This is a genomic window from Pseudomonas sp. R4-34-07, assembly GCF_003852375.1.
GTDB lineage: Bacteria > Pseudomonadota > Gammaproteobacteria > Pseudomonadales > Pseudomonadaceae > Aquipseudomonas.
In genome coordinates this window covers 1-56743 of record NZ_CP027760.1, presented here as the reverse complement: position 1 = coordinate 56743, position 56743 = coordinate 1, and the positions used below count along the sequence as shown (strand labels likewise).

The 56743-nt window shown below is 60.4% G+C and carries 53 protein-coding genes (1 of these 53 cut by a window edge); 23 read left to right on the top strand and 30 right to left on the bottom strand.

Translation table 11 applies throughout. The features are described from left to right. The 3 genes in view from C4J85_RS00265 to C4J85_RS00255 are tightly spaced (at most 12 nt apart) and all read right to left on the bottom strand, a layout consistent with a single transcriptional unit that may run on beyond the window. Positions 1-451 carry the start of a cytochrome c gene (locus C4J85_RS00265; protein ID WP_124408717.1) on the bottom strand. Its footprint begins 848 nt before the window's first position, so the window shows 451 of its 1299 coding nt (coding positions 1-451); the start codon lies at positions 449-451; its stop codon lies beyond the left edge, outside the window. A 12-nt stretch (positions 452-463) separates the two neighbouring features. Further along, positions 464-2248 carry a GMC family oxidoreductase gene (locus tag C4J85_RS00260; RefSeq protein WP_124408716.1) on the bottom strand — a complete coding sequence of 595 codons (1785 nt, stop codon included), beginning with the start codon at positions 2246-2248 and terminating at the stop codon, positions 464-466. A 3-nt stretch (positions 2249-2251) separates the two neighbouring features. Then, a complete protein-coding gene (locus C4J85_RS00255) occupies positions 2252-3004 on the bottom strand; it encodes a gluconate 2-dehydrogenase subunit 3 family protein (protein WP_124408715.1) in 753 nt (250 codons plus the stop codon). A gap of 270 nt (positions 3005-3274) precedes the next feature. On the opposite strand from C4J85_RS00255, the gene C4J85_RS00250 reads away from it, so the two are divergent. Next, positions 3275-3925 carry a dual specificity protein phosphatase family protein gene (locus tag C4J85_RS00250; protein ID WP_124408714.1) on the top strand — a complete coding sequence of 217 codons (651 nt, stop codon included), beginning with the start codon at positions 3275-3277 and terminating at the stop codon, positions 3923-3925. Between the two features lie 39 nt (positions 3926-3964). Here the strand turns inward: C4J85_RS00250 and C4J85_RS00245 are convergent, their stop codons facing one another. After that, positions 3965-4240, bottom strand: a complete 276-nt coding sequence (locus C4J85_RS00245; RefSeq protein ID WP_017528719.1) for a YheV family putative zinc ribbon protein — start codon at positions 4238-4240, stop codon at positions 3965-3967. Next, positions 4237-6288 carry an oligopeptidase A gene (gene prlC / locus C4J85_RS00240; protein ID WP_124408713.1) on the bottom strand — a complete coding sequence of 684 codons (2052 nt, stop codon included), beginning with the start codon at positions 6286-6288 and terminating at the stop codon, positions 4237-4239. The genes C4J85_RS00245 and prlC overlap by 4 nt, the downstream gene beginning before the upstream one ends. Before the next feature lie 101 nt (positions 6289-6389). On the opposite strand from prlC, the gene C4J85_RS00235 reads away from it, so the two are divergent. Then, a complete protein-coding gene (locus C4J85_RS00235; RefSeq protein ID WP_124360614.1) occupies positions 6390-6932 on the top strand; it encodes a gamma carbonic anhydrase family protein in 543 nt (180 codons plus the stop codon). Beyond that, positions 6929-7588: an HAD family hydrolase gene (locus tag C4J85_RS00230; RefSeq protein WP_124408712.1), complete on the top strand. Its 660-nt coding sequence runs from the start codon at positions 6929-6931 to the stop codon at positions 7586-7588. The genes C4J85_RS00235 and C4J85_RS00230 overlap by 4 nt, the downstream gene beginning before the upstream one ends. Before the next feature lie 16 nt (positions 7589-7604). Here the strand turns inward: C4J85_RS00230 and C4J85_RS00225 are convergent, their stop codons facing one another. Both C4J85_RS00225 and C4J85_RS00220 read right to left on the bottom strand, forming a co-directional pair. Continuing rightward, positions 7605-10493 (bottom strand): RHS repeat domain-containing protein, encoded by a 2889-nt coding sequence (locus C4J85_RS00225; RefSeq protein WP_124408711.1) that lies wholly within the window; start codon positions 10491-10493, stop codon positions 7605-7607. A 72-nt stretch (positions 10494-10565) separates the two neighbouring features. Then, positions 10566-11651 (bottom strand): aminopeptidase, encoded by a 1086-nt coding sequence (locus C4J85_RS00220; protein ID WP_124408710.1) that lies wholly within the window; start codon positions 11649-11651, stop codon positions 10566-10568. Positions 11652-11767: 116 nt separating this feature from the next. Here C4J85_RS00220 and C4J85_RS00215 point away from each other — a divergent pair, with 116 nt between their 5' ends. Further along, positions 11768-12190 (top strand): hypothetical protein, encoded by a 423-nt coding sequence (locus C4J85_RS00215; RefSeq protein ID WP_124365264.1) that lies wholly within the window; start codon positions 11768-11770, stop codon positions 12188-12190. Here C4J85_RS00215 and C4J85_RS00210 read toward each other — a convergent pair whose 3' ends face one another. Then, positions 12191-12430: a DUF1161 domain-containing protein gene (locus C4J85_RS00210; protein WP_124402580.1), complete on the bottom strand. Its 240-nt coding sequence runs from the start codon at positions 12428-12430 to the stop codon at positions 12191-12193. Between the two features lie 308 nt (positions 12431-12738). Continuing rightward, complete coding sequence (locus C4J85_RS00205; protein WP_124408709.1) at positions 12739-13170, bottom strand: OsmC family protein; 432 nt, start codon at positions 13168-13170, stop codon at positions 12739-12741. A gap of 215 nt (positions 13171-13385) precedes the next feature. Between C4J85_RS00205 and C4J85_RS00200 the strand changes: the two genes are divergently transcribed. After that, positions 13386-14387 carry an LLM class flavin-dependent oxidoreductase gene (locus C4J85_RS00200; protein WP_124405903.1) on the top strand — a complete coding sequence of 334 codons (1002 nt, stop codon included), beginning with the start codon at positions 13386-13388 and terminating at the stop codon, positions 14385-14387. Between the two features lie 152 nt (positions 14388-14539). Here the strand turns inward: C4J85_RS00200 and C4J85_RS00195 are convergent, their stop codons facing one another. Beyond that, complete coding sequence (locus C4J85_RS00195; protein WP_124365262.1) at positions 14540-14764, bottom strand: DUF1161 domain-containing protein; 225 nt, start codon at positions 14762-14764, stop codon at positions 14540-14542. Between the two features lie 116 nt (positions 14765-14880). Beyond that, positions 14881-15096: a dodecin gene (locus C4J85_RS00190; protein ID WP_057725727.1), complete on the bottom strand. Its 216-nt coding sequence runs from the start codon at positions 15094-15096 to the stop codon at positions 14881-14883. Positions 15097-15253: 157 nt separating this feature from the next. On the opposite strand from C4J85_RS00190, the gene C4J85_RS00185 reads away from it, so the two are divergent. Further along, positions 15254-15580 carry a YqjD family protein gene (locus C4J85_RS00185; RefSeq protein WP_003170746.1) on the top strand — a complete coding sequence of 109 codons (327 nt, stop codon included), beginning with the start codon at positions 15254-15256 and terminating at the stop codon, positions 15578-15580. On the opposite strand, the gene C4J85_RS00180 is transcribed toward C4J85_RS00185, so the two are convergent. Next, positions 15577-16473, bottom strand: coding sequence for a LysR family transcriptional regulator (locus C4J85_RS00180; protein WP_124408708.1), 897 nt, complete (start codon positions 16471-16473; stop codon positions 15577-15579). The genes C4J85_RS00185 and C4J85_RS00180 overlap by 4 nt on opposite strands. A gap of 111 nt (positions 16474-16584) precedes the next feature. On the opposite strand from C4J85_RS00180, the gene trpB reads away from it, so the two are divergent. The 3 genes from trpB to C4J85_RS00165 all read left to right on the top strand — a co-directional run bounded on the left by trpB (position 16585) and on the right by C4J85_RS00165 (position 20448). Then, positions 16585-17811: a tryptophan synthase subunit beta gene (gene trpB / locus C4J85_RS00175; protein WP_124365260.1), complete on the top strand. Its 1227-nt coding sequence runs from the start codon at positions 16585-16587 to the stop codon at positions 17809-17811. Further along, positions 17811-18620, top strand: coding sequence for a tryptophan synthase subunit alpha (gene trpA / locus C4J85_RS00170; protein ID WP_124365259.1), 810 nt, complete (start codon positions 17811-17813; stop codon positions 18618-18620). The genes trpB and trpA overlap by 1 nt, the downstream gene beginning before the upstream one ends. A 166-nt stretch (positions 18621-18786) precedes the next feature. Then, positions 18787-20448: an FAD-binding protein gene (locus C4J85_RS00165; protein WP_124408707.1), complete on the top strand. Its 1662-nt coding sequence runs from the start codon at positions 18787-18789 to the stop codon at positions 20446-20448. A gap of 36 nt (positions 20449-20484) precedes the next feature. Here the strand turns inward: C4J85_RS00165 and C4J85_RS00160 are convergent, their stop codons facing one another. The 6 genes from C4J85_RS00160 to C4J85_RS00135 all read right to left on the bottom strand — a co-directional run bounded on the left by C4J85_RS00160 (position 20485) and on the right by C4J85_RS00135 (position 26219). Further along, complete coding sequence (locus C4J85_RS00160) at positions 20485-21789, bottom strand: MFS transporter (protein WP_124365257.1); 1305 nt, start codon at positions 21787-21789, stop codon at positions 20485-20487. Positions 21790-21968: 179 nt separating this feature from the next. Beyond that, positions 21969-23117, bottom strand: coding sequence for a galactonate dehydratase (dgoD, locus tag C4J85_RS00155; RefSeq protein WP_003170741.1), 1149 nt, complete (start codon positions 23115-23117; stop codon positions 21969-21971). Positions 23118-23165: 48 nt separating this feature from the next. After that, entirely contained in the window at positions 23166-23786 is a 621-nt protein-coding gene (locus tag C4J85_RS00150) for a 2-dehydro-3-deoxy-6-phosphogalactonate aldolase (protein ID WP_124360601.1), read from the bottom strand. Position 23787: 1 nt separating this feature from the next. Further along, entirely contained in the window at positions 23788-24747 is a 960-nt protein-coding gene (locus C4J85_RS00145) for a 2-dehydro-3-deoxygalactonokinase (protein ID WP_124408706.1), read from the bottom strand. A 164-nt stretch (positions 24748-24911) separates the two neighbouring features. Further along, the gene (locus tag C4J85_RS00140) at positions 24912-25238 is read right to left on the bottom strand and encodes a DOPA 4,5-dioxygenase family protein (RefSeq protein WP_124365255.1); all 327 of its coding nucleotides are present in this window, start codon (positions 25236-25238) and stop codon (positions 24912-24914) included. 30 nt (positions 25239-25268) lie between these two features. Continuing rightward, the gene (locus tag C4J85_RS00135; protein WP_124408705.1) at positions 25269-26219 is read right to left on the bottom strand and encodes a LysR family transcriptional regulator; all 951 of its coding nucleotides are present in this window, start codon (positions 26217-26219) and stop codon (positions 25269-25271) included. Between the two features lie 103 nt (positions 26220-26322). Between C4J85_RS00135 and betC the strand changes: the two genes are divergently transcribed. From betC to C4J85_RS00120, 3 genes are all read left to right on the top strand, one after another. Next, positions 26323-27837 (top strand): choline-sulfatase, encoded by a 1515-nt coding sequence (gene betC / locus C4J85_RS00130; RefSeq protein ID WP_124408704.1) that lies wholly within the window; start codon positions 26323-26325, stop codon positions 27835-27837. A 16-nt stretch (positions 27838-27853) separates the two neighbouring features. Then, on the top strand, positions 27854-28768 hold the full coding sequence (gene choX / locus C4J85_RS00125) for a choline ABC transporter substrate-binding protein (protein WP_124408703.1): 915 nt from the start codon (positions 27854-27856) through the stop codon (positions 28766-28768). A gap of 98 nt (positions 28769-28866) precedes the next feature. Further along, complete coding sequence (locus C4J85_RS00120; RefSeq protein WP_124408702.1) at positions 28867-30435, top strand: SulP family inorganic anion transporter; 1569 nt, start codon at positions 28867-28869, stop codon at positions 30433-30435. Between the two features lie 113 nt (positions 30436-30548). Here the strand turns inward: C4J85_RS00120 and aroE are convergent, their stop codons facing one another. Further along, a complete protein-coding gene (gene aroE / locus C4J85_RS00115; protein WP_124408701.1) occupies positions 30549-31367 on the bottom strand; it encodes a shikimate dehydrogenase in 819 nt (272 codons plus the stop codon). Then, positions 31367-32299: an oxygen-dependent coproporphyrinogen oxidase gene (hemF, locus tag C4J85_RS00110; protein WP_124408700.1), complete on the bottom strand. Its 933-nt coding sequence runs from the start codon at positions 32297-32299 to the stop codon at positions 31367-31369. The genes aroE and hemF overlap by 1 nt, the downstream gene beginning before the upstream one ends. A gap of 160 nt (positions 32300-32459) precedes the next feature. Here hemF and C4J85_RS00105 point away from each other — a divergent pair, with 160 nt between their 5' ends. Beyond that, positions 32460-33437, top strand: coding sequence for a quinone oxidoreductase (locus C4J85_RS00105; RefSeq protein ID WP_124405890.1), 978 nt, complete (start codon positions 32460-32462; stop codon positions 33435-33437). A gap of 104 nt (positions 33438-33541) precedes the next feature. Here the strand turns inward: C4J85_RS00105 and C4J85_RS00100 are convergent, their stop codons facing one another. The 3 genes from C4J85_RS00100 to C4J85_RS00090 all read right to left on the bottom strand — a co-directional run bounded on the left by C4J85_RS00100 (position 33542) and on the right by C4J85_RS00090 (position 36113). Continuing rightward, the gene (locus tag C4J85_RS00100; RefSeq protein ID WP_124365246.1) at positions 33542-34099 is read right to left on the bottom strand and encodes an L-threonylcarbamoyladenylate synthase; all 558 of its coding nucleotides are present in this window, start codon (positions 34097-34099) and stop codon (positions 33542-33544) included. 70 nt (positions 34100-34169) lie between these two features. Then, a complete protein-coding gene (gene dprA / locus C4J85_RS00095) occupies positions 34170-35273 on the bottom strand; it encodes a DNA-processing protein DprA (RefSeq protein WP_124408699.1) in 1104 nt (367 codons plus the stop codon). Between the two features lie 63 nt (positions 35274-35336). Then, a complete protein-coding gene (locus C4J85_RS00090; RefSeq protein WP_124408698.1) occupies positions 35337-36113 on the bottom strand; it encodes a peptidoglycan-binding protein in 777 nt (258 codons plus the stop codon). 135 nt (positions 36114-36248) lie between these two features. Here C4J85_RS00090 and def point away from each other — a divergent pair, with 135 nt between their 5' ends. The 5 genes from def (at position 36249) to C4J85_RS00065 (ending at position 40809) form a co-directional block, all read left to right on the top strand. Continuing rightward, on the top strand, positions 36249-36755 hold the full coding sequence (gene def, locus C4J85_RS00085; RefSeq protein ID WP_005783383.1) for a peptide deformylase: 507 nt from the start codon (positions 36249-36251) through the stop codon (positions 36753-36755). A 69-nt stretch (positions 36756-36824) separates the two neighbouring features. Continuing rightward, positions 36825-37778, top strand: a complete 954-nt coding sequence (gene fmt, locus C4J85_RS00080; RefSeq protein ID WP_124408697.1) for a methionyl-tRNA formyltransferase — start codon at positions 36825-36827, stop codon at positions 37776-37778. Beyond that, complete coding sequence (rsmB, locus tag C4J85_RS00075) at positions 37775-39085, top strand: 16S rRNA (cytosine(967)-C(5))-methyltransferase RsmB (protein ID WP_124408696.1); 1311 nt, start codon at positions 37775-37777, stop codon at positions 39083-39085. Before fmt ends, rsmB begins: the two co-directional genes overlap by 4 nt. Positions 39086-39107: 22 nt before the next feature. Then, a complete protein-coding gene (gene trkA, locus C4J85_RS00070) occupies positions 39108-40481 on the top strand; it encodes a Trk system potassium transporter TrkA (RefSeq protein ID WP_124360585.1) in 1374 nt (457 codons plus the stop codon). Between the two features lie 16 nt (positions 40482-40497). Further along, a complete protein-coding gene (locus C4J85_RS00065) occupies positions 40498-40809 on the top strand; it encodes a tetratricopeptide repeat protein (RefSeq protein WP_124408695.1) in 312 nt (103 codons plus the stop codon). Between the two features lie 135 nt (positions 40810-40944). On the opposite strand, the gene C4J85_RS00060 is transcribed toward C4J85_RS00065, so the two are convergent. Together C4J85_RS00060 and C4J85_RS00055 are read right to left on the bottom strand one after the other, a co-directional pair. Next, positions 40945-41832 (bottom strand): lysophospholipid acyltransferase, encoded by an 888-nt coding sequence (locus C4J85_RS00060; RefSeq protein ID WP_124360583.1) that lies wholly within the window; start codon positions 41830-41832, stop codon positions 40945-40947. 40 nt (positions 41833-41872) lie between these two features. Next, on the bottom strand, positions 41873-42430 hold the full coding sequence (locus tag C4J85_RS00055; RefSeq protein ID WP_124408694.1) for a DNA-3-methyladenine glycosylase I: 558 nt from the start codon (positions 42428-42430) through the stop codon (positions 41873-41875). 81 nt (positions 42431-42511) lie between these two features. On the opposite strand from C4J85_RS00055, the gene glyQ reads away from it, so the two are divergent. The 4 genes from glyQ to C4J85_RS00035 all read left to right on the top strand — a co-directional run bounded on the left by glyQ (position 42512) and on the right by C4J85_RS00035 (position 46908). Beyond that, positions 42512-43465, top strand: coding sequence for a glycine--tRNA ligase subunit alpha (gene glyQ, locus C4J85_RS00050; protein WP_003187265.1), 954 nt, complete (start codon positions 42512-42514; stop codon positions 43463-43465). Further along, complete coding sequence (gene glyS, locus C4J85_RS00045) at positions 43462-45516, top strand: glycine--tRNA ligase subunit beta (RefSeq protein ID WP_124408693.1); 2055 nt, start codon at positions 43462-43464, stop codon at positions 45514-45516. Before glyQ ends, glyS begins: the two co-directional genes overlap by 4 nt. Further along, positions 45516-46055 (top strand): D-glycero-beta-D-manno-heptose 1,7-bisphosphate 7-phosphatase, encoded by a 540-nt coding sequence (gmhB, locus tag C4J85_RS00040; RefSeq protein WP_177412761.1) that lies wholly within the window; start codon positions 45516-45518, stop codon positions 46053-46055. The genes glyS and gmhB overlap by 1 nt, the downstream gene beginning before the upstream one ends. Before the next feature lie 82 nt (positions 46056-46137). Then, the gene (locus C4J85_RS00035; protein WP_124365238.1) at positions 46138-46908 is read left to right on the top strand and encodes a 1-acyl-sn-glycerol-3-phosphate acyltransferase; all 771 of its coding nucleotides are present in this window, start codon (positions 46138-46140) and stop codon (positions 46906-46908) included. 180 nt (positions 46909-47088) lie between these two features. On the opposite strand, the gene C4J85_RS00030 is transcribed toward C4J85_RS00035, so the two are convergent. Further along, entirely contained in the window at positions 47089-49365 is a 2277-nt protein-coding gene (locus C4J85_RS00030) for a CHASE2 domain-containing protein (RefSeq protein ID WP_124408692.1), read from the bottom strand. Positions 49366-49736: 371 nt separating this feature from the next. Here C4J85_RS00030 and C4J85_RS00025 point away from each other — a divergent pair, with 371 nt between their 5' ends. After that, complete coding sequence (locus C4J85_RS00025; protein WP_124408691.1) at positions 49737-50459, top strand: response regulator transcription factor; 723 nt, start codon at positions 49737-49739, stop codon at positions 50457-50459. A gap of 90 nt (positions 50460-50549) precedes the next feature. Here C4J85_RS00025 and gyrB read toward each other — a convergent pair whose 3' ends face one another. From gyrB to dnaA, 4 genes are read right to left on the bottom strand one after another with little or no spacing between them, the layout of a single operon-like run. Further along, positions 50550-52967 carry a DNA topoisomerase (ATP-hydrolyzing) subunit B gene (gene gyrB, locus C4J85_RS00020; protein ID WP_124360577.1) on the bottom strand — a complete coding sequence of 806 codons (2418 nt, stop codon included), beginning with the start codon at positions 52965-52967 and terminating at the stop codon, positions 50550-50552. Positions 52968-52971: 4 nt separating this feature from the next. Beyond that, positions 52972-54075: a DNA replication/repair protein RecF gene (recF, locus tag C4J85_RS00015; protein WP_124360576.1), complete on the bottom strand. Its 1104-nt coding sequence runs from the start codon at positions 54073-54075 to the stop codon at positions 52972-52974. A gap of 20 nt (positions 54076-54095) precedes the next feature. Beyond that, positions 54096-55199, bottom strand: coding sequence for a DNA polymerase III subunit beta (dnaN, locus tag C4J85_RS00010; protein WP_124365235.1), 1104 nt, complete (start codon positions 55197-55199; stop codon positions 54096-54098). 38 nt (positions 55200-55237) lie between these two features. Next, the gene (gene dnaA / locus C4J85_RS00005) at positions 55238-56743 is read right to left on the bottom strand and encodes a chromosomal replication initiator protein DnaA (RefSeq protein ID WP_124408690.1); all 1506 of its coding nucleotides are present in this window, start codon (positions 56741-56743) and stop codon (positions 55238-55240) included.

The window sequence follows — 56743 nt, the reverse complement described above, 5'->3', positions numbered from 1 at the left end:
GCCACGCCGCCAGGGGCCAGCGCATGCTCAACGGCCAGGGAATATCGCTGTCCTTGTTCTGCTGGGCGACCGGCTCAACGCCTTTCATGAAGTAGGCATACAAGGCCTGCATGTCGCTGTCGCTGACACGCGCGTAAGACGGGTAGGGCATCGCCGGGTAAAGCGTACTACCGTTCTTGGCGACGCCATGGCGCACGGCCTTGTCGAAGTCTTCGAAGCTGTAGTCGCCCAGGCCGGTCTTGTCCGGGGTGATGTTGGTGGAATAAATCACACCGATGGGGGTTTCCATCGGCAGGCCGCCGGCGAATGGCTTGCCGCCCTTGGCTGTGTGGCAGGCCACACAGTCACCGGCGCGGGCCAGGTATTCACCTTGCTTGATCAGCTCGGCCTCAGCCGCGCTGACCGAGCAACTGCTGAACAGCGCCAATGAGGCGATAACGAGTGCTTTCATGGTCATCGCTCCTTATGCCTGGACCAGCGGGCCGGGGTTTTTCAAGTACTGTTCGCGGATCGCCCGAGCCGACCAGTAGGTCAGCGCTGCTACCAGGCCGGTAGGGTTATAGCCCAGGCCTTGTGGGAACGCCGACGCCCCCGGGACAAACACGTTGTGTACATCCCAGCTCTGCAAGTAGCGGTTCAACGCGCTGGTTTTCGGGTCGGTGCCCATGATCGCGCCGCCGTTGAGGTGCGTGGTCTGGTACGCCGCCGTATTGAAATGCTCGCCGACTTTCTTGCCCAACACGGCGATCGCCTTGGGATTCATGGCTTGGGCGACCTTGCTCATTTTGTCCATCATGAAGCGGTTCATCTTGATGTCGTTTTCCTGCCAGTCGAAGGTCATACGCAACAGCGGCAGGCCGTAGGCATCGCGGTAAACCGGGTCCAGATCCAGGTAATTGCTCCGGTAGGACTGATGGGCGCCGTGGGAGTCCATCGATACCTGATGGGTGTAGTAATCGGCGGTGGCGCGCTTCCACGCGCTGCCCCAGGCCGGGGTGCCCGGTGGATTGGAGGTGCCGGCAATCGGCCGACTGCCCGCCTGGTTGACCCACATCGGCGAGCCGCCCACGAAGCCGTGCGGGCCGTGATCAAAGTTGTCGGCGTTGAAGTCGTCGATGGCCACGCCATTGCCGCCCGCGCCGATAAAGTTGTTGGTGTGGGTGTCCTTGTCGAAGAACGCCTTGATGGTGCCCATGTTCTGGTAGGCAAAGTTGCGGCCCACCACGCCTTCATTGGTAATCGGGTCGTACGGCTTGCCGATGCCCGACAGCAGCATCAGGCGCACGTTATGGAACTGGAACGCACCGAGGATCACCAGGTCTGCCGGTTGCTCGCACTCCCGGCCCTGGCCATCGACATAGGTCACGCCGGTGGCTTTCTTCCGGGTGCTGTCGAGGTTGACCTTGAGCACGTGGGCATTGGGCCGCAGCTCGAAATTCGACACCTGACGCAACGCCGGCAGGATGTTCACGTTCGGCGACGCCTTGGAGTACATGTAGCACACGTAGCCACTGCAAAAGCCGCAGAAGTTGCACGGCCCCATCTGCGCGCCGTAAGGGTTGGTGTAGGGCCCGGAGGTGTTGGCCGACGGCAGGTTGTAGGGTTTGTAACCCACATCGGCAGCCGCTTTCTGAAACAGCTGCGCGGAGACCGTGTTTTTCTGCGACTCCAGCGGGAACGGGTTCGAGCGGTCCGGTGCATAGGGGTTGCCGCCGCGGCCTTCACCCACCAACTGCCCCTTGACGGTCCAGGCCTGGCCCGAGGTGCCAAAGACTTTTTCCGCATAGTCGAAAAACGGTTCCAGCTCTTCGTAGCTGACGCCGAAGTCCTGGATGGTCATGTCCTTGGGAATGAAGTTTTTCCCATAGCGTTCTTCGTAGTGGCTGCGCATGCGCAGCTCGATGGGATCGACGCGAAAATGCACGCCCGACCAGTGCAGGCCTGCACCGCCGACGCCATTACCCGGCAAAAAAGCGCCAAGCTGACGGTTGGGCAGGGCGACGTCATTCACGCTATGGCGAATGGTCACCGTCTCCTTGGAAATGTCCTGGAAGAGTTTTTTACGCACGCTGTAGGTCAATTCGTCGATGACCTGGGGATAGTTGCCGTCCGGGTAGGTGTCCTGCATCGGGCCGCGCTCCAGCGCTACCACGTTGAGGCCCGCTTCGGTCAGCTCCTTGGCCATGATCGCGCCGGTCCAGCCGAAGCCCACGATCACCGCGTCCACTTTCTTCATGATGGTCGCCACGGGTTAAGCCCTCTCGCCGCGAATGGAAACAGCCGGGAAGGGGTACTGCTCGTTGCGCTCGACCCAGTCCATGAAATCGGCGCGGGCGCCGGGGAAACCGATCAAGGTCCAGCCGACCATGCCTTTATTGCCGCCGTGGATGGGGTCGCAGAAGAAGCCTTCCTTGGTGTTCTGCAGCAGCAGGTTGAAAAACATCTTTGGCGGCACCGCCTCGAAATGAGCGCTCAGCTCAGTGGCACCCGCCTCCAAGCGGTGCAGCATGTCGTCTTGGGTAGCGCTGTCTTGCGCAGCAAAAGCCTTACCGTTGAACGCCTTCGACCAGGCATCCGTCGCCGCGATACCCAAGCGATAGATTTCCTTGGGCACCAGCTTGCTTTGCCAGCCCATCTCCGGCGCGGCATCGGCGTTGAAGGGGCCTTGCATGAACCACAGCGCGCCACTGGCGTACGGCGTATTCATCTGACGGTCGATATATTCCGCAGCGCCGGCTTCCAGGGCACCCGGGCCTTGGGCATCGGCAGGGATCAAGCGCTCGACGGCAGCGTTGATGAACGCCCATTCTTCGGCGGTAAAGTAGGTCGGTTCATACGCCTTGTCACTGGCCGCAGGCTTGGCTGGCGCTGCCTCGGCAGGTGCGGGCGTGGCCATCAGCATCGAACCGCCAAGGCCAGTGCTGGCAACCGTGACCACCGGGATCAAGGTCAAGGATTTGCGCAAAAACTCACGCCGGGGGTTGTCTTGATCTTGATCAGACATGGGTGCACCTCATCATGTGGTCACGGATTGATCAGCCGCTTCTGGGAGCAGCGTGAAGATTTGCCGAGGAATGGATCCAAAGATAGATCACTCTCGCAAACAATGGTTACAAATGATAGCAGGCTAAGCATCGAGGAAAGGGCTTCGGTGACAAAAACACTGGGGCAGGCCGGATGATTCACGATTCTTTGACGAGCCCCTCACACCTCATTCACCCCGTACAAACGACTCTGTGCGCCATCAACATTGCCCTGGTCGGTTACGTACCCCATGTTCAAGATTCGATTGCTGCCGGCCCTCGGCCTGGCACTGATAGCCCTGTTCACCACCGTTGATGCCCACGCACAGGGCGAATCCTCCATTCGTTCGCCTGAGTGGGCCCAGCCGGTGGGCGACCACTACAACCTGCACCAAATGACGCCCACGCTTTACCGCAGCGCGTTGCTTGACGGTGACGCCGTGCCGGTGCTGGAGAAACTGAAGATTGGAACGGTGATCAACTTTTTGCCGGAGCCTGATTCGGCGTGGCTGAAGTCATCGGGTATCAAAGAGGTGCAGATCACCTATCGCACCAACCATGTCGACGATTCCGACGTGCTGGCGGCACTGCGTGCCATTCAGGAAGCTCAAGCCAATGGCCCGGTATTGATGCACTGCAAGCACGGCTCTGACCGCACCGGGCTGATGGCCGCGATGTATCGGGTAGTGATTCAGGGATGGAGCAAGGAAGACGCGCTGAACGAAATGACCTTGGGTGGCTTTGGCAGCAGCGATGGCTTCAAGGATGGCGTTCGCTACATGATGCGCGCCGATGTCGACAAGTTGCGTACCGCTCTGGCGAACGGCGACTGCAGCACCAGTCCGTTTGCGCTGTGCTCGATGAAAAGCTGGATCGGCACAACGGTCAAGGACGACAAGTAATGTAACGGCGGGAGCGAGCCTGCTCGCTCCCGCTGCCACTCAGTCTTTCTTGAGTTTGGGATTGGGGAAGAACTGCACCGCCTGCACCTTCGGGTCCGCTGGCGCTTTCAATGCCGACGTGTTGACCCGCGTACCCAATTCCTTGGGCACTGACAGCCCCTGGTCATTCAGCGTATCGGTATACCCACAGGCCACACACTCGCGGTGTGGCACGCTGTCTTCGGTCCACATCTTGAGCTTGTCCGGCTCGCTGCATGCCGGGCAGACCGCCCCGGCGATAAATTGCTTTTTGGTGATCACAGGCCCTTCACTCATGCTGCCGCGTCCTCACTCAGGCCGCTGTGGCGCAAGAGTGCGTCAATCGACGGCGCACGTCCGCGGAAGTCGACGAACAACACCATCGGCTCCTGCGAACCGCCCCGTGCAAGGATCGCTTCACGGAAGGCGCGACCGGTCTGGGCATTGAGCACGCCGTCTTCTTCGAACTTGGAGAAGGCGTCCGCCGACAGCACTTCGGCCCACTTGTAGCTGTAATAACCTGCGGCATAACCGCCGGCGAAAATGTGCGCGAAGCTGTTGGGGAAGCGGTTGTAGGCCGGTGGGCGCATTACCGAGACCTCATCGCGCACGCCTTCGAGCACCTGCGCCACACTGCGACCATCGCCGTGGGTGGCGTGCAATTCGAAGTCGAACAGCGAGAATTCCAGCTGGCGCACCATCATCAGGCCGGACTGGAAATTTTTCGCCGCGAGCATTTTTTCCAGCAGGTCCTGAGGCAACGGCTCACCGGTTTCGTAGTGGCCCGAAATCAGCGCCAGGCCTTCAGGCTCCCAGCACCAGTTCTCCATGAACTGGCTCGGCAACTCCACGGCATCCCAGGCCACGCCGTTGATACCGGATACGCCGGCATGTTCGACGCGGGTCAGCAGGTGGTGCAGGCCATGGCCGAACTCGTGGAACAGGGTGGTCACTTCATCGTGGGTCAGCAGGGCGGGCTTGCCACTGTCGGCCGGGGTGAAGTTGCACACCAGGTTGGCCACCGGGCTTTGCAGCACACCCTCCAGGGTGCGGCGGCGGTCGCGGGCACCGTCCATCCAGGCACCGCCACGCTTGTTGGCGCGGGCATACAGGTCGAAGAAGAAGCGGCCGACATGCTGACCGTTTTCCTTGATCTCGAACAGGCGCACGTCCGGGTGCCAGGCGTCGAAACCTTTCTGCTCGGCAATCTCGATGCCGTACAGGCGCTGCACAATGGCAAACAGGCCGCCCAGCACTTTGTCGATCGGGAAGTAAGCGCGCAGGGCTTCCTGGGACACGCTGTAGCGCTGCTCGCGCAATTTTTCGCCGTAGAAGCCGCTGTCCCAGCTTTGCAGGTCGGCGCAACCTTGTTCGGCGGCGTAAGCCTTGAGCTGCTGCAGGTCCTGGGTCGCGAACGGTTTGCTGCGCTGGGCCAGGTCGCGCAGGAAGCTCAGCACCTGGTCGCTGGACTCGGCCATCTTGGTAGCGAGGCTCAGTTCCGCGAACGAGGCGTAGCCCAGCAGCTGGGCCAGTTCCTGGCGCAGGTCGAGGATCTGTTCCATCAGCGGGCCGTTATCGTTCTGACCGGCATTCGGGCCTTGGTCCGACGCGCGGGTGCAGTAGGCCGCGTAGACTTCTTCGCGCAGGGCGCGGTCCTGGGCGTAGGTCATTACCGCGTAATAGCTCGGAAATTCCAGGGTGATCAGCCAGCCATCGAGACCTTTGGCCTGGGCGGCGGCGGCCATTTGCGCCTTGGCCGAATCGGTCAGGCCGGCGAGGGTGGCTTGGTCGGTGACGTGCTTGGTCCAGGCCTGGGTGGCATCCAGCAACTGGTTGGAGAATTTGCTGCCCAGCTCCGACAGCTTGCTTTGCACTTCGGCGTAGCGCTTTTGCTGCTCCGGCGGCAAGTCGATACCCGACAGGCGAAAGTCGCGCAGGGCGTGTTCCAGCACGGTTTTTTGCGCCACATCGAAACCGGCGGCCTCGGGGCTGCTGGCCAAGGCTTCGAAGGCCTGGAACAGTTCACGGTTCTGCCCCATCTCGGTGGAGTAGGCGCTCAATGCCGGCAAGCAGGCCTCATAGGCTTCGCGCAGTTCGGCGCTGTTACACACGGCGTTGAGGTGGCTGACAGGGCTCCACGCCGCGCCCAGGCGATCGTTAAGCTCGTCCATGGCCAGGACCAGGCCCGCCCATGTCGGATTTTTTCCCTGGCTTTGCAGGATTTCTGCGATAGCTGCCCGGTTATCGGCGAGGATCTGTTCGATGGCCGGCTGGACATGCTCGGCACGGATCGCCGAGAACGGCGGCAGGTCGTAGGGCTGCAGAAGAGGGTTGTTCGCGCTCACGGTTGGCACCTTGGCTGAAAAAACAGATAAGACAAAGATGGGGGCATCTTAATTACAATCAACACCCACCGCAGCTATCAGTACAACAGAGAGAGGCTATCGTGACCCTTCGCACCTATCAGAACCACACGCCAACCCTGGGCACCGGGGCTTTTGTCGATGTTTCGGCGGTGGTGATCGGCGATGTCGAAATCGGCGCCGACAGCTCAGTCTGGCCCTTGACGGTGATTCGCGGCGACATGCACCGCATCCGTATCGGCGCGCGCACCAGCGTGCAGGATGGCTGCGTGCTGCACATCACCCACGCCGGCCCGTTCAACCCGGACGGTTTCCCGCTGTTGATCGGTGACGACGTGACCATCGCCCACAAAGTCATGCTGCATGGCTGCACCGTGGGGAGCCGCATCCTGATCGGCATGGGCAGCATCGTGATGGACGGCGCCGTGGTGGAGGATGACGTGATCATCGGGGCCGGCAGCCTGGTGCCGCCGGGCAAGAAACTCGACAGTGGCTTTTTGTACGTCGGCAGCCCGGTTAAACAGGTACGCCCTTTGACTGACAAGGAGCGTGCCTTTTTCACCTACAGCGCAGCGAACTACGTGAAACTCAAAGACCTGCACCTGGCTGAAGGATTCGACCGATGACCCTGCACCACCCAACCGTGCTGTTCGACCTCGATGGCACCCTTACCGACCCACGCGAGGGCATCACCCGCTCGATCCAGTATGCCCTGGGCAAGCTGGGCATCGACGAGCCGGACCTGTCCCGCCTCGAACACTTCATCGGCCCGCCGTTGCTGCAAGCGTTCATGCAGTTCTACGGCTTCGACGAGGCCAAGGCGTGGCAAGCGGTGAATCTTTATCGTGAGCGTTTCAGGGTCACCGGGCTTTATGAAAACCATGTGTTCGATGGCGTGATGCCCTTGCTCGAAGAACTCAACAGCCAAGGCCGCCAGTTGTATGTGGCCACATCCAAACCGTGGGAATTTGCCCGTGAGATCGCGCGGCATTTTGACTTTGCCAAGCACTTCAAGGTGATTTACGGCAGCGAGCTGGATGGCACGCGCACCAACAAGGTCGAGTTGATCGCCCACTTGGTGCGTGAAGAAGGGCTGGACCCGACCACCACCTTGATGATCGGTGACCGCAAGCATGACTTGATCGGCGCGCGCAGCAATGGGCTCGACTCGGCGGCGGTGGGGTATGGGTTTGGCAGCTTTGCAGAGCTGAATGCCGAAGCGCCGACCTGGCATTTTGAAACATTGGCCGAGTTGCACCAGGCGTTTATGGGCCACCGCTAACACGCCACGCGGGTTTTCAAGGCCTCCGTCTGCGCACTGGAGCATGTGCGGCTGGTGAGCTTGCAGGGTGAGCGGATATTCCACTGGTTAACAGGTTTTTTCTGCGCTGATAATCGGCTTTATTGAGGTGCAAGGCGGCCAGTAAAGAAAAATAATGAGCGTTGGCTTCTGCACTGGTGGCAAGTGAAATCCTCTGACTGCGCAGTCGAATCAAATAGGACGATAAGGTGTCCTCGGTGGCCGAGCTGCCGCCTTCATCGTGGGTCGCGAGTGCGCTGTGAGTGACTTCATGAATGAAGGTATGAGCAATTTCCTCTGCAGAAGACCGTTCTAGAAAATCCCGCTGAAAATACATCAGACGTTTTACGCCTGGCATCGTCAGCCTGCCGGACGCCAATGTGCCTCTGGCTGAAATAGCCTCTACCGTCGTCCTGCCTTCATGGTGCTCCATGACGCTTATTCTGTGTAAGTTGTCATGGTAATAACTCACCGCAGACATCGTTTCCTGCAGATTGCTCGAGCCCTGCGCCGCCCCAAAGAACAATGCATCCAGCTGATTCAATTCAGTTGCGTTAGCAGGATCATTGATCGCCACATACGCTGCATTCAACAGGACAGAAGCTGCCTGCGCACCCGCCACGAGCTTTTTATAACTGGGTGACCCTACCCACAATGAATGGCGGATTTCATCCGAAACGTTGCGTACTGCGGCAAAACCTACGCCTCCCGCAACGAACGCGCCGAACGCCACTGAGGGCCCCACAATGCCCGTCAGCTTGGCCCCTAGCGCAGCAACCCCGCCCAGTACCACGCCCTGTGCAGCGCCCACGGACACGTGATGCCCAAAGCTTGGCAGCCTGCCTTGACCTGCCGAACTCCAGTCGGTGGGCAAGGACGTAATCATCCCTTGACGGTCAACCCTGTTCATCGGGTTGTTATGCACCATGCTGTATCGATTCAGTCCGTCAAGTGTCCCTGCCGGGTCCGGGCTGATCCAACGCTGCAACCAGGGTGCGTAGTAACGCAACCCGTAGTAATACAGCCCAGTAGCATCGCGCTCCTTGCCACTGTAGCGGCAAGTTTTATAGCGTGCCTCGATGGCGCCTCTCGCCGCCCACCACGCAGTGCTGCCAAAGGGGTAATAACTTTCCTGACTGATCAGCAGGGCCTTTTCATCCAACTCCAGGGTGCTGCTGCCCAAATGATCCGCCAAGTTGCAACGAATGGAATTGTTCGCAAGCTCGGGAGGGCGACCTTTTTCCCATTGAAGTATCCGCACGCTGTAGCGACCGACTTCAATATTCAAGACATTCAGCCATTCGCCACTGGCACTGTCGCGCCGTACTTCCAGCCCCGGCAGATAGCACACCTGCGCACGATGGGTGAGTGCGCCCGCCCGAACCACGCTATTTTTTATCACGCGCTGGCCGAACGCATCATAGCCGTACAGCTCTTCATCGTTGGCCGCGTCCTCACGGGTCACCAAGGCGACACTGATCAGTCGGTTGGACACATCCCAGTTCATGGTCTGCCCACGCTCGAGTTGCTGCTGGTTGCCATTGAGGTCGAAGCCCTTGCCCAATGCGGGCGACTCGATCAATGGGCCTGTAGTCGGCAGACTTTGGTTTCCGAGCGTCGCTACCTTCATTGTTCGCGTATAGCCACTGCCGTTGCTAGGCACATGCTGCAGCTTTTGCAGATTGCCATCGGCGTCATAGGTATAGGTTCGGGTGTAGTTGCGCCATTGGCTATCATTTGCGGCGCCGAAAGTCGCCCGCCTTGGCAGCCCCGATCCAGCGCTATTGTGCGCATTCTCTCGCCCACTGGCCTGGACCAGCTGATACAAAGTGTCATATTGATAATGGCTGACAGCCATGACCTGGGCGTTGCTTGACCATTGGATGGGTTGGGCTGCGTCGACGATTTTGATCACATTGCCGACGTGGTCATAGGTGTATGCCAAATCCTGCAACCGCTCTTTCTTTGCCCTGCTGCGATAGGTCAATAATCGCTCCACACGCTGGCTGCGTGGGTCGTAGGTCCACTCGCTCACTACGCCGTTTCCAGCACGTTGCGTTAGCATCTGACCATGGGCGTTGTAGTCGGCCCCATCCGCGATGACCTGACGAGTACCGCCCGCCAGGGTGATGCCAACTTCCAGTAGCTCACCGGTGCGTCCATAACGACTGTCTTTTACATTGTTTTTTGCATCTACCTGCTCAAGCGCTTCCCCCAATGCACTGAAGCGCCATGATGTCACGAAGTCTTCATCCTGCAATAAAGCTTCTCGCTGTGTGGGTTGTGAGGGCCAGTTGACCGTCGCAATCTCCCGAAGAAAACGCTGTGCCTGCCTCAATACATGCCCCTGCAGGCCATACTCCTCAAAGCGCGTTCTGACGCACTCGCCGTCATGCAACACCAGCCGGCCGCAGCGATTATTCACAGCCTCAGCCGTTGAATTACCTGCATATTCCAACCTTTCTACACATCGCTCAGATGAATCATCGGCCGCTTGTTCAAACACCGCCACGGGCCGCAGCGAAGCGTCATAGTTGCACTTACGGTGAGCGCCGCGACCATCCCACCTGTGCACCCATTGACCCGCGCCCCCCAGTAACGTCAAGCGCCAGCCTGCATCCGTGCTAGCGCTGTAGATCGGCTGACCGCCAAGGCTGTAGACCGTCACGTGACAGGGTTTTTTCACCCTTTTGGCGTCACTTGCCATCCACTGACGTGAGCCGTACTGCTGTACCACGAAACCCGAGGCATTGAACGCTTGACGGGTAATACGCGCCTCGAGTTCGACTTGGGCAGTCGGCCGGTAATAAGCGACCGTGCGCACAGCCAACCCGCGTGGATCGATCGCCGTTAACGTTGGTGTGTTTTGATGCAAGGGTAGAGACATGAGGAAACCCTGACGCTGTAAAGGTCAGGAAACTCTAATGAGCGCGTCTCAGAGCGGTGGGATATGTAGATATTACTTGTATCTGCTCGCGTCAAACGTGCTCTGCGCATCCATCCCCTGGTATTCGTTCATCAATTGCCTCAAACGAATCTTGCGCTCTTGCGAAGCCAAACCGCCCAATGCGCGCACCGCCTGATAAAACCTGACCCAGTCCCCGCCTTCCTGCCGAAACAATGCTGCAAACGCCGGCACCCATTGGTCATACAGGCCGAAAGGCAACAGCCGTGCGTTGTTCATCGGCTGGTTGATCCACGCGTCATAGCGCTTGTCACCGCCCCATTGGCTATCGCGCATCTGTTGGTACTCAAGGCGCAGGCGTTCGAACTCCGCCGCCTTGGCCTGGCGCATGGCTTCGCGCGCCAAGGGCTGTGCGTAGAGGGTTTCCAGGCGTTTGCGGGTATCGAGAATCAGGCGAATGAACTGGTCACGCTGCTGCAACGCTGCATCGCTGACGGGCGCCAGGCCACGGGAAGCACGCCATTGCCGAGTACCTTCCTGCTCGACGAAGCTGGCGAATGACTCATTGAACTCGGTGTCGTCCTTCACATAGAAGCGCTGATGCGCCAGCTCATGGAAGATCAACGTGGCCAGGCGCTCATCGCCCCAGTGCAGCATCGAACTGATGATCGGGTCGTTGAACCAACCCAAGGTGGAATACGCCTCGACGCCGCCAATCGACACGTCCATACCTTGTTGGCGCAGCAATGCCGCTTCGCCGCGTGCCGCGCCCTGGCTGTAATAGCCGCGGTAGGCGACACAACCGGCAATGGGAAAACAGTGGTTTTCAGGCGATAGAGAAAATTCCTGCGTGGCGAAGACATTCCAGACCACATAGGGTCGGCCAATATCGGCGCAGAGCCGGTAACTTTGATTGTCGGGCAAGTGCAGGTGTTCGCTGGCGAAAGTGCGAGCTTTCTGGGATTGAACCAGATGCTCGCGCAACCCTTGAGGACGGGCTGGATCGGCGATGACCTCGGCCACCGATTCCCGCGCCCGCAGCAGTTGCCACTGGCCACTTGCCAACTGGCTGTAGTAACTGACGCTGGAGCAGCCGCTGAGCAGCACCGCGATCAACCCCGCAAGAAAACGCCTGATCATGCCGCGACTGCTCCTGGGTGATGTGTGCGCCAGACTGATACGCTTGAAGTGAATTTGAATGTTCCACACGATGGCGTGTTTATACTCAAACTATCTCCTCGCATTGAGTACTTGCCATGCGCCAGCTTCTGTATCCAATCGCCGCCCTGTTCCTCAGCGCTTGCGCATCGACGCCCATCCCGCCAGTCGACCCGCAGCAGGCCTGGGTAGACTTCACTACGCCGACACCAGGCTCCAAAATGGTCATGGCCCAGCGGCTGGACGGAAAAAACCTCGACGACGGGCGCTTTTTCCAAATGCCGCCCGGCCCCCACGAACTGATGGTGCGCTTCGATTTCGAAGTGCCCGCCGGCGGTGGTTTGGGAGGGCTCAGCCAGATGATGTATCGAACCTGCTTCATGACCTTGCAGTACGACCATTTCCAGGCTGGCCAACGCTACGTACTGGAAGGTCGCTCACTGGCCTTCACCCCCAACATCCGCCTGTATGACTCGGCGCGTCAGTTGCTGGCCGAAGAGCGCAGTGTGAACTGCATCTGATCAGTCGTTGTTTTTCTGGTAGAGGATGCGCTTGGTGCCGTTTTCGCACGTACCGACAATCATGGCGCTGTCGTGGTTCTTGGCTTCTTCGGCAGTGATGATTTCCAGGGTGTAGGACGGGATCGCCTTGGCCTGGATATTCACTTCGATTTCCTTCCTGAGCTCTTCACAATCTTTTGGCGCGGCCACGGCCGAAGTGGCCAATACACCGCAGATGATTGCCAAGGCAAAACGTTTCATGTGTGAAGCTCCCTGAATGCATGCGCACGAGTGTGCGCCTAGGCTGCATAGGCTATAGGACCACATCTATAAAATACGAGTTCTGATTTAACGCAAAACTAAATGTGGCAGGGGGCAAGCTCTGATGCCAGCCAGTTAAGCGTACACCACCGTCTGTAGGAGCGAGCTTGCTCGCGAAAAACGTCAACGATAACGCGTGCTTCCTGAATAAACGCGGTGCCTGTGAGTTCTTCGCGAGCAAGCTCGCTCCTACAAAAAGCCTTAACTGACTGGTATTAGGGCAAGCCCCCTCCCACATGGAAGGTGTGTCAGTTAACCAGTGTGGCATCCAGGGTGATGGTTGCGTTCAGCACTTTGGACACCGGGCACCCTTCCTTGGCCTTTTTGCTCAGTTCGTCGAACTGCGCCTGGCTGGCGCCTGGGATCTTGGCCTTAAGAACCAGATGCACGGCGGTAATCGCAAAACCACCCTCGACCTGATCGAGAGTCACTTCGGCCTGGGTGTCGATGCTGTCAGCCTTCAGGCCTGCGTCGCCGAGAATCATGGAAAAGGCCATGGAGAAACAGCCGGCGTGGGCCGCGCCGATCAGCTCTTCAGGGTTGGTGCCCTTGCCGCCTTCGAAACGGGCCTTGAAGCCGTAAGGCGCTTCGCGCAGCACGCCAGTTTCCGTGGAAATCGAACCCAGGCCAGTCTTCAGATCGCCTTCCCAATGCGCGGATGCCTTTTTAACGATACTCATAGCTTTCTCCTCGAACGGTAGTTTTGCGTCAGTAAGGTTCTGAGGATAGACGCCATGGCAAAGTTCACCCTGTCGGAAAAACCTACCATTCAAGTAGGAAATTTCATAATGGCTATTGAATCTCGGGTATATGCCCTCATTGCATAGAACATGCACATGAAGCGGCAGGTTTTGGTTCGTCTAAGAAGCCTGCGCCCCCATTGGAGAAGCAGGCTATGAAATCGCTGTCCGACGTTAAGTATTCGACCCTCGACCTGGTGCCCGTTCGCGCCAACGGCAGTGCGGCGCAATCGCTGCGCAATTCCCTGGACCTTGCCCAGCACGTGGAAAAACTCGGCTACAACCGTTTCTGGGTGGCTGAACACCACAATATGGACGGTATCGCCAGTTCGGCCACTTCAGTATTGCTTGGCTACCTGGCAGGGGGCACTTCGACCATCCGTGTCGGCTCCGGCGGGGTGATGCTGCCCAACCATGCGCCGCTGGTTATCGCCGAGCAGTTCGGCACCCTGGAAAGCCTGTACCCCGGCCGTATCGACCTGGGCCTGGGCCGTGCGCCCGGTTCCGACCAGATGACCGCCCGCGCCCTGCGCCGTGAACGCTCCGGCAGTGCCGACGACTTCCCTGATGACGTGGCCGAACTGATGGCCTACCTCGGCCCACGCACGCCCGACCAACGGGTGATCGCGGTACCGGGCACCGGCACCAACGTGCCGGTATGGCTGTTGGGGTCAAGCCTGTTCAGTGCGCAACTGGCCGGTGAGCGTGGTTTGCCCTACGCCTTCGCCTCACATTTCGCACCGCGCCTGATGCATGAAGCGATTCGCGTGTACCGCAATCACTTCAAGCCTTCGGCCGTGCTGGAAAAGCCCTACGTCATGCTCGGCATTCCGCTGGTGGCCGCTGACACCGATGAACAGGCTGACTACCTGGCCACCTCGGTGTACCAGCGCATTCTCGCGCTGATGCGCGGGCAGAGCCTGGTGCAGCGGCCACCGGTGAAAACCATGGACGGCCTGTGGCTGCCCCACGAAAAAGACGCGGTCGGCAGTTTCCTCGGCTTGGCGATGGTGGGCAGCCCGGCGAAGATCCGCGCCAAACTGGAGGTGCTGATCGAGCAGACCGGCGCTGATGAACTGATCTTTACCTGCGACCTGTACGAGCATGCCGACCGGATTCATTCCTACGAACTGCTGGCGCAGTTGATGAAGGGCTGAACCCCGGGCAAAAAAAAACCGAAGCGCCTGTGGCGAGGGAGCTTGCTCCCGCTGGGCTGCGAAGCGGCCCCAAAAAAAGGGAGCGCTACGCACTCCAGCGGGAGCAAGCTCCCTCGCCACAAGTGCGTCGGTTTTAGGTCTGCAACACGGGCTTAACCGCGCTTGTAGACGATTTCCTTGGTGCCGCCTTCACAGCTGCCAATCACCTTGGCATCGGCTGCTGCACCTTTGTCGACAACATCCAGTGAATAGTGCTGAACGCCTTTAGCATCGAGCTTCGCAGCCAATTCGCTTTTCAGTTCTTCACAAGGCTTGCCCGCCGCCAGGGCCGTGCCGGCGATGCTCAACAAACCTACCGCTAACAGAAACTTCTTCATCCGATACTTTCCTTGCGCTGGTCGAAAAGAGCGTGCCGACACTTATGGCGTCGGCACCCATTGTATGTAGCGCAGGTTATGGCAATCGGCCAGCGATCAAAGTTCCACGCGCCCGATCAACTACTGGCAATTCGGAATCCCACCTTCAGGGTGACCTGATAGTGCGCAACCTTGCCATTCTCGATATGCCCACGGGTTTCAGTCACTTCAAACCACTCCAGATGCTTGAGGCTTTTGCTGGCTTCGGCCAGGGCATTCTGGATCGCATCTTCGATGGTGGTGGTGGATGAGCCCACCAATTCGACTTTCTTGTAGGTGTGATGTTCGCTCATGGTGTTTCTCCTGTGGGTCGTCAATCAAGACTAGCAGTGAATATTCGTACTGCTTGAGGCGACCGCTCGGCTACGAAAGTTCAGATTTAATGCACTTTCCGAAACCGCCGCAGTCGGTATCTACACACGCCACTCAATCACTTCAGGAGATGTCCACATGGCCAACACTTCTTTACGCAAAGCGTCGCTGGAAAGCATGGAAGCCGAGATTTCGAGCCTGCTCAAATCTCTTGAGAGCCTCAAGGATGATGCATCCGATGAGTCGCGCAAAACGCTGAAGGCCCTGAAAAGCAATGCCGAGAATGCCCTCAAACACTCTCGCCACCTGATCAGCGATGCCTATGAAGAAAGCAAAGTCAAAATTCGCGAAACCGGTGTTGCTACTCGCGACTATGCACAAGAGCACCCATGGACCACAGCTGGCGTCGCTGTAGGTGCCCTGGGCCTGCTGGCGGCTTACCTGCTGTGCAAACGCGGCGACTAAACCGGTTGGCGCGCCAGCTCAGCCTTGAGCCACTGCGCCAATTGCCCGGCGCGCCCGTCTGCGGCGCGCTTGGGTAGCCACAACGCCAGGTGCGCCGGGGTTTCACTGAAGCCCCACGGCGCCACCAGCCGACCCGCTCGCAGGTCCTCTGCCACCAGCGGCTCCGGCGCGATTGCCACACCCAGCCCTGCAACCGCCGCTTCCAGCAAATAATACAAATGCTCAAAACCCTGGCCGAGCTTCAGCGCGCCGGGATTGATTGCGTGTTGCTGCGCCCAACTCGGCCAGGCCTGCGGACGTGACGTGGTATGCAGCAGCGCTTCGTCACACAAGGCTGCAGCGGGCGCGTGAAGCAGGCGCGCGTAACCTGCAAATCGCGGGCTCATCACCGGCCCAATACGCTCGCTTGCCAACTCATACACCTGCATATCCGCTGGCCACGGTGGCTCGGCAAATACCAGCAGGGCGTCCAATCCCGGGCGTCGCGGGTCCAGATCGCCTTCGCCCGCCGACAGGTGTAAACGCAAGTCCGGCAGGTCCGCATTCAAGCGTCCCAAGCGTGGAATAAACCAACGCGCCAGCAAACTGCCTGAACAACCGAGCACGAACGGTGCATCGGCGCTGTTTTGGCTGAGTTCGGCGCAAACATCCCGCAGACGTTCAAACGCCTCGGCACTGACATCGCGCAGCCTGGCCCCGGCATCTGTGAGTTTGAGGCCGCGCCCATCCTTGACGAACAGGCTGACGCCCAAGTGTTCTTCCAGCACTTTCAATTGGCGACTGACTGCGCCATGGGTGACGTGCAATTGCTCTGCCGCCTGGCTGACGCTGCTGAGGCGGGCGGTGGCTTCAAACGCGCGTAGGGCGTTGAGCGGCGGAAGGTCGCGACTCATCTGTGAGTTTTCCTGACAGGTTGCGGCGATCTTATCGGTTTTCAGCCGGGAGCGGCAGGGGTAGAGTGGCCCTCATTGTTCTCTACACGCCATTCTTTCCTGGAGCGCCCCATGACCCAGTCCCAGACCGATCTGCGCAACGGCCCTGACGCCAACGGCCTGTTTGGCGCGTTTGGCGGCCGCTACGTCGCTGAAACCCTGATGCCGTTGATCCTTGAACTGGCCCGCGAATACGAAGCGGCCAAGATCGATCCGGCGTTCAACGAAGAATTGGCCTACTTCCAGCGCGACTACGTCGGGCGCCCAAGCCCGCTGTATTTCGCAGAACGCCTGACGGAGTTCTGCGGCGGCGCCAAGATCTACCTCAAGCGCGAAGAGCTGAACCACACCGGCGCGCACAAGATCAACAACTGCATCGGCCAGATCCTGCTGGCACGGCGCATGGGCAAGAAACGCATCATCGCCGAGACCGGCGCCGGCATGCACGGCGTGGCCACCGCCACCGTCGCCGCGCGCTTTGGCCTGCAATGCGTGATCTACATGGGCACCACCGACATCGAGCGCCAACAGGCCAACGTGTTCCGTATGAAACTGCTGGGCGCGGAGGTGATCCCGGTGGTCGCCGGCACCGGCACCCTGAAAGACGCCATGAACGAAGCCCTGCGCGACTGGGTAACCAACGTCGACAGCACCTTCTACCTGATCGGTACCGTGGCCGGCCCGCACCCGTACCCGGCCATGGTCCGCGACTTCCAGGCCGTCATCGGCAAGGAAACCCGCGACCAGCTGCAAGCCCAGGAAGGCCGCCTGCCGGACAGCCTGGTGGCGTGCATCGGTGGCGGCTCCAACGCCATGGGCCTGTTCCACCCGTTCCTGGATGACACCAGCGTCGAAATCATCGGCGTTGAAGCGGCCGGCCACGGCATCGAAACCGGCAAGCACGCCGCCAGCCTCAACGGCGGAGTACCCGGTGTACTGCACGGCAACCGCACCTTCCTGCTGCAGGACGATGATGGCCAGATCATCGACGCCCACTCGATTTCCGCAGGCCTGGACTACCCCGGCATCGGCCCTGAACACGCCTGGTTGCATGACATCGGCCGCGTCCAGTACACCTCGGTGACTGACGATGAAGCCCTCGACGCCTTCCACAAATGCTGCCGCCTGGAAGGGATCATCCCCGCACTGGAAAGCGCACACGCCCTGGCTGAAGTGTTCAAGCGCGCCCCGGCCTTGCCTGCCGATCACCTGATGGTGGTCAACCTGTCCGGCCGTGGCGACAAAGACATGCAGACGGTGATGCACCATATGCAAACCTCCCAGCAGGAGAAACACTGATGAGCCGCCTGCAAACCCGCTTTGCACAGCTGAAAGAACAAAACCGCGCCGCCCTGGTGACTTTCGTCACCGCCGGCGACCCGGGTTATGACACCTCGCTGGCCATCCTTAAAGGCTTGCCCGCCGCTGGCGCCGACGTGATCGAGCTGGGCATGCCCTTCACCGACCCGATGGCTGATGGCCCGGCGATCCAGTTGGCCAACATCCGTGCGCTGGAAGCCAGGCAGAACCTGGCGAAAACCCTGCAGATGGTCCGCGAGTTCCGCAAGGACAACAACGACACGCCGCTGGTGTTGATGGGTTACTTCAACCCGATCCACAAATACGGCGTGCCGCAGTTCATTGCCGACGCCAAGGAGGCCGGGGTCGATGGCCTGATCGTGGTCGACATGCCGCCCGAGCATAACGGCGAGCTCTGCGACCCGGCCCAGGCCGCTGGCATCGACTTTATCCGCCTGACCACCCCGACCACTGACGATGTGCGCCTGCCGACCGTACTCAATGGCAGCTCCGGCTTTGTGTACTACGTGTCGGTCGCCGGCGTGACAGGTGCCGGCGCCGCGACCCTGGAACACGTCGAGGAAGCCGTGGCCCGCCTGCGTCGCCACACTGACCTGCCGATCAGCATCGGGTTCGGTATCCGTACACCGGAGCAAGCGGCGGCCATCGCGCGCCTGGCGGACGGTGTGGTGGTGGGTTCTGCGCTGATCGATCACATCGCCAACGCCAGCAGCGACCAGCAAGCGATCGATGGCGTATTGAGCCATTGCGCGGCGCTGTCGCAAGGCGTGCGTAACGCCCGTCGGTAAGCGCGCCTGTGTTGATTCTTGCGCTAGGCTTGTGGGGTGACATTCCGTAACCCCACAAAGCACTTCATGCCTATTGCCGTCTAACCGCCTGCAAGCCCCTGCCGTTCTTGCCTCCCGGTCGTTAAGTTAGCTGCATCAGAAGTCATTTGGCTCTCAGGAGTACATCATGGCATTTGATCTCATCACCGCCTCAGACCGCCGTCATTCGACCTTGCAAAAGGGCTTCAACCTGCGCTGGCCGTTGGGCAATGTGCAGGGCGAGTCGTCACCCAATGGCGCGCAATGCATCTACCTCTGCCACAGTCCCCAGGACATCATCGACGCTGCGGCCGAGGCGCTGGCGGTCGTCCACGGGCGTATAACGGTTCGAAGCGGCGGCCACTGCTACGAAGGTTTCGTTAGCAACAAGATGCCCGGCAACAGCGACGAGGTGCTGTCGATACTGGATATCAGCGCACTGAACCAGGTGGTCTACGCTGCCGATGGGCAACTCGCTTCCCAGCTGCTACCCACGCGGCCCGAGCGCTACAGCTTTCGCCTGGAAGCCGGTGGGCAGAATTGGGATGCGTACGTCAGGTTGTACAAGCTGGCCAATAAGACACTGCCAGGCGGCTCGTGCTATTCGGTGGGTTTGGGCGGGCATATTTGCGGGGGCGGCTATGGGTTGCTGTCACGCAAACACGGCCTGGTTTGCGATTGGCTGCACGGTGTCGATATGTTGGTGCCGAACGCACAGGGCACCGGCCTGGAACCGGCGCATGTCTCGCGAGACAGCACAGACCTTGACGAGCTCGCCCTCTTCGCCGCGTGTTGCGGCGCAGGCGGCGGTCAATTCGGCATTATTACCAGCTACTACTTCAAGGCATTGCCCGAAGCACCGAAGGAGGTGCTGTGGCTGGTGCTGGAATGGGATTGGTCGCTGTTGACCGAGAAGTCCAGGCTCGACGACCTGCTCATCGCTTACCAGGACTGGTTCGCGCGCAATCAGAGCAACCCCGACACCTGGGGGCTGGCCACCAAATTGGAAATGCGCCATCAGCACACCGGTAGTGTGACCCTGGGCATTCATTACGTTGATCGAAATGGAGAACTGCAGGACCAGGCACCCTTCGAAGATTTCGTCGCAACCATGCTCGGCGCCATTGGCCTGCCCGCAACCGAATGCCTGGTACCGTTTTACGTCGTGCATATGCCCAGCGGCGGCGCACGCGGGCGTTCCATCCAGGCGCTGCCCGACGCGCTGGCGGCCACGCGACGCCTGGATTGGCTGGTGTGCCAGCAAACCTTGAATGGTTCAGGGGACAATCTGCGCGGGCGCTACAAGTCTGCGTACCAAAAGGGTGAATTCGCGCCTGCGGTGCTCCAGGCGATCTGGGACACGTTGCACCTGAACGACCCCGATGAACACCTGACCCAGAGCCTGATACAAATCCAGTCGTTCGGCGGGCGAATCAACGCGCCCACACCGGCGGTTCGCAAAGAGTCGTCGGTCTCACAACGCTCGTCCTATCTGAAGTGGCAACCGCAGTGTTATTGGTACGAGGCCAGCGAGGCAGCGGATCAGGCACACGCCCGCTGGATTCAAGGACTGTTTTTCCAAGCCTTCGTCAACGACAACGGGGTTCCGCTCAACGATCAGTTCGAGGGCTGCTACATCAACTATCCGGACCTCGACATGACCCACATTGGCGGCGACCCGGCCAATCCGAAAAACCCCAACTGGTACAAGATTTTTGTCCCTGACCTCATGATCGAAAGCCGCCTGCGGCGCACCAAGCAGCGTTGGGACCCGCACAATGTGTTCCGTAACGAGATGTCGGTGCCGTAAGCCGGTAAAAAAGGGCGACCTCAAGGTCGCCCTATTTCAAAGCTCGATGCGCTCAACCTTGCCCACCAGCAACACGTAGGACAGCGCCCCAAGCAACGCCAGCACCGCAATGTAGGTAATCGCTGGCGCAAACGAATCACCGCTGGCAAGAAAACCAATCACGATCGGCGTGGCAATGGCCGACAGGTTGCCGATGAAGTTGAACACGCCACCGGTCAGGCCCAACAGCCGTGCGGGGGCAAGCGTGGACACCAGCGACCAGGTGATCGACGCCAGGCCATTGCCGAAAAACGCCAGCGCCAGGAAGGCAATCACCCAGGCTGTGGAGTCCACGTAGTTGGCGCCGATGATCGCGGTGGAAATCAGCAGCCCGCCAATGATCGGCAACTTGCGCGCAAAGCCCACCGAGGCGCCCCGGCGAATCAGCCAATCGGAGAAAATCCCCGAGCACAGCACGCCGACGAACGCCGCCAGAAACGGCAGCGAGGCCAGCAGGCCGGACTTGATGAAGTCCATCCCGCGATACTTCACCAGGTAGGTCGGGAACCAGGTCAGGAAAAACCACAGGGTCGAGTTCAGGCAAAACTGCCCCAGGTAGATGCCCCACAACTTGCGCTTGCTCAGCACGATGCCGAGGTCGACCCAACTGAACGGCGCCTTGGTCGCTTGCGCCTGCATATCCACCAGGCCGCCGCCGTCGCGGATCAACTGGATTTCCGCCGCGTTGGCGCCTTTGAAATCCTTGGGCTCGCGATACACCGCATACCAGATCACCGCCCATAGGATGCCGACACCACCGGTGGCGACGAACACCATGTGCCAGCCGAACGCATGCTGCAGCCAGGCCAGCACGGGGGTGAGAAACGCCAGCCCGACGAACTGCCCGGAGGTGTAGACGCCAATCGCCGTGGCGCGCTCGCGCTCGGGAAACCAGGTGGTCACGACCCGGCTGTTGATCGGGTAGGCCGGGGCTTCCAGGGCGCCGACGGCCATGCGCAACACGAACAAGGCGATGAAGCTGGCGGCAAAGCCGAGCATGACGGTGGCGATCGACCACAGCAGCAGGGCCGCAGTGTAGAGAATGCGCGGGGGCACACGGTCTACCAGCCAGCCGCCAGGAATCTGCATGGCGGCGTAGGTCCAGCCGAACGCCGAGAAGATCAGCCCGACATGGACCGGGTCGATGCCCAGCTCGCTGGTCAGCGCAGGGGCGGCAATCGACAGGTTGCTGCGGTCGAGGTAGTTGATCACCACGGTGATGAACAGCAGCACCATGATGAAGAAGCGCTTTCGGCTAGGCGTGACTAAGGAAGCCTGTCCGCTTGAGGGTTCAGGATGCATGGGTGCCTCTTCTTGTGTTTATTGAGGGCTGAATAGGACTGACTGAAGAAACCGGATCAAAATGTGGGAGGGGGCTTGCTCCCGATAGCGGTGAACCTGCCGCCAAAGCGTTGCCTGACACTGCGCTATCGGGAGCAAGCCCCCTCCCACATTTCTGACCCTGGTCTTTCAGTTGGAAATCACCACTCGGCGAAACTGCCATCGGCATGGCGCCAGATCGGGTTGCGCCAGCGATGACCAATGGCCGCCCGCTCGATCACATATTCCTCGTTGATCTCAATGCCCAGGCCCGGGCCGTTGGGGATCTTCACGAAGCCCTGGTCATAATCGAACACACCGGGGTCGCGCACGTAGTCGAGCAGGTCGTTGCTCTCGTTGTAGTGAATGCCCAGGCTTTGCTCCTGGATAAAGGCGTTGTAGCAAACCGCATCCAGTTGCAGGCAGGCCGCCAGGGCGATCGGGCCCAGCGGGCAGTGCAGGGCCAGTGCCACGTCGTAGGCTTCGGCCATGTTGGCGATCTTGCGGGTTTCGGTGATGCCGCCGGCGTGGGACGCATCCGGCTGAATGATATCGACGTAGCCTTCACTGAGCACACGCTTGAAGTCCCAGCGCGAGAACAGGCGCTCGCCCAGGGCAATCGGGGTGCTGGTCAGCGGTGCCAGTTCCTTGAGGGCCTCGTAGTTTTCGCTGAGCACCGGCTCTTCGATGAACATCAGCTTGTACGGGTCCAGCTCCTTCATCAGCACCTTGGCCATGGGTTTGTGCACACGGCCATGGAAGTCGACGCCGATGCCCACATTGGGGCCGACCGCATCGCGTACCGCCGCGACGTTGGCCAGGGCCAGGTCGACTTTTTCGAAGCTGTCGACGAACTGCAGCTCTTCGGTGCCGTTCATTTTCACCGCAGTGAAACCACGGGCCACAGCCTCTTTGGCGGCGCGGGCAGTGTCCGCCGGGCGGTCGCCACCGATCCACGAATACACGCGGATCTTGTCACGCACCTGGCCACCCAGTAGGTCGCTGACGGAAACACCCAGGGCCTTGCCCTTGATGTCCCACAACGCCTGGTCGATACCGGCGAGGGCGCTCATGTGCACCGCGCCACCGCGGTAGAAACCGCCACGGTAGAGCACGGTCCAGATGTCTTCGATATTGCGTGGGTCTTTACCGATCAGGTAGTCGGACAATTCTTCGACGGCAGCGGCCACGGTGTGGGCGCGACCTTCAACCACGGGCTCACCCCAGCCGGTGACACCCTGGTCGGTTTCGACCTTGAGGAAGCACCAGCGCGGCGGGACGATGAAGGTCGTCAGTTTGGTGATTTTCATCTGTTATCTCTCTTGTAGATGCGGCGCCAGCAGGCGCGGAACTTGAAATCAGCTCAGGGCTTTCCAGGCTGCGACATACGCCTGGGCGCGGCTCGCGACCTGCTCCACGGACATGCCCGGCTTGAACAAGCCCGAGCCCAGCCCGAAGCCTTTGGCACCGGCGTCGGTGAATACCTGCATGTTGTCCGGGGTGATACCGCCTACCGGCAGCAGCAACGTGCCCGCCGGCAATACTGCGAGCCACGCCTTGATCACCGCCGGGCCCATTTGCTCGGCCGGAAACAGCTTCAGCACGTCGGCGCCTTCGGCCAGTGCGGCAAAGGCCTCGGTCGGCGTGGCCACGCCCGGTGACAGGTACAGGCCCGCCGCTTTCGCCGCACGCAATACCTTGGCATCGCTGTGCGGCATGACGATCACTTGGCCGCCGGCGGCTTTGACCTGCTCGACCTGCTCGGGCGTCAACACCGTACCGGCACCGATCAGACAATCGGCGGGCAGGCTGTCGCGCAGGGTCCGGATGCTGGTGTAGGGGTCCGGCGAGTTCAGCGGTACTTCGATCACGCGAAAACCGGCCTGGTACAGCACCTGGCCGACAGCTTGGGCTTCGTCCGGACGCACACCGCGCAGGATCGCGATCAAACCGTTTTGTGCGAGTGCTTTCTTGAGCATGTCAGGCCTCCGTTACAGGTTGAGTGAGCCCGGCCGCCTCGGCCAGTTGCCACAAGCCGCGCTCGCTGGCTTCCGGCGCCAGGCTGACGTGGGCGAAGCCGCACTGGGCGAGGGCGCGTTGATAGCGGGCGCAGAGAGGGGCGGCGCCGACCAGGATGATCGGCTTGCGTTTGGCGCTGTCGGGTAAACCGGCGAGTTCATGGCCGATCAGCAGGCCGGACAGGTAGTCGGGCTGCTGCTCAGGCGTAAGTTCGGCGGTCAGCCCGAGGGTGCGCGCACTGAACAGGGTCGAGAGCACGCCGCGCTGGCCGTCCGCCGACAGCGCGACAGCCACGCCTCGGTCAAACGCCTCGGTGTGGAAATGTTCCGATGATTGCTGGGTACGTCCCAGGATGCTGTGCTTGCTCAATATGGCGAACAGCTCGCCGGTCATGAACGTGTCGAAGTGCGTGATACAGCCCTCGACCACCTCGACCCATTTGGAATGGCTGCCCGGCAGGCCGATCAGTACGTCGGTGGCGAGCCCGTGCAGCACACCGAGTACCTGGGTTTCTTCGCCGCGCATCACATTGGGCAGGCCGACCTGTTCGATCACGCCCGGCACGATATGCACATCGACGCCACGCAGGCTGCGCACCTTGTGCAGTGCCTGGCCCAGGCTGGCAACATCCACCGGGGTGTTGCGATAAGCCGCTTCGCTCCAACCCTGTGCGCTACCCACCATGCCGCAGGCGATCACCGGCAGTTCGGGCTGGGCGTCGAGCCAATCCCCGCAGGCGCTATCGAATGCCAACTCAAAGCCATTGCTGCAGCGAGCATCCGCGATGTCACGCGGTTCGCTGGGCAAATGCATGATGCCCCAGGGCAGTGAGCGTTGTTCCAGAACCACGCCGGCGGGACCTAGTTTGTAAGCACGAAGGGAGCTGGTTCCCCAATCGAGCGCGATCAATTGCGCCTGCATCGCTTCACCTGAAATGAGTGGGTGCTGAAAAAAGCAGATGGGCGAATATAAACCTATGCCTGGCAATATCTCAATATATAAATAACAGTCCCATATATTGGGAGATAAGCGCGCAAAATCTTACACATCCTTGGGAAGAGGCGAGTTGCGTCAGCAAATAACGGTTAAAAAATAGACAAATCCAGTTCGCGCATCGCACCCATCCAGACCGCGTACTCAGTGTGGTCCTTCAGGTCATCGCCGGTATCAGGGTGCAGGAACACCACCAAGCCATTGCGATGCAGCGCCAGCCAGGGCAGCACCACGCCGATGTATTCCGGGTCGAACGCCAGCTGGCAACTCCAGTCCGGGTGCGGGCCTACCGGACGCTCATGCACGCGCCCCATGCGTAGTGGAAAGAGCGCTGCCGCGTCTTCACACAAGGTGCGCGCCTGGTCGATCGTGCTGGCGTCGAAGTAGATATGGGCGTGATAGCCCTTGATACGTTGCATGCCGGACTCCGGTTCCACTGTGCAGCGATCCTAGACCGCAATCGACGGCAGGGCCAGCCCGGTCAATGACTGCGCGCTGCTGGCCTGCTCCGCCACCAGCCAATCGACAAACCGTTCGACCAACTGACGGCGTCGCTTGCGCTGAGGCTGCACCACGTAATAGCCGAAACGCGAGATCACTGTGTCGCTGATCGGCCGGCACAACCACTGCTGCTCCAGCAGGTCATCCACCAGATGGCGCCAGCCGATCGCAACGCCCTGGCCGGCAATGGCCGCCTGAATCAGCAGCGTGTAATTGTCGAAGCGCAATTGGCCAGGGGTGGGCGCGGCGCTGATTCCCAGCTCGCGAAACACACCGGCCCAGTCGAACCAGTGGCGGTTGTTTTCCTGGCGCAAGTGCAGCAACGGGTAGTCCGGCAGGGTCTGCACCGTCAGCGCTGTGGCCTGGTGCTTGAGCCATTGCGGGCTGCACACCGGGAACACTTCCTCGTTGAACAGCCACAGGCTGTCGCCTTGCTTGAAGCGTCCGTCACCAAACAGCACCGCCACGTCGGTGTCACTGCGCAGGCTGGCGTGGTTGCGCTCGCTGGTCACCAGGCTCACATCCACCTGCGGGTTGGCCTGGTGGAAACGATGCAGGCGCGGCATCAGCCAGTAGGCGGCGAAGGCGAAGTCGGTGGCCACTTGCAGCACTTCGTGCTGGTCTTGCTCGGTGACGGTGCTCAAGCCCAGGTTAATGGTGTGCAGGCCGGCCTGGACGTGTTCGAACAGCAGGGCGCCCGCTTCGGTCAACTCGATGCCACGGTAGATGCGGTCGAACAAGCGGATCGCCAGCTGCTCTTCGAGGCGTTTGATCTGCTGGCTGATGGCCGGCTGCGTGGTGCCCAGCTCCATCGCCGCGGCAGTAAAACTGCGCTGACGCGCCGCCGCTTCGAACGCGCGCAGCAGGTCGAGGGAGAGGTCACCGAGTGCTTCATACATAAGCTGTGCTTATCCTAGGCATTGTTCTTCATGGGCTTTACCAGGCTTTGCGCGGGCTGCATGCTCATTCGCATAAACACTGCCTATGGAATGCCGAGAACCCATGAAGCGCAAGAACATTCTTTTCATCATGGCCGATCAAATGGCCGCACCGATGCTGCCCTTCTACGGATCTTCCCCGATCAAGCTGCCGAACCTGAGCCGCCTCGCCGAACACGGCGTGGTCTTCGACGCCGCCTATTGCAACAGCCCGCTGTGTGCGCCTTCGCGCTTTACCTTGGTCAGCGGCCAGTTGCCAAGCAAGATCGGCGCCTATGACAACGCGGCAGACTTCCCGGCCGATGTACCCACTTACGCCCACTACCTGCGGCGCCTCGGTTACCGCACCGCGCTGTCGGGCAAGATGCATTTCTGCGGTCCCGACCAGTTGCACGGTTATGAAGAGCGCCTGACCAGCGACATCTACCCGGCGGACTATGGGTGGGCGGTGAACTGGGACGAACCGGATGTACGCCCCACCTGGTACCACAACATGGCCTCCGTGCTGCAAGCCGGGCCGTGCGTGCGTACCAACCAGCTGGATTTCGACGAAGAGGTGGTGTTCAAGGCCCAGCAATACCTGTTCGATCATATCCGCGAGGACGGCGAGCAACCGTTCTGCCTGACCGTGTCGATGACCCACCCCCACGACCCGTACACCATTCCCAAGCCGTTCTGGGACCTGTACGACGACGCCGACATCCCCTTGCCCGCCACGCCGGCACAGGGCGATCTCGACCCGCACTCCCAGCGTTTGCTCAAGGTCTACGACCTGTGGGACAAGCCGCTGCCTGTGGATAAAATCCGCGATGCGCGCCGTGCCTATTTCGGCGCGTGCAGCTACATCGACAGCAACGTCGGCAAGCTGCTACAAACCTTGGAAGACACCGGCCTGGCGGATAACACCATCATCATCTTCTCCGGCGACCACGGCGACATGCTGGGCGAACGTGGCCTCTGGTACAAAATGCACTGGTTCGAGATGGCCGCCCGCGTGCCGCTGCTGGTCAGTGCGCCGGGGCAATTCGCGGCGCGCCGTGTGACCCAGGCCGTGTCGACCGCCGACCTGTTGCCGACCCTGGTGGAATTGGCCGGCGGCGAGCTCGACCCACACCTGCCACTGGATGGCCGCTCGCTGCTGCCGCACCTCAAAGGCGAGGGCGGACACGACGAAGTGTTCGGCGAATACATGGCCGAAGGCACCATCAGCCCACTGATGATGATTCGCCGAGGCGCCTACAAATTCATCTACAGCGAAGACGACCCTTGTCTGCTGTTCGATGTGCACAACGACCCGCACGAGCGGGAGAACCTCAGCCAGTCACCGGAACACCGGCCACTGTTCGAGGCGTTTTTGAACGAAGCGCGGGCCAAATGGGACATCCCGGCGATCCACCAACAGGTGCTCGCCAGCCAACGCCGCCGTCGCCTGGTATTCGAGGCACTGACCCAAGGCAAGCTGAAGAGCTGGGATCACCAGCCCCTGGTAGACGCCAGTCAGCAGTACATGCGCAACCATATCGACCTCGACGACCTGGAGCGCAAGGCACGTTATCCACAACCCTGCCAAAACCAATAAATACAGAGGGAAGGCCATGCAAAAATTAACGGTTGTGCTGGGCATCCTGGCGTTGAGCAGCGCCAACGCCTACGCAGACGCCAGTTGTGAAACGGTGAAAATGGCCGACCCCGGCTGGAGCGATATCGCGGCGACCAACGCCATCACCGGTTTTCTGCTGAGCGGCATGGGCTACAAGGCCAAGGTCGACACCCTGGCAGTGCCGATTACCTTCGGCGGGCTCAGGGACGGCCAGGTCGACGTGTTCATGGGCAACTGGATGCCGGCGCAGCAAGGCTTCTATGACAAGTTCGTGGCGAACGGCGAGGTGGTGCAGCTGGCGAAGAACCTCGACGGCACCGAGTTCACCCTCGCCGTACCGGACTACGTGTGGGAAGCCGGCGTGCATGATTTTGCCGATCTGAATAAATTTGCCGACAAGTTCGACAAGAAGATCTACGGCATCGGCTCCGGCGCACCGGCGAATATCTCGCTGCAGGAGATCATCAAGAAAAATGACTTCGAGCTTGGCCAGTGGAAGCTGATCGAATCGAGTGAGCAGGCGATGCTGGCGGAAGTGTCACGGGCGGTGAAGAAGCAGAAATTCGTCACCTTCCTCGGCTGGACACCGCACCCGATGAACGTGCAGTTGAAAATGCGTTACCTCAAGGGCGGCGAGAAGTATTTTGGTGACACCGGCAGCGTCTACACGTTGACCCGCAAGGGTTATGCGCAAGCCTGCCCGAATGTGGGGAAACTGCTGACCAACCTGAGTTTCACTCAGGCCATGGAGAACAGCATCATGGCTGACGTGGTGAACAACAAGGTCAGCAATGCGGACGCCGCGAAGGCGTGGATCAAGGCCAATCCGGCGGTGTTGGACAAGTGGCTGGAAGGTGTGAAGACGCTGGATGGCCAGGATGCATTGGCCGCTGTGAAAGCCAAACTCTAAGACACACCACGATCCAAATGTGGGAGGGGGCTTGCTCCCTCCCACAAGGACCTGTGTGTACTGATAACCTGAGCCCAACCCTTGAATCCGAGCCCGCGATGCCCCGGCCCAACCGCCACACACTATTCCCCTTCCTCAGTTGGCTGCCGCGCCAAACCCGCGCCAGTGTGGGCCGGGATGCCGTCGTCGGCCTCAGCGGCGCGGTACTTGCGCTGCCGCAGTCGATTGCCTACGCACTGATCGCCGGGCTCCCACCAGAATACGGGCTCTATGCGGCCATCGTTCCGGTGTTAATCGCTTGCCTGTGGGGCTCGTCCTGGCACCTGATCTGCGGTCCTACCGCGGCGATCTCCATCGTGCTCTACGCCAGTATCAGCCCGCTGGCGGTGCCGGGTTCCCAGGATTACATCACCTTGATCCTGCTGCTGACCGTCCTCGCCGGCGCTTTCCAATGGCTATTGGGCATGCTGCGCTTCGGCGCGCTGGTGAATTTCGTCTCCCATTCCGTGGTACTCGGTTTCACCCTCGGCGCCGCCGTCGTGATTGCCCTCGGGCAGTTGCCCAACCTACTGGGGCTGGAGCTTGCGAGCCAGGCCACCGCCATCAACAGCCTGCTGGCGCTGCTCGAGCATGGCGGCGAGGGGGACCGCGCCTCGCTCGCCCTGGGCTTGGGCACCTTGCTGGTGGGCGCGCTGCTCAAATACCTGATGCCACGCTGGCCTACCCTGTTGATCGCCCTGGCCCTGGGCAGCCTGGCCGCGTGGCTGTGGCCGGCGCTGTTCGGGCATGTGGCGTTGGTCAGTGCGTTTATCGGCCAGCTACCGCCCTTGCGTTCATTGCCAATGGATCTGGATACGATCCTGCGCCTGCTACCGAGTGCCGTGGCAGTGGGCATGTTGGGCCTGGTCACCAGTCTGTCGATTGCGCGTTCCCTATCGGCCCGTTCCCAGCAATTGCTCGACGCGAATCAGGAAGTCCGAGCCCAGGGTTTATCCAATATCATCGGCGGATTTTTCTCCGGGTATGTGTCGGCGGGTTCCTTCACCCGGTCCGGTCTCAGTTACGAGGCGGGGGCCTGCTCGCCATTGGCCGGCGTGTTTTCCGCGCTCTGGGTAGCGCTGTTCGCGCTGTTTGGCGCGGGGCTGATCGCACACATTCCGATCCCAAGCATGGCGGCGAGCATCCTGCTGATCTGCTGGGGGCTGGTGGACCGCCGAGGCATCCGTGCGTTGTTCCGTGTGAGCCGCGCCGAATTTGTGGTGATGGGCCTGACGTGTATCGCCACCTTGCTGCTGGAACTGCAAACGGCGATTTATGCGGGAGTGCTCGCGTCGCTGTTTTTCTACCTCAAGCGCACTTCGCAACCGCGCATTCAGCAGTGGCGCGACGGTGACGAGGATGTATTGCGAGTGGGTGGCTCGATCTTTTTTGGCGCCAGCCACTACCTGCAAGTGCGCCTGCAGAGTCTGCAGGGCGAGCGGGTGGTGATCGAATCGCAGCAGATCAACTTCATCGACTATTCCGGGGTGGAGATGCTGCATCAGGAGGCGCGGCGGTTGAAGCGGCACGGACGTAGCCTGACGTTGCGCGGGGCCAGGCCACAAGTCGTTGAAGAGTTGAAGAAACTGGAAGGGCCAGACAAGTGCCCCATCCATTTCGAAGACTGAACGCGATCAAACTGTGGGAGGGGGCTTGCTCCCGATTGCGGTCTGTCAGCTACTCATATGTTGACTGAAACACCGCTATCGGGAGCAAGCCCCCTCCCACAGTTTGATTGGCGTCAAGCCAGCTGGCGGCGCAATTCGGCCAGCACTGGCGCCGAATCCGGACGCACACCGCGCCACAGGAAGAAGGCTTGCGCCGCTTGTTCCACCAGCATGCCCAGGCCATCCATCGCTACCGCAGCACCCTGTTCTTCAGCCCAGCGGCAGAACGCGGTGGGTTGCTTGGCGTACATCATGTCGTAGCAGAACGTCTTGCCCGGTTCGATCAAGCTGCCCGCAATTGGCGGTACATCGCCTGACAGGCTGGCGGAAGTGGCGTTGATGATTACGTCCACCGGCTCACGCAGCCAATCGAACCCACTGGCAGACACCGGCCCCAGGTCGTCGAACAGCTCGGCCAGCACCTCAGCTTTTTCCACGGTGCGGTTGGCGATAATCAGCGAGGCAGGCTTCTCAGCCAGCAACGGCTCCAACACGCCGCGTACCGCGCCACCGGCGCCCAGCAGCAGAATGCGCTTGCCTTGCAGGTTGAGCCCGGCGTTCACGGTCAGGTCGCGCACCAGGCCGGTGCCATCGGTGTTATCCCCCAGCAACGTGCCATCGGCCAGCTTGCTCAGGGTATTCACCGCGCCGGCGCGTTGGGCGCGCTCGGTGAGTGAGTTGGCCAGCCGGAAAGCGTCTTCCTTGAACGGCACGGTGACGTTCGCGCCACGACCGTGTTGAAAGAACTCACGGGCGCAGCCGGTGAAATCCTCCAGCGGCGCGAGCAGTGTGCTGTAGTCCAGTTGCTCGCCGGTCTGTTCGGCGAACATGCGGTGAATCAACGGCGACTTGCTGTGGCCGATGGGATTGCCGAAGACGACATAGCGATCCATCACTCCACCACCTTGGGCGCAGCCAGGCCGAGCCAGTCGCGGTCCTGCAGGAAGTAATCAGTGAGGCGCGCTTCATCGCTGCCGGCTTCGGCTTTCCAATCGTAGCTCCAGCGCACCTGGGGCGGCAGCGACATCAGGATCGACTCGGTACGCCCGCCCGATTGCAGGCCGAACAGGGTGCCACGGTCATAGACCAGGTTGAACTCGACGTAACGCCCCCGGCGAAACTCCTGGAACTGGCGCTGCTGTTCGGTATAGGCCATCGCCTGGCGGCGTTGCACGATCGGCAGGTAGGCGTCGATATAGGCATCACCGATGGCGCGGATGAAGGCGAAACAGGTGTCGAAGCCCCATTCGTTCAAATCATCGAAAAACAGGCCGCCGATGCCACGCGGCTCGTTGCGGTGCTTGATATGGAAATAGGTGTCGCACCAGGCTTTATAACGCGGGTAGACGTCCGCGCCGAATGGCGCACAGGCCTGCTCGGCCACGCGATGCCAGTGCACGCAGTCCTCTTCATTGCCGTAGTACGGCGTGAGGTCAAAGCCGCCGCCAAACCACCACACCGGCTCTTCGCCTTCTTTTTCTGCGGTGAAAAAGCGCACATTGGCGTGGGACGTCGGCACATGGGGGTTATGGGGATGGATCACCAGCGACACACCCAGTGCCTCGAAGCCGCGACCGGCCAGTTCCGGGCGGTGTGCACTGGCAGACGGTGGCAAGCCGCTGCCAAACACGTGGGAAAAGTTAACGCCGCCTTTTTCGATCACCGAACCGTTTTCAATCACACGGGTGCGACCGCCGCCACCGGCAGGCCGGGTCCAGGCGTCTTCGATAAAGCGTGTGTCCGTCTCGAAGGTTTCCAGGGCGCTGCAAATGCGGTCTTGCAGGTCAAGCAGGTAGGCTTTAACAGCCTCGGTGCGGGTAGTCATGGCATCACCTTGAATCGGGCAAAGCTACGCGAGGCCATTGGGCGTCGGCGGCAAATGGGCGCACAGGATACCACCGCACCCCGTGCCGTCGCAGTTGACGAAGATCAAGCTTAGGAGTCCGATAGGGGCCTTTGTATTATTCGACCCAAGGAGAAGGTAAATGGCCAAACGTATCCAGTTCAGCGCCCATGGCGGCCCCGACGTGCTCGAGTATGTGGACTACACACCAGCGGAGCCTGGCCCACAGCAGGTTCGGGTACGTAACGAAGCCATTGGCCTGAACTTCATCGACACTTACTTTCGCAGCGGCCTTTACGCACCACCGAGCTTGCCATCGGGGCTGGGCGCAGAGGGGGCGGGCGTGGTCGATGCCGTGGGCAGTGACGTCAGCCAGTTCAAGGTCGGCGACCGCGTGGCCTACGGCAGCGGCCCGCTGGGCGCCTACAGCCAGTTGCATGTCTTGCCCGCCGCCAACCTGGTGCACCTGCCAGACGAGATCAGCTTCGAACAGGCCGCCGGCGCCATGCTCAAGGGCCTGACCGTGCAGTACCTGTTGCGCCAGACGTATGAGTTGAAGGGCGGCGAAACCATTCTGTTCCACGCCGCTGCCGGCGGCGTGGGCTCCCTGGCCTGCCAATGGGCCAAGGCGCTGGGCGTCAAGTTGATCGGTACCGTGAGCTCACCGGAGAAGGCCGCCCTGGCCAAATCCCTGGGCGCCTGGGAAACCATCGATTACAGCAAGGAAAATGTCGCACAGCGCGTGCTGGAATTGACTGACGGCAAAAAGGTGCCGGTGGTGTATGACGGCGTCGGCAAAGACACCTGGCTGACCTCACTGGACAGCGTGGCACCGCGTGGCTTGGTGGTGAGTTTTGGGAATGCGTCGGGTGCGGTGGACGGGGTGAACCTGGGGATTCTGGCGGCGAAGGGTTCGCTGTATGTCACCCGCCCAACGCTGGCGACCTATGCGAGCAATCCAAAGGACTTGCAGGCAATGGCCGATGATCTGTTCTCGATGATCAAGAGCGGCAAGGTGCGCATCGACATCAACCAGCGTTATGCGCTGGCGGATGCGGCCAAAGCGCAGACCGAGTTGTCGGCGCGGCGCACGACGGGCTCAACCATTCTGCTGCCTTAAACAAGTCATCGGGAACAAGCCCCCTCCCACCCTTGACCGAGTTGTCATGACGAACACCGATCAAATGTGGGAGGGGGCTCGCCCCCGATGGGCGCGACTCGGTCTCAAGACGGTCGCACTACATCCCCTGTCACCAGGTCGCGGATCAGGCTCGGGTTCTTGCGCCCACCCAGGGCGCCACCCAGCACAAGGTCCACTTGCCCACGGAAATACTGCTCCACCCGAATCCGCGTACGCGCGGCCGGGCGGCCCTGGGGGTTGGCCGAGGTGGAAATCAGCGGCCCGACCTGAGCACACAAATCCCGTACCAACGGATGGTCACTGACCCGCAGCGCCACAGTGTCATGCACACCGGTGACCCATTGCGGCAGCAAGTCCTGATGGGGCACCAGCCAGGTATTCGGCCCAGGCCAGGTGCTGGCCATGCGCTCGATCCAGGTGTCGGGGAAGTCTTCGAACAGGAAGTCGAACTGGCGAATGTTGTCCGCCACCAGGATCAGGCCCTTATCCACTGAGCGATTCTTGATCGCCAGCAGACGGTCCACCGCTTCTTCATTCCACGGGTCGCAGCCCAGGCCCCAGACCGCTTCGGTCGGATAGGCAATCACCGCACCTGCGCGAATTTCTCGCGCGGCTTCCAGCACACGCCACCTGTTGACCATTATTTACCCTCCGAACTAAAGCTGTGGGCAGTTTACCGATCTTCGTTACGAAACCCAGCTACAAAAGCCGCTACAAACGTTCGCAGCGCGCCAGCCATCGCCCGCTTTCGCAGATCACCTGGCCCTCGAGTTCCAGCTCGGTCAGGGTCGCCAGCACCTGGGCCAGTGGCCGGCCACTGGCAATCGCCAGGGCTTCGCTGGTATGGGGAGCCGCGTGCAGCAGGGCCACCAGCGGATGCACCACCGGCACCGGCGCCGGGCGTGACAACGCCTGCCAACCGCGCAAGCCTTCCAGAATGTGCTCGATGGTTTCCACCAGCACCGCGCCATCACGAATCAACTGATGACAACCCTTGGCGCCGGGGTGATGGATGGAACCAGGAATGGCATAGACCTCACGCCCTTGTTCCGCAGCCAGGCGTGCGGTGATCAGCGAACCACTGGCCATGCCGGCTTCCACCACCAGAACACCCAGGGATAAACCACTGATGATGCGATTGCGCCGTGGAAAGTTGCCGGCCTGGGGTGGGGCGTCCAGGGGAAACTCGGAGACCACGGCGCTGCCCTGGGCAATCATGGCGGCGGCGAGCGTCTTATGGCGCTGTGGATAAAAATTTTCCAGGCCGGTGCCGAGCACACCGATGGTATGACCACCCACGTCCAATGCGGCTTGGTGAGCCGCACCGTCGATACCCAGTGCGAGGCCGCTGGTGATGACAAAACCGGCGCTGGCAAGGCTGCGGGAAAAGGCGGCAGCGGTGTCCATGCCAGGGCGGGAAGCGCGACGGCTGCCGACCACGGCCAGCTGCGGTTTTTCCAGCAACGTCGGGTCGCCGGCAACGAATAATAGCGGCGGTGCATCGTCGATCTGGCTGAGCAGTGCAGGGTAGTCAGGCTGGTCCCACATCAGTAAATGCTGGGCCGGGCGGGCCAGCCACGCCAGCGCCGCACTGGCGCCATCGCGAACATCCGCACTGCGCCGGGCATCGGCACTCACCGCCCGCAACCCGAGCGCGCGCCAGGCACTGGCCGGTGCACTGATGGCTTTGGAAGCAGAGCCGAACGCCTCGATCAACACGCGAAAACGCTGGGGACCCAGTTCCGGCAGCCTGTGCAAGCGTAGCCGGGCTTCCAGCTCTGCCGGGGAAATTTCATGACTGTTTATCGGAAACATTTGATCGTCCTTGACCGGAACAAGCTGTGGATAACTCTGTTGGTAACTTATTTAGCAGGCTATTTATTGCGTTTGATCGGCGCTCTCGAAACGATCCATTACCGCCAGGGAGCGGGACGCGCTGAGCACCAGGGCATAGCTGAGTTTTTCATAGGTGCGAAATACCAACAGCGTGCCGGCGCGAACCTCCGGGAGTCTCGTCGGGCTACCGGTAAGTGCATCGCGCACCGAGGAGCCAGCCCGGATCACCGTAAGCAATTGGCCTTCGACCAAGCCATCGCGGCGCCCCTTGTTCAGGGTTACCGTATCCAGCACGCCGATCTGCGTGACCCCCTTGGGGATGTCGATGATGTGCCCTTCGACGAAGGGCGCAGCTGCAGGGATTTTCAGGTCCGCCAGGCCGACGCCGGGTTCGGCGCGCAGCAAACGGTCGCCTGGGCGCACTTCCTGGGTCACCCTTTGCACGGCCAGGGTGGTCAGGTCGTCAGCCAGCAAAAAGCGTGCGGTGCCGATGTCGTCGGCGTTGACCCCAAGCAATTCCCGAGTGTTGGGGTCGGTGTAGACCCTGCCTCGGCGGAAGATCCCATAGCTCGGCTGGGTCGGGTCCAGGCTGCCTCTGGCATAGATGCGTTCACCCGTGGCGCCCAGCACGCGCCCGGCATCGGCAGCAACGATATAGGGCGCGTTGTCCAGGTCCTGGGGCGAGTCGAGTATGCGGTTGTGCAGCAAGAAGCCCTGGATAGCCTTTTGCGTGGAAGAATCCAGGCGCTGGCCGGGCTGGGGAATCAGCGCCATGGCGAACGGGGTCCATAGCAGCAAGACGAGTAGCGATTTCCTCATGGGGTCAATCTCCTTTATTATGTGCGTTCGCGTGAAACGCCATAGCCTTCGCGGCTTTCGAACGTTTCACACCGGCTGCCTGGGTCCATCCCACCGCCGATTTGCCTCTACCTCACATGTGCAGCAATTACGCTTATGGCTATTTTGAACATCCTCGAATTTCCCGACTCGCGCCTGCGCACGATCGCCAAGCCGGTGGCCGTAGTGGACGACAAGGTTCGTCAGTTGGTCGATGACATGTTTGAAACAATGTATGAAGCCCCGGGCATCGGCCTCGCCGCGACCCAGGTCAACGTGCACCTGCGCGTCGTGGTCATGGACCTCTCCGAAGATCGCAGCGAACCGCGGGTGTATATCAACCCCGAGTTCGAACCGCTGACCGACGAGATGGGCGAATACCAGGAAGGTTGCCTCTCGGTGCCGGAATTCTACGAGAACGTCGAGCGCCCGCTGCGCGTGAAGATCAAGGCCCTGGACCGCGACGGCAAGCCGTTCGAGCTGATTGCCGAAGGCCTGTTGGCGGTGTGCATCCAGCACGAGTGCGACCACCTCAACGGCAAGCTGTTTGTCGATTACCTGTCCACCCTCAAACGTGACCGGATCAAGAAGAAGCTGGAAAAAAAGCATCGCCAGCAAGCTTGATGCCCTTCTTCCAAAGGCTTGCTGCGGCAAGCCTTTTTCTTTTGTGACTGTTTTTAACCGAGAACTCCGATGACCGAGCCACTGCGCATTGTTTTTGCCGGTACCCCCGAATTTGCCGCCGAACACCTCAAGGCGCTGCTTGCCAGCCCTTATGAAATCGTCGCGGTGTACACCCAGCCGGATCGCCCGGCCGGGCGCGGGCAAAAACTGATGCCCAGCCCGGTCAAGCAACTGGCGCTGGAGCACAGTATTACCGTGCTGCAGCCACCGACCCTGCGCAACGCCGACGCCCAAGCTGAACTGGCCGCACTGAAGCCGGACCTGCTGGTGGTCGTCGCCTACGGTTTGATCCTGCCCCAGGCCGTACTCGATATCCCGCGCCTGGGCTGCATCAACAGCCACGCTTCGTTGCTGCCACGCTGGCGCGGCGCGGCGCCGATCCAGCGCGCGGTGCAAGCCGGCGACAGCGAAAGCGGCGTGACCGTCATGCGCATGGAAGCCGGCCTGGACACCGGCCCGATGCTGCTCAAAGTCACCACCCCGATCACCGCTGAAGACACCGGCGGCAGCCTGCACGACCGCCTGGCTGAAATGGGCCCGCCCGCCGTCATCCAGGCCATCGCCGGTCTCGCTGCCGGCACCCTGGAAGGCGAGGTGCAGGACGACAGCCTGGCGACGTACGCCCACAAACTGAACAAGGACGAAGCACGCATCGACTGGAGCCGCCCGGCCGTGGAGGTGGAGCGCTGTGTGCGGGCCTTCAACCCATGGCCGATCTGCCACAGCACCCTTAACGGCGAAGCGTTGAAGGTGTTGGCCGCGACCCTGGCCGACGGCAAAGGCGCACCCGGCGAGATTATCGGTGCCAGCAAGGACGGCCTGTTGGTGGCTTGCGGTGAACAGGCGCTGTGTCTGACGCGCCTGCAATTGCCCGGCGGCAAGGCGCTGAACTTCAGCGATCTGTTCAACAGCCGCCGTGAGAAATTTGCCTTGGGCAGCGTACTCGGGGCGGCCGCCCAATGAACCCACGTCTGGCTGCCGCCAAGGCTCTCGCCGCCGTCCTCAACGGCAAGGCGTCGCTGAACAGTTCGTTACCCACGCAACTGGATAAGGTTGAAGACCGCGATCGCGGTTTCACCCAGGACCTGGCGTTCGGCACCGCCCGTTGGCAACCACGCTTGTCGGCGCTGGCAGCCAAACTGCTGCAAAAGCCGTTCAAGGCGGCGGACGCTGACGTCGAGGCGCTGTTGCTGGTGGGTCTCTACCAGTTGCTCTACACCCGCGTGCCGGCCCACGCTGCCATTGGTGAGACGGTTGGTTGCGCCGACAAGCTGAAAAAGCCCTGGGCCAAGGCCCTGCTCAATGCCGTGTTGCGCCGCGCCCAGCGCGAAAGCGAAGCGCTGCTGGCCGAGCTGGAACATGACCCGGTGGTGCGTACCGCGCATCCACGCTGGCTGCAAAAATCCCTGAAGGCATTCTGGCCCGAGCAATGGGAGGCCATCTGCGCGGCCAACAACGCGCATCCGCCGATGATCCTGCGGGTTAACCGTCGCCATCACCGCCGCGACGCCTATCTGCAATTGCTCAGCGAGGCCGGCATCAGCGCCGCGCCATGTGTGTACAGCATCGACGGCATCGTGCTCGAGACCGCCACCGACGTGCGCAGCCTGCCAGGCTTTGCCGAAGGCTGGATCAGCGTGCAGGACGAGGCCGCGCAATTGGCCGCCGACCTGCTCGACCTGGCGCCCGGCCAGCGCGTACTGGACGCCTGCTGCGCGCCTGGCGGTAAGACCTGTCACATCCTGGAAGTCGAAAAAGACCTGGGCGGTGTAGTTGCCGTCGACCTGGAAGCCAAACGCCTGGTGCGCGTACGCGAGAACCTCGCACGCCTGGGCCTCAGCGCCGAGCTGATCGCCGCCGACGGCCGCGACACCGCCACCTGGTGGGATGGCAAACCGTTCCAGCGCATCCTGCTGGATGCGCCGTGTTCGGCCACCGGCGTGATCCGTCGTCATCCGGACATCAAGCTGACCCGCCAGCCCGACGACATCGCCGCCCTGGCCGTGCTGCAAGGCGAACTGCTCGACGCGCTATGGCCGACCCTGGAAGTCGGCGGCATCCTGCTGTACGCCACCTGCTCCACCTTGCCCACCGAGAATACCGAGGTCATCCAAGCCTTCCTTGCCCGCACCACCGGCGCGCGGGAGCTAGACCTTGCGACCACGGCCGGCATCAAGCAACCGCACGGCCGGCAACTGCTCGCGCAGGAAGGCGGGCACGATGGCTTCTACTACGCCAAACTGATCAAGATCGCCGCCGCGCGCGGCTGAATGGGTTTAAGGGAGTGACCGGATGAAAATCATCATCCTTGGGGCAGGGCAGGTCGGTGGCACGCTGGCTGAACATTTGGCCAGTGAGGCCAACGACATCACCGTGGTCGACACCGATGCCGAGCGCCTGCGCAATCTGGGCGACCGCCTGGACATCCGCACGGTACAAGGCCGCGCATCGTTCCCGACCGTGCTGCGCCAGGCCGGTGCCGACGATGCCGACATGCTTGTGGCGGTCACCAACAGCGACGAGACCAATATGGTCGCCTGCCAGGTCGCCCACACGCTGTTCCACACCCCGACCAAGATCGCCCGTGTCCGCGAAGCGGCCTACCTGACCCGCGCCGGCCTGTTCGACAACGACGCCATTCCGGTGGACGTGCTGATCAGCCCGGAACAGGTGGTCACTCACTACATCAAGCGCCTGATCGAAATTCCTGGCGCCTTGCAGGTGATCGACTTCGCCGGAGGCAAGGCGCAGCTGGTCGCGGTAAAGGCCTACTACGGCGGGCCGCTGGTGGGCCAGCAACTGCGCCAACTGCGCGAACACATGCCGAATGTGGAAACCCGCGTGGCGGCGATTTTCCGACGTGACCGGCCGATCCTGCCCCAGGGCGACACCGTTATCGAAGCTGATGACGAAGTGTTTTTCATCGCGGCCAAGGCCAATATTCGCGCAGTGATGAGCGAAATGCGCCGGCTCGACGAAACCTATAAACGCATCGTCATCGCAGGCGGCGGGCAGATCGGCGAGCGCCTGGCCGAGGCCATCGAAAGCCGCTATCAGGTGAAGATCATCGAGATGAGCCCGGCGCGCTGCCGGCATTTGTCCGACACCCTCGACAGCACCGTCGTACTGCAAGGCAGCGCTTCGGACCGCGACCTGCTGATGGAAGAAAACATCGCCGACGCCGATATCTTCCTGGCGCTGACCAACGATGACGAGGCCAACATCATGTCCTCGCTGCTGGCCAAGCGGCTGGGTGCGAAGAAGGTGATGACCATCATCAACAACCCGGCCTATGTCGACCTGATCCAGGGCGGCGATATCGACATCGCCATCAGCCCGCAATTGGCGACCATCGGCACGTTGCTCGCGCATGTGCGCCGTGGCGACATCGTCAGCGTGCACTCCCTGCGCCGTGGCGCGGCAGAGGCGATCGAGGCGATTGCCCATGGCGACTCGAAGTCGAGCAAGGTCATCGGCAGGGCGATCCGTGATATTGGCTTGCCACCGGGCACCACCATCGGCGCAATCATTCGCGATGAAGAAGTGATCATCGCCCACGACGATACGGTGATCGCCACCGGTGACCATGTGATCCTGTTCCTGGTGGACAAGAAACATATCCGCGATGTGGAGAAGCTGTTCCACGTGGGGTTGAGCTTTTTCTGATCAAGGAGTGACTGACATGCACGAATCCCTGGAGAAAATGCTCGCCAAGGGTGTGGATAATTCGCTGCTGCGCTTTGGCTTGGGCAAGGGTTATCTGGACTTGAAGGACAATGCCAAGGCGGCGGAGCACCTACAGAAATGTGTCGAGTTCGACCCCAAGTATTCGGCGGCGTGGAAGTTGTTGGGCAAGGCGCAGTTGGGGCAGGGTGATAACGCTGCCGCGCGAGACGCGTGGGAAAGAGGCATACAGGCGGCCCAGGCCCATGGCGACAAACAGGCCGAAAAAGAGATGACGGTGTTCCTGAAGAAACTCGACCGCCAAGCCTGAACGCAAATCAAAATGTGGGAGGGGGCTTGCTCCCGATAGCAGTGTGTCAGCCAGTGCATGGTTGGCTGAACCACCGCTATCGGGGGCAAGCCCCCTCCCACATTGGTTTTGTGTTGTGTTTGAGTCAGCGGTGAATCAGTACCACCGCGCCTCGCCCGGCGGGCGTTTCTTGAAGCGCTTCATGCTCCACATGTACTGGCTCGGGTAGGCGCCGACGTACCGTTCCACTACCTTGCTCATCGCCGCGCAGGACGTGGCGGTGTCGGTGCTGTACATGTCTTCCGGGGCCGCTTCCAGGATCACTTTGTAGCCTGAGCCGTCCGGCAGGCGCAGGGCGTGCAGGAACACGCCGACCGCCTTGTGGCCCGCGAGCATGTTCGGTACGAACTTGCTGGTCAGCGCCTGGGTCGCGAAGAACGGCACGAAGATCCCGGCGGATTCAGCCGGCTCCGGGTCGGCAGGGATTCCCACCTGACCGCCTTTGCGCACTTCCTTGATCACGCTGAGAATGCCTTCCTTGGTGGACGCCGCCACGCGGTTGCCCAGTTGCACGCGTTGCTTGCGCAACAAGTCGTCAACAGCCTTGAGCTTGGGCGGGCGATAGAAAATGATCGGCTTGCACTGGCTGCAATAGAAGTGGTTGAGCACTTCCCAGTTGCCCAGGTGGCTGGTGATGCCCACCACGCCTTTACCCGATGCCAAGGCCTCGTGCAGCACCTCCAGGCCTTCAACTTCGCGCACCAGGTCGATGGAACGCTGGGCCGGCCAGATCCAGGCGCAGGCGCTTTCGGTCAATGACTTGCCGATGTCCATCAGGCTGCGGCCCACCAGGCGCTCGCGCTCGGCCGGGTCCATGTCCGGGAAGCATTTGGACAGATTGATCCGCACCGTGTCGCGGGAGCGGTTGGGGGTTTTCCACATGATCCAGCCGATGCCCGTGCCGACGGCCTGTACGGCGCGCCAGGGCAGCAGGGCAAACAACCGAAGAGCGCCTACCAGCAAGGCGCCTTTAAACTTTTCCACAGGTCACTCCTGATCGTGTGTGGTACGCAAAGCGCGCATTCTAACCGGCGTTGGCCAGGTCCGCGTAACGGTCGCAGTCCTGAGTGTGGTCCATGACCATGCCCGAGGCCTGCATGAACGCGTAGCAAATGGTCGGCCCAACAAAAGTGAAGCCGGCCTTTTTCAAGGCTTTGCTCATCGCTTGCGCCTCGGGCGTAATCGCCGGGACTTCGCTGCGATCCTTGAAGTGATTGACCTTGGGCACGCCGCCGACGAATGACCAGAGCAAACCCACCGGGTCTTCCAGCGCCAGCCAGGCTGCGGCATTGCGGCGTGTGGCGTTGAGCTTCAGACGGTTGCGCACAATGCCTGGGTCGAGCATCAGCGCTTCGATTTCAGCGTCGGTCAGCTGCGCCAGGCGCTGCGCATCAAAGCCGAACAAGACCTTCCGGTAATGCTCGCGTTTGCGTAAAACCGTGATCCAGGACAGGCCCGCCTGGAACCCTTCGAGCAAAAGCAACTCGAACAAACCCTGCGCATCGCGCAGCGGCGTTCCCCACTCTTGATCGTGATAAGCCATGTACAGCGGATCTTCAGAACACCAAAAGCAGCGTGGCATAAGGCTCCAGGGAGTGGTGGCAGGGCCGAATCGGGTATACTCCCGCTCTTTAAATCGCAGCCCAAGTAACAGGTGAATTTCGTGAGCCAGCCTACGCCAGCCGTGCGTACCTTCCAAGACTTGATCCTCGCCCTCCAGCAATACTGGGCCGAGCAAGGTTGTGTGGTACTTCAGCCCTACGATATGGAAGTAGGCGCCGGCACTTTCCACACCGCTACATTCCTGCGGGCCATCGGCCCGGAAACCTGGAACGCCGCTTATGTGCAGCCCAGTCGTCGCCCGACTGACGGCCGCTACGGCGAGAACCCGAACCGCCTGCAGCATTACTACCAGTTCCAGGTGGTATTGAAGCCCAACCCGGACAACTTCCAGGAACTGTACCTGGGCTCGCTGAAACATGTCGGCCTGGACCCACTGGTCCACGACATCCGTTTTGTCGAAGACAACTGGGAATCACCGACCCTTGGCGCTTGGGGCCTGGGCTGGGAAGTGTGGCTCAACGGCATGGAAGTGACGCAATTCACGTACTTCCAGCAAGCGGGCGGCATCGAGTGCTACCCGGTAACCGGCGAAATCACCTACGGCCTCGAGCGCCTGGCCATGTACCTGCAAGGCGTGGACTCGGTCTACGACCTGGTGTGGGCTGACGGGCCGTTCGGCAAGGTCACCTACGGCGACGTGTTCCACCAGAACGAAGTGGAGCAGTCCACTTACAACTTCGAACACGCCAACGTCGACAAGCTGTTCGAACTGTTCGACTTCTATGAAAGCGAAGCCAAGCGCCTGATCGAACTCGACCAGCCGCTGCCGTTGCCAAGCTATGAAATGGTGTTGAAGGCGTCCCATACCTTCAACCTGCTGGACGCGCGCCGTGCCATCTCGGTAACCGCGCGCCAGCAATACATCCTGCGTGTACGCACCCTGGCGCGTTCCGTCGCCCAAGCCTACCTGCTGGCTCGCGCCAAGCTGGGCTTCCCGATGGCAACCCCGGATTTGCGTGATGAAGTGTTGGCTAAGCTGGAGGCTGCACAATGAGTGCTCAAGATTTCCTGGTTGAACTGGGCACCGAAGAGTTGCCACCCAAGGCACTGAATACCCTGGCCGATGCGTTCCTGGCCGGTATCGAAAAAGGCCTGCACAGCGCTGGCCTGAAGTTCGCCGCAAAGAAGGTCTACGCCGCGCCACGCCGCCTGGCGGTATTGCTCACCGCGCTGGAAACCCAGCAGCCGGACCGCAATATCAACCTGGATGGCCCGCCGCGTCAGGCCGCGTTCGACGCCGAAGGCAACCCGACTCAGGCAGCACTGGGCTTTGCCAAGAAGTGCGGCGTCGAGCTGAGCGAAATTGACCAGAGCGGCCCGAAACTGCGTTTCAGCCAGGTCATCGCCGGCAAGCCAACGGCCAGCCTGTTGCCGACCATCGTCGAAGACTCCCTGAACGACCTGCCAATCCCCAAGCGCATGCGCTGGGGTGCTCGCAAGGAAGAGTTCGTACGCCCAACCCAGTGGCTGGTGATGCTGCTCGGTGACCAGGTCATCGAGTGCACCATCCTCGCCCAGAAGGCCGGCCGCGATTCCCGTGGCCACCGCTTCCACCATCCGCAGAGCGTGCGCATCACCTCGCCGGCCAGCTACCTCGATGACCTGCGCGGCGCCTATGTGCTGGCCGATGCCAATGAGCGTCGCGAGCTGATCAGCAAGCGCACCGAAGAGCTGGCCCGCCTGCAGGAAGGCACCGCCATCGTGCCGCCAAGCCTGCTCGACGAAGTGACCGCCCTGGTTGAGTGGCCCGTGCCGCTGGTGTGCTCGTTCGAAGAACGTTTCCTCGATGTGCCGCAGGAAGCACTGATCACCACCATGCAGGACAACCAGAAGTACTTCTGCCTGCTGGATGTGGATGGCAAGTTGCTGCCGCGCTTTATCACCGTGGCCAACATCGAGAGCAAGGACCCGCAACAGATCATCGCCGGTAACGAGAAAGTCGTGCGCCCGCGCCTGACTGATGCCGAGTTCTTCTTCAAGCAAGACAAGAAGCAGAAGCTCGAAGACTTCAACCTGCGCCTGCAAAACGTGGTGTTCCAGGAAAAACTCGGCAGCGTCTACGACAAGGCCGTGCGCGTTTCCAAGCTGGCGGCCTACATTGCGCCGCGCATTGGCGGCGACGCTGCCTGGGCCGCGCGTGCCGGCCTGCTGTCCAAGTGCGACCTGGCCACCGAGATGGTCGGCGAATTCCCTGAGATGCAAGGCGTCGCCGGTTACTACTACGCCCTCAACGACGGCGAGCCGGACGACGTGGCCCTGGCGCTGAACGAGCAGTACATGCCGCGCGGTGCCGGCGCTGAATTGCCGACCACCCTGACCGGTGCGGCCGTGGCCATCGCCGACAAGCTGGACACCCTCGTCGGTATCTTCGGTATCGGCATGTTGCCTACCGGCAGCAAAGACCCGTATGCCCTGCGTCGTGCGGCCCTGGGCGTGCTGCGTATCCTGATCGACAAGAAGCTGGACCTCGACCTGACCCAGGCCGTGGTGTTTGCGGTCGGCCAGTTCGGTACCAAGGTCAAGCAAGCGGGCCTTGCCGAGCAAGTGCTGGAGTTCGTGTTCGACCGCCTGCGTGCGCGTTACGAAGACGAAGGCGTGGACGTTTCCGTCTACCTGTCGGTACGTGCCCTGCAACCGGGTTCGGCGCTGGACTTCGACCAGCGCGTACAAGCCGTACAGGCGTTCCGCAAGCTGCCGGAAGCCGATGCCCTGGCCGCCGTGAACAAACGTGTATCGAACCTGCTGAGCAAAGCCGACAACCTCGGCACTGCCGAAGTCGACCCAGGTCTGTTTGCCGACGCCAAGGAGTTCTCGCTGAACTCAGCTATCGCCAAGGCCGAAAACGCCGTGAAGCCGCTGATCGCCGAGCGTAACTACGCCGAAGCGTTGGCGCGCCTGGCGTCGCTGCGTGAGCCGGTGGATGCGTTCTTCGAAGCGGTGATGATCAACGCCGAAGATGCCGGCGTGCGGAAAAACCGCTACGCCATGCTGGCGCGTCTGCGCGGGTTGTTCATCAACATCGCTGACATTTCCGTACTGGGCTGATCATGTTGAAACTGCTGATTCTCGATCGGGACGGGGTGATCAATTACGACTCCGACGCTTACATCAAGTCGGTGGCGGAATGGATTCCATTGCCCGGTTCGATCGAGGCCATCGCGCAGTTGAGCAAAGCCGGCTGGACGGTGGCCATTGCCACTAACCAGTCCGGCATCGCCCGCGGTTATTACGACATTGCCACCCTGGACGCCATGCATGCGCGCTTGCGCACATTGGTGGCGGAGCAGGGCGGTGAGGTGGGGCTGGTGGTGTACTGCCCCCACGGGCCGGATGAGGGCTGCGCTTGCCGCAAGCCCAAGCCTGGGATGTTGAAAACCATTGCAGAACATTACAAGGTGCCCTTGGCTGGGATATGGTTCGTCGGGGACAGTCTCGGTGACCTGGAGGCGGCCAAAGCCGTCGACTCTCAGCCAGTTTTGGTAAAGACCGGGAAAGGCGAAAAGACCCAGGCGAAAAACCTGCCGGTAGGCACTTTGATTTTTGACGATCTGGCGGCGGTTGCCGCAGAACTTATCAACAACTAGCCGCCCTCGACTTCCTGACCAAGGATTGTTCGGGAGTGCGCTTTTAACAGGCGGGCCGTGTCCCGCAACGGTAAATGCCGCCATGTCGATCTTGCAGGCCATCAGAACCTTTTTCTTTTACCTGCTGCTGGGCACCAGTTCGTTTCTCTGGTGCACCCTGAGCTTTTTTATTGCACCGTTCCTGCCGTTCAAGGCGCGCTATCGCTTCATCAATGTGTATTGGTGCCGCTGCGCGTTGTGGCTGTCCAAGGTATTCCTGAATATCCGTTTCGAGGTCAAGGGCGCCGAAAACGTCCCGGACCAGCCCTGTGTGATCCTGTCTAACCATCAGAGCACCTGGGAAACGTTCTTTCTCTCGGCATACTTTTCGCCCTTGAGCCAAGTGCTCAAGCGTGAGCTGCTCTACGTGCCGTTCTTTGGTTGGGCCATGGCAATGCTGCGCCCGATTGCGATCGACCGTGACAATCCCAAGGCGGCGCTCAAGCATGTCGCCAAGAAGGGCGACGAGCTGCTCAAGGATGGCGTTTGGGTGCTGATCTTCCCGGAAGGTACGCGTGTGCCTTATGGCACTGTCGGCAAATTCTCCCGAGGTGGCACTGCGCTGGCGGTCAACGCCAACCTGCCGGTGTTGCCTATTGCCCATAACGCCGGCAAGTTCTGGCCCAAGACCGGCTGGGCCAAACGCCCAGGCACCATTACCGTGGTGATCGGCGAGCCCATGTATGCAGAAGGCGAAGGCCCGCGTGCCATCGCTGCATTGAACGACCGCGCCGCTGCCTGGAATGAAGCACAGCAACGGGCCATGGGTTCGTTGCCGCCGGAGCCCGTAGTGGTAGAGACGCCGGAGATTTGAGCATCTGTGGATAAGCTGTGTACGGTTTGTTGGAAAATGTGCATTTTTTCTCAGTAACCTGCTGATTTACAGGCATATTTCTGAAGCGCATAAAATCTCAGAAAACGTGCATAAGTTTTTTCTTCATAAAAAAACCGGTCTTTGTGACCGGTTTTTTATGCACAGCAGAAAAGATCGTTTTCAGTCCTCCAACGGTGGCAGTTGCAGGATGAACGTCGAACCCATGCCCAGCTCGCTTTCACAGCTGACATGCCCACCGTGGCGTTCTACGACGGCCTTCACCATGGTCAGGCCCAACCCTAGGCCGTCACTGCCTTGGGCCGAATTGAAGCGCCGGTATTGGTTGAACAGCTCTGGCAAATCTTCTGGCGCAATTCCGGGCCCCTGATCGCTGATGCGGCATTCCAACCAACCCTCCACACAGCCATGACTCAACCGGACGGTGGTGCCGGATGGCGAATACTTGATCGCGTTTTCCAGCACATTGAATAGCGCGCGGGTGAGCAGCGATTGATCGGCGAGCACCATGCCTTCGTCTGCTTCATCCAGATCGTGAACCAGATGAATGCCCTTGAGCTGGGCAATGACCGCCACCTGATCGAAAGCATCCATTACCAGCATGGCGAACAACGTAGGTTGGAATTGATAGCCGTCAGCCTCGGCTTTCGCCAATTGCACGAAGGACTCGGTGAGGCTCAGCGCCCGTCGGACCTGTTGTTCGATCTGGCCAAAAATGGGCGATTCACTGTCGTGTACATCCAACAGCGCAAGAATTGCCGAATGCGGTGCGCGCAAGTCATGGGACAGAAAGCGCAGCATGGTCTCGCGATGCTGTTGGGCTTCGCGTTCCTTGCTTAAATCCGTGAGGCTCAGCAGCCAGCCAAGGGCGATATCGCCCTCGGCTGGAAGCAAGGGCGCAAGCTCCATGCGCAAACTGCGTTGGTGGATATCACGAAACTCGACCAGCTCCAGTGCAGACAGGGCAGGGCGCACGCCGTTATGCAGCGGTGGGTAACCCAGGTCGGCGAGCTGTTCGAGGAGCTTTTCGCGTACCAGGTCGTTGCCGAATACGTCACGGGCAACGCGATTGGCCAACAGGATGCTCCCCTGGGGATCGGTGATCAGTGTTGCGACCGGCAGGCATTCCAGTCCATCCGCCATAAAGCGCTGTGTATCCCGGGTGCGACTGACCGCCTGCTCGAGGGCGAAGATGCGCCCCTGAAGCACATCGCCCTTGCTGGCCGGTGCACGACGCCGCTCTGGCAATACTTTCGGTTCGTTATCCAGGCGCGCCAGTTCCCAACCGAAGTAGGCGAGGATTACGCTCAGGCGCCGCCAGTTCCAGATCAGATAGCTGAGCAACAACCCAATCAGGCAGGCCGAAGGCGACCACCAATGGCCCAGGCTCAGTAACGCCCACGACATCAGTACCGACGCGGCCATGCAGCCCAGGGTCATCCATAGCGCATAACGCGGGCGATACAGCAGCAGGCCCAGCAACAATGCCACCACGGACGTAGCCATCAAGGCCGCCAGCCAACCCGGCAGATCGACAATGCTGCGCCCCTGCAGTAAACCGTTAAGCACATTGGCTTGGATCTCCACGCCCGCGGTCGAGCCGGTCGCGGACAGCGGGGTAACGAAACTTTCGCCCATTCCATAGGCCGTGGCGCCGACCAGAACCAGTCGACCGCGCAGCGCGTCTGGAGCCACCTCGCCACGCAGTACGCTGACGTAGGAAACACTTGGAAAGCGCTCCTGGGCAGAGGTAAACGGAACGCGAATCTCATGCTCCTGGTGCCATTGCTGACTGCGGGGCTCAAGCGGCATGCCGGGCATCGTCGATGTTTGCCCGTTCAACGTGTATGCCAGCCAGGCCAGCTGTGGCAGCGTGCTTCCCGGTGGACCTTCGCGTAGATACAGGCTGCGCACGACACCGTCATTATCCGATTCGACGTTGATGTGCCCGATGCCCCTGGCGCACTTGAGCAAGGGCGACAATGGCTCCCCGGTCTGCCTGGACCGTGCCCGGCTATCCGTCACAATCGGCAGCAATACATTGCCTGCATTGCACACGGCATCGGCCAATCGTTGATCACCCGCGCCTTCGCCCGGCTCACTGAAGATCACATCGAATAAGATCCCTGCCGGCTGGGCAGCACTGAGCCGTTCGATCAAGTCTGCATGCACACTGCGCGGCCAGGGCCATGGGCCAAGTTCTTCCAGGCTAGGCGCGTCAATGGTCACCAGTACGATGCGTGGGTCCACAGACAACGGTGCCAACTGGCGCAGGCTGTCATAGAGCGGGTTATTGAGCGCCAGGCCCGGACTCAGGGATAGGTACGCGGTGAAGGGCAACAGTACCAGGCCAATCAGCAACCATTCGCGCACCAGTCCGTGGAACAGCAGCTGCGCCCGGGTGGGTTGGCGTTTTTCAGCTTTACTCCATAGCTTCACAGGGCCACCGCTACAGGCCCGCCATAACATCGATGATCGTCATATGAACCTGTCATAAGCCCGGTCTCCCTCCAGGTGGTTACGATGGGACGCATTAGAGGTACTGAAACCAGTGAAGCTTATTTCGGTCTTACTGGAGGACCCGGTAGTCACCATAGCGTATATCGATCCTTTTCCTCATAGCCAGGAGCCGGTATCTTCCCCTTGAGGGCCTAGGATTTTCGCTGGTTACGGTCCTTTGATATCAGCGTACCCAGAGTTTCGGAGTTCGTTGTATCCGCCCATAATTGTTCAGATTCATCGGCGGGTCTGTGTATGTGCACAAGGCGCCCCTGATTAAGCTGCCGTATTTTTGCAGGAAGGATCCACTCATGCGTGTCGCAATACTGGATGACGAGCCCGCCGAGTTGAGACGGGTAGAACAGACACTGCGACAGATTCCCAGCACTTCGGAACAGCCCTGGTCCGTGCATTGTTTTGAGCGCGGCGAGGACCTGCTGCGCCAACTGCGCCGTGAAACCTTCGACCTGTTGATACTCGACTGGCAACTGCCGGATATCAGCGGCATTGCGTTGTTGCGCTGGACCCGCGAGCACATGGAGTCACCACCGGCCGTGATCATGCTCACCAGCCGCGATGCGGAGAGCGATATCGTCACGGCGCTCAACAGTGGAGCGGACGACTACGTCAGCAAACCCTTTCGTCCTAATGAACTCAAGGCTCGCGTCAGCGCCGTCCTGCGTCGACATGGGCTGCAAAAGTCCGCCAGCAATGAAGTTCAAAGCTTCAATGACCTGACGTTCGATGATGCCGAGTTGACGGTGACACGCGCCGGCACACCGATCAATCTCACCGAACGGGAGTACCGCTTGGCCAGCTGCCTGTTTGCCAACCTGGCGCGGCCACTGTCTCGCGAATACCTGTATGAGCGGTTTTGGTCCCATGAGGAAATGGTATCGTCTCGCCCCCTGGATACGCATATCTACCGCTTGCGCAACAAGCTCGGATTAACGGCGGACCGAGGATGGCAGCTGCTGACGATCTACGGGTACGGCTATCGGTTAGAGAGTGTGGCGGCGCCCGCCGAGGGATGATGTTCCACGTGGAGCATTTCAATAATGCTCAACAAACACCCATAAAAAAGGCCAACGCTAGCGTTGGCCTTTTTGTTTGCCGGTACCTGATCAGAAATCCAGGTTAGACACCGCCAAGGCATTGCTCTCGATGAAGTCACGACGAGGCTCGACCGCATCACCCATCAGGGTGTTGAAGATCTGGTCTGCGCCAATGGCGTCTTCGATGGTCACTCGCAGCATGCGACGCTGAGCCGGGTCCATGGTGGTTTCCCACAGCTGATCCGGGTTCATTTCGCCCAGACCTTTGTATCGCTGGATGGTGTGACGCTTGGTACTTTCGGTCATCAACCAGTCCAAAGCTTCTTTGAACTCCTTGACCTGCTTCTTGCGTTCGCCACGCTGAATATAAGCGCCGTCGTCCAGCAGCGTGCTCAATTGCGCGCCGAGGGTGACCACCGTCTTATAGTCGTTGCTGCCGAAGAAGTCGCGGTTGAAGGTGACGTAGTTCGACAGGCCGTGCGAGATCAGTTCAACCTCAGGCAGCCACACGTTGCGTTCACGGTCTTCGCGCAGACTGGCTTTGTACACCAGGCCAGACTTCTCTACTGTGCGCAGCCGCACTTCGTACTGGGCCAGCCAATCCTGCATGGCAGCATGGTCGCCCAGCTGCTCCAGGCTTACGGCCGGCAAGTAGATGAAGTGCTCGGTCAGCTCCTGGGGGTACAGGCGCGACAGCCGCTTGAGCGTCTTCATCACCATGCGGAAGTCGTTGACCAAGCGCTCCAGCGCCTCTCCGGAGATGCCTGGGGCTTCGTCGTTCAAGTGCAGGCTGGCATCTTCCAGGGCCGACTGCGTCATGTACTCTTCCATGGCGTCGTCGTCTTTGATGTATTGCTCTTGCTTGCCCTTTTTCACTTTGTACAACGGCGGCTGGGCGATGTAGATATAGCCGCGCTCGATCAATTCAGGCAACTGACGGAAGAAGAAGGTCAGCAGCAGGGTACGAATGTGCGAACCGTCGACGTCAGCATCGGTCATGATAATGATGTTGTGATAACGCAGCTTGTCGATGTTGTATTCATCACGACCAATACCGCAGCCCAATGCGGTGATCAAGGTGCCGACTTCCTGGGAAGAAATCATCTTGTCGAAGCGTGCTTTCTCGACGTTGAGGATCTTACCCTTCAACGGCAGGATAGCCTGGGTACGGCGGTTGCGACCCTGCTTGGCGGAACCGCCAGCAGAGTCACCTTCCACCAGGTACAGCTCGGAGAGGGCAGGGTCCTTCTCCTGGCAGTCGGCTAATTTGCCTGGCAGGCCAGCGATGTCCAGTGCGCCTTTACGACGCGTCATCTCACGGGCTTTACGCGCCGCTTCACGCGCACGCGCGGCATCGATCATCTTACCGACGACCAATTTGGCTTCGTTCGGGTTCTCCAGCAGGAAGTCAGAGAAGTACTTGCCCATCTCCTGTTCCACCGCGGTCTTCACTTCGGAAGACACCAGCTTGTCTTTGGTTTGGGAACTGAACTTGGGGTCCGGAACCTTGACCGAAATAATCGCGGTCAAACCTTCACGGGCATCATCACCGGTGGTGGCGACTTTGTGCTTCTTCGCCAAACCTTCCGCTTCGATGTAGGTGTTCAGGTTGCGCGTCAGCGCGGAACGGAAACCCACCAGGTGAGTACCGCCATCGCGCTGAGGAATATTGTTGGTGAAGCACAACAGGTTCTCGTTGAAGCTGTCGTTCCACTGCAGGGCGATTTCCACGCCGATGCCGTCTTCACGCTGGATGTTGAAGTGGAACACCTGGTTGACCGCAGTCTTGTTGGTGTTCAGGTATTCAACGAACGCGCGCAGGCCGCCTTCGTACTTGAACAGCTCTTCCTTGGCGCTGCGCTCGTCCTTGAGGACGATGCCCACACCGGAGTTGAGGAATGACAGTTCGCGAATCCGCTTAGCCAGGATGTCCCAGCTGAAGTGGATGTTCTTGAAAGTTTCAGCCGAGGGCTTGAAGTGAATCTGGGTGCCCGTGGTTTCACTGTCACCGACGATTTTCATCGGTTCCTGTGGCACACCGTGGACGTAAGTTTGTTCCCAGATTTTGCCGCTGCGGCGTACGGTGAGAACCAGCTCTTCGGACAGAGCGTTCACTACCGAGACACCTACGCCGTGCAAGCCGCCAGACACTTTATAGGAGTTGTCGTCGAACTTACCGCCGGCGTGGAGCACGGTCATGATGACCTCCGCCGCCGAGACGCCTTCTTCTTTGTGCACGTCTACCGGAATACCGCGACCGTTGTCGCGTACGGTAATGGATTCATCCGGGTGGATGATGATGCTGATGTCGTCGCAGTGACCGGCCAGAGCTTCGTCGATGGAGTTATCGACCACCTCGAACACCATGTGGTGCAGACCGCTACCATCATCGGTGTCGCCAATGTACATACCGGGACGTTTGCGTACGGCATCCAAACCTTTCAGCACTTTAATGCTGGTCGAGTCGTACGTGTGTTCTTCGCTCATGCCTTCACTCCCGATGGTCGTGGGTCTGGGTGATACGGCCTTGTTCCACGTGGAACAAAGCGACTGGCGTTTCCGTCTGCCAGCCTTCCCTCAATAATTCGTGGTCTACACAGGTGATAAACACTTGGCAGCGTAAGTCTTCCAATAAGCGGCATAGCGCGCGGCGGTGTTGCTCGTCGAGTTCGGACGGCAAGTCATCCACAAGATAAATACATTGGCCGCGTCGGGACTGGCTAACCAGATGCCCTTGCGCAATACGCAATGCACACACCACCAACTTCTGCTGACCGCGGGACAGGATATCCGCAGCATTATGAGCGCCTAATCTAAGGCGCAAATCAGCGCGTTGGGGCCCGGCCTGGGTGTGGCCAATTTGCTGATCACGCTGCAGGGACGTCGCAAGCACTGCACTCAGCTCACGTTCTTTGTCCCAACCTCGGTAATAACTCAGCGTCAGCCCCTCAAGGTCCAACAACTCGCTCAAGGTCTGCTCAAAGACTGGTTTCAAGGCTTTGATATAGGCACGGCGGTATTCATCTATTTCGTCGCTGGCCAGGCACAGTTCCCGGTCCCACGCCGCTTGTGAAGCGGCGTCAAGTGTACCATGCCGCAGCCACGAGTTCCGCTGCCGCAGGGCCTTCTGCAGGCGCTGCCAAGTGGCCATGAAACGCGGTTCCACGTGGAACACTCCCCAATCGAGGAATTGTCTGCGGATCTTCGGTGCGCCTTCCAACAGGCGGAAGCTGTCGGGGTTGATCAACTGCAACGGCAGGATTTCTGCCAATTGCGCAGCACTGCGCGCATTCTGCCCGTCGATGCGAATCTGAAACTCTCCGCCGCGATCGCGGGATATCCCCAGGGCGCTGTGTCCACCCTCGGCCAATTCAACTTGGCCAAATACCGTGCACGCCAGCTGCTCGTATTGAATCACTGGTAACAGGCGGGCGCTGCGGAAGGAACGGGCGAGGCCCAGCAGGTGGATGGCTTCCAGCACGCTGGTTTTGCCACTGCCATTGGCGCCATGGAGAATATTGATGCGAGGGGAAGGGGAGAAGGTCACCGGGTGCAGATTGCGCACCGCGGTGACCGAGACGCGACTGAGGGACATCTAGCTTCTGCTGAGCATGATTACAGGCGCATCGGCATAACAACGTAAGCCGAGTCGTCGTTATCGGATTCTTGTACCAGCGCGCTGCTGTTGGAGTCCGACAGAATCAGGCGAACCTGTTCGGTGGTCATCACACCCAGCACGTCCAGCAGGTAGCTCACGTTGAAGCCGATTTCCAGCGAACCGCCGTTGTAGTCAACGCCTACTTCTTCTTCGGCTTCTTCCTGCTCCGGGTTATTGGCCTGGATCTTCAACTGACCGTTGGCCAATTGCAGGCGAATACCCCGGTACTTCTCGTTCGAGAGAATGGCCGTACGGCTGAATGCCTCACGCAGAGCCTGGCGATCGCCGAGCACCAGCTTGTCACCGCCTTTAGGCAGTACGCGCTCGTAATCCGGGAATTTGCCGTCAACCAGCTTGGAGGTGAAGGTAAATTCGCCGGTGGTTGCGCGGATGTGGTGTTGCCCCAGGACGATGCTGACGTTGCCGTCCGGCTCGGTGAGCAAGCGGGCCAACTCGAGGATGCCTTTACGCGGCACGATGACCTGGTGACGATCCGGTTGGCCGATATCGGCGCGCATCGAACACATCGCCAAGCGGTGGCCGTCAGTTGCCACAGCACGGATGATGCCTTCGGACACTTCCAGCAGCATGCCGTTAAGGTAGTAACGCACGTCCTGCTGGGCCATGGCGAAGCTGGTGCGCTCGATCAAGCGACGCAGTTTGCTTTGCTCCAGGCTGCAGGTCAGCGAACCCGGGCCTTCTTCAACCGTAGGGAAGTCATTGGCCGGCAAGGTCGACAAGGTGAAACGACTGCGACCCGCCTTGACCACCAACTTCTGCTCGTCGAGCTTGATGTCGATCAGCGCGTCGTTCGGCAGGCTCTTGCAGATATCCATCAGCTTGCGCGCCGGCACGGTGATTTCGCCGGGTTCGGCGGGCTCTTCGAGCTGCACGCGGCCAACCAGTTCGACTTCCAGGTCGGTACCGGTCAAGGACAGCTGCTGGCCTTCGACCACCAGCAGTACGTTGGACAGCACCGGCAAGGTCTGTCGGCGCTCGACGACGCCTGCGACCAGTTGCAGGGGTTTCAACAGGGCTTCGCGTTGAATGGTGAAATGCATGGTCTAGTCCCTTGCCTTAATAAGCTGCGCTGGTGTCATCACGTAGTCAGTGTACGCAGCAGGTTCTTGTAGTCCTCGCGAATATCCGCGTCGGATTCCTTAAGTTCGTTGATCTTGCGGCACGCGTGCAAAACCGTGGTGTGGTCGCGACCGCCAAACACATCGCCGATTTCCGGCAGGCTGTGGTTGGTCAGCTCCTTGGAGAGGGCCATGGCCACCTGGCGCGGACGCGCTACCGAACGCGAACGGCGCTTGGATAGCAGGTCGGAAATCTTGATCTTGTAGTACTCGGCAACGGTACGCTGGATGTTATCCACACTCACCAGTTTGTCCTGCAGTGCCAGCAAGTCTTTCAGGGATTCGCGAATCAGCTCGATGGTGATGTCACGGCCCATGAAGTGCGAGTGCGCGATAACCCGCTTGAGCGCGCCTTCCAGCTCACGCACGTTGGAACGAATACGCTGGGCGATAAAGAACGCGGCATCGTGGGGCAGATCAACTTTGGCCTGGTCGGCCTTTTTCATCAGGATCGCGACGCGGGTTTCCAGCTCTGGTGGCTCTACAGCAACGGTCAACCCCCAGCCGAATCGCGATTTCAAGCGCTCTTCCAGGCCTTCGATCTCTTTGGGGTAACGGTCACTGGTGAGGATGACCTGCTGTCCGCCTTCGAGCAGCGCGTTGAACGTGTGGAAAAACTCTTCCTGGGAACGTTCCTTGCGCGCGAAGAATTGAATGTCATCGATCAGCAACGCATCAACGGAGCGATAGAAACGCTTGAACTCGTTGATGGCATTGAGCTGTAGCGCCTTGACCATGTCAGCCACGAAGCGCTCCGAGTGCAGGTAGACCACCTTGGCATTCGGGTTCTTCTTTAACAGGTGGTTACCCACAGCGTGCATCAAGTGCGTTTTACCCAAGCCAACCCCGCCATAAAGGAAGAGCGGGTTGTAACCGTGCTTGGGGTTGTCGGCCACTTGCCAGGCGGCCGCACGGGCCAGCTGGTTGGATTTACCTTCGACAAAATTCTCGAAGGTAAAGGTGCGGTTCAGATAGCTGGTGTGCTTGAGCGCGCCTTCAACCTGCACAGTGCGCTGCTCGGCACGCACGGGAGCTTGCTGAGAGCTGGCACCTGCCATGGGGTCGAAGCTGTCACGGGACGGCTCTTCGTTCTCCAGTGCATTTTTATGCACGGAAGACTTGGAAGGCGTCGGCGCAGGGGCAGCGGCAACCGGTGCAGCCTGGGACTGGGAAGCAGCCGCTGCCAATGGCGCATTCGGAGCAGCGCGAGGTGCGGAGCTGCGTTTGCTGCCTATTAATAAGGAGAGCACGGGCGCGATGCCGTTGCCATGTTCGTCGAGCAATTCGAGAACGCGGCTCAGGTACTTCTCGTTAACCCAGTCGAGAACAAAACGATTGGGCGCGTAGACACGCAACTCGTCGCCTTCGGCTTCGACCTGTAGCGGACGGATCCAGGTGTTGAATTGCTGGGCAGGCAGCTCATCGCGCAAAAGCTCCACGCATTGCTGCCAAAGTTCCACTGACAC

What these genes read in the sequence shown, in the direction of transcription:
- C4J85_RS00255 (WP_124408715.1), bottom strand. Translation starts at nt 3,004, where the DNA reads ATGTCTGATCAAGATCAAGACAACCCCCGGCGTGAGTTTTTGCGCAAA.
- C4J85_RS00250 (WP_124408714.1), top strand. Translation starts at nt 3,275, where the DNA reads ATGTTCAAGATTCGATTGCTGCCGGCCCTCGGCCTGGCACTGATAGCC.
- C4J85_RS00245 (WP_017528719.1), bottom strand. Translation starts at nt 4,240, where the DNA reads ATGAGTGAAGGGCCTGTGATCACCAAAAAGCAATTTATCGCCGGGGCG.
- C4J85_RS00230 (WP_124408712.1), top strand. Translation starts at nt 6,929, where the DNA reads ATGACCCTGCACCACCCAACCGTGCTGTTCGACCTCGATGGCACCCTT.
- C4J85_RS00225 (WP_124408711.1), bottom strand. Translation starts at nt 10,493, where the DNA reads ATGTCTCTACCCTTGCATCAAAACACACCAACGTTAACGGCGATCGAT.
- C4J85_RS00220 (WP_124408710.1), bottom strand. Translation starts at nt 11,651, where the DNA reads ATGATCAGGCGTTTTCTTGCGGGGTTGATCGCGGTGCTGCTCAGCGGC.
- C4J85_RS00215 (WP_124365264.1), top strand. Translation starts at nt 11,768, where the DNA reads ATGCGCCAGCTTCTGTATCCAATCGCCGCCCTGTTCCTCAGCGCTTGC.
- C4J85_RS00210 (WP_124402580.1), bottom strand. Translation starts at nt 12,430, where the DNA reads ATGAAACGTTTTGCCTTGGCAATCATCTGCGGTGTATTGGCCACTTCG.
- C4J85_RS00205 (WP_124408709.1), bottom strand. Translation starts at nt 13,170, where the DNA reads ATGAGTATCGTTAAAAAGGCATCCGCGCATTGGGAAGGCGATCTGAAG.
- C4J85_RS00200 (WP_124405903.1), top strand. Translation starts at nt 13,386, where the DNA reads ATGAAATCGCTGTCCGACGTTAAGTATTCGACCCTCGACCTGGTGCCC.
- C4J85_RS00195 (WP_124365262.1), bottom strand. Translation starts at nt 14,764, where the DNA reads ATGAAGAAGTTTCTGTTAGCGGTAGGTTTGTTGAGCATCGCCGGCACG.
- C4J85_RS00190 (WP_057725727.1), bottom strand. Translation starts at nt 15,096, where the DNA reads ATGAGCGAACATCACACCTACAAGAAAGTCGAATTGGTGGGCTCATCC.
- C4J85_RS00185 (WP_003170746.1), top strand. Translation starts at nt 15,254, where the DNA reads ATGGCCAACACTTCTTTACGCAAAGCGTCGCTGGAAAGCATGGAAGCC.
- C4J85_RS00180 (WP_124408708.1), bottom strand. Translation starts at nt 16,473, where the DNA reads ATGAGTCGCGACCTTCCGCCGCTCAACGCCCTACGCGCGTTTGAAGCC.
- trpB (WP_124365260.1), top strand. Translation starts at nt 16,585, where the DNA reads ATGACCCAGTCCCAGACCGATCTGCGCAACGGCCCTGACGCCAACGGC.
- trpA (WP_124365259.1), top strand. Translation starts at nt 17,811, where the DNA reads ATGAGCCGCCTGCAAACCCGCTTTGCACAGCTGAAAGAACAAAACCGC.
- C4J85_RS00165 (WP_124408707.1), top strand. Translation starts at nt 18,787, where the DNA reads ATGGCATTTGATCTCATCACCGCCTCAGACCGCCGTCATTCGACCTTG.
- C4J85_RS00160 (WP_124365257.1), bottom strand. Translation starts at nt 21,789, where the DNA reads ATGCATCCTGAACCCTCAAGCGGACAGGCTTCCTTAGTCACGCCTAGC.
- dgoD (WP_003170741.1), bottom strand. Translation starts at nt 23,117, where the DNA reads ATGAAAATCACCAAACTGACGACCTTCATCGTCCCGCCGCGCTGGTGC.
- C4J85_RS00150 (WP_124360601.1), bottom strand. Translation starts at nt 23,786, where the DNA reads ATGCTCAAGAAAGCACTCGCACAAAACGGTTTGATCGCGATCCTGCGC.
- C4J85_RS00145 (WP_124408706.1), bottom strand. Translation starts at nt 24,747, where the DNA reads ATGCAGGCGCAATTGATCGCGCTCGATTGGGGAACCAGCTCCCTTCGT.
- C4J85_RS00140 (WP_124365255.1), bottom strand. Translation starts at nt 25,238, where the DNA reads ATGCAACGTATCAAGGGCTATCACGCCCATATCTACTTCGACGCCAGC.
- C4J85_RS00135 (WP_124408705.1), bottom strand. Translation starts at nt 26,219, where the DNA reads ATGTATGAAGCACTCGGTGACCTCTCCCTCGACCTGCTGCGCGCGTTC.
- betC (WP_124408704.1), top strand. Translation starts at nt 26,323, where the DNA reads ATGAAGCGCAAGAACATTCTTTTCATCATGGCCGATCAAATGGCCGCA.
- choX (WP_124408703.1), top strand. Translation starts at nt 27,854, where the DNA reads ATGCAAAAATTAACGGTTGTGCTGGGCATCCTGGCGTTGAGCAGCGCC.
- C4J85_RS00120 (WP_124408702.1), top strand. Translation starts at nt 28,867, where the DNA reads ATGCCCCGGCCCAACCGCCACACACTATTCCCCTTCCTCAGTTGGCTG.
- aroE (WP_124408701.1), bottom strand. Translation starts at nt 31,367, where the DNA reads ATGGATCGCTATGTCGTCTTCGGCAATCCCATCGGCCACAGCAAGTCG.
- hemF (WP_124408700.1), bottom strand. Translation starts at nt 32,299, where the DNA reads ATGACTACCCGCACCGAGGCTGTTAAAGCCTACCTGCTTGACCTGCAA.
- C4J85_RS00105 (WP_124405890.1), top strand. Translation starts at nt 32,460, where the DNA reads ATGGCCAAACGTATCCAGTTCAGCGCCCATGGCGGCCCCGACGTGCTC.
- C4J85_RS00100 (WP_124365246.1), bottom strand. Translation starts at nt 34,099, where the DNA reads ATGGTCAACAGGTGGCGTGTGCTGGAAGCCGCGCGAGAAATTCGCGCA.
- dprA (WP_124408699.1), bottom strand. Translation starts at nt 35,273, where the DNA reads ATGTTTCCGATAAACAGTCATGAAATTTCCCCGGCAGAGCTGGAAGCC.
- C4J85_RS00090 (WP_124408698.1), bottom strand. Translation starts at nt 36,113, where the DNA reads ATGAGGAAATCGCTACTCGTCTTGCTGCTATGGACCCCGTTCGCCATG.
- def (WP_005783383.1), top strand. Translation starts at nt 36,249, where the DNA reads ATGGCTATTTTGAACATCCTCGAATTTCCCGACTCGCGCCTGCGCACG.
- fmt (WP_124408697.1), top strand. Translation starts at nt 36,825, where the DNA reads ATGACCGAGCCACTGCGCATTGTTTTTGCCGGTACCCCCGAATTTGCC.
- rsmB (WP_124408696.1), top strand. Translation starts at nt 37,775, where the DNA reads ATGAACCCACGTCTGGCTGCCGCCAAGGCTCTCGCCGCCGTCCTCAAC.
- trkA (WP_124360585.1), top strand. Translation starts at nt 39,108, where the DNA reads ATGAAAATCATCATCCTTGGGGCAGGGCAGGTCGGTGGCACGCTGGCT.
- C4J85_RS00065 (WP_124408695.1), top strand. Translation starts at nt 40,498, where the DNA reads ATGCACGAATCCCTGGAGAAAATGCTCGCCAAGGGTGTGGATAATTCG.
- C4J85_RS00055 (WP_124408694.1), bottom strand. Translation starts at nt 42,430, where the DNA reads ATGCCACGCTGCTTTTGGTGTTCTGAAGATCCGCTGTACATGGCTTAT.
- glyS (WP_124408693.1), top strand. Translation starts at nt 43,462, where the DNA reads ATGAGTGCTCAAGATTTCCTGGTTGAACTGGGCACCGAAGAGTTGCCA.
- C4J85_RS00035 (WP_124365238.1), top strand. Translation starts at nt 46,138, where the DNA reads ATGTCGATCTTGCAGGCCATCAGAACCTTTTTCTTTTACCTGCTGCTG.
- C4J85_RS00025 (WP_124408691.1), top strand. Translation starts at nt 49,737, where the DNA reads ATGCGTGTCGCAATACTGGATGACGAGCCCGCCGAGTTGAGACGGGTA.
- gyrB (WP_124360577.1), bottom strand. Translation starts at nt 52,967, where the DNA reads ATGAGCGAAGAACACACGTACGACTCGACCAGCATTAAAGTGCTGAAA.
- recF (WP_124360576.1), bottom strand. Translation starts at nt 54,075, where the DNA reads ATGTCCCTCAGTCGCGTCTCGGTCACCGCGGTGCGCAATCTGCACCCG.
- dnaN (WP_124365235.1), bottom strand. Translation starts at nt 55,199, where the DNA reads ATGCATTTCACCATTCAACGCGAAGCCCTGTTGAAACCCCTGCAACTG.